This window comes from Kitasatospora sp. NPDC058218, assembly GCF_042882445.1.
Taxonomy (GTDB): Bacteria; Actinomycetota; Actinomycetes; order Streptomycetales; family Streptomycetaceae; genus Kitasatospora.
This window is the reverse complement of record NZ_JBHVWC010000054.1, coordinates 1-57671: the sequence shown is the minus strand read 5'-3', so window position 1 is coordinate 57671 and position 57671 is coordinate 1. Positions and strand designations below refer to the sequence as shown.

The 57671-nt window shown below is 73.2% G+C and carries 40 protein-coding genes and 3 pseudogenes; 35 read left to right on the top strand and 8 right to left on the bottom strand.

Going from position 1 to position 57671, the window contains the following annotated elements; genetic code table 11:
• The first annotated feature begins 183 nt into the window (after positions 1-183).
• The 3 genes from ACFVYI_RS29985 to ACFVYI_RS29975 all read left to right on the top strand — a co-directional run bounded on the left by ACFVYI_RS29985 (position 184) and on the right by ACFVYI_RS29975 (position 5572).
• The gene (locus tag ACFVYI_RS29985) at positions 184-2256 is read left to right on the top strand and encodes an ATP-binding protein (protein ID WP_387891408.1); all 2073 of its coding nucleotides are present in this window, start codon (positions 184-186) and stop codon (positions 2254-2256) included.
• A gap of 136 nt (positions 2257-2392) precedes the next feature.
• The gene (locus tag ACFVYI_RS29980; protein WP_387891407.1) at positions 2393-3961 is read left to right on the top strand and encodes a PucR family transcriptional regulator; all 1569 of its coding nucleotides are present in this window, start codon (positions 2393-2395) and stop codon (positions 3959-3961) included.
• Between the two features lie 168 nt (positions 3962-4129).
• Entirely contained in the window at positions 4130-5572 is a 1443-nt protein-coding gene (locus tag ACFVYI_RS29975; protein WP_387891405.1) for an aldehyde dehydrogenase family protein, read from the top strand.
• 78 nt (positions 5573-5650) lie between these two features.
• Here the strand turns inward: ACFVYI_RS29975 and ACFVYI_RS29970 are convergent, their stop codons facing one another.
• Entirely contained in the window at positions 5651-6316 is a 666-nt protein-coding gene (locus tag ACFVYI_RS29970) for an NAD(P)H-binding protein (RefSeq protein WP_387891403.1), read from the bottom strand.
• Positions 6317-6402: 86 nt separating this feature from the next.
• Here ACFVYI_RS29970 and dxr point away from each other — a divergent pair, with 86 nt between their 5' ends.
• From dxr to ACFVYI_RS29945, 5 genes are all read left to right on the top strand, one after another.
• A complete protein-coding gene (dxr, locus tag ACFVYI_RS29965) occupies positions 6403-7647 on the top strand; it encodes a 1-deoxy-D-xylulose-5-phosphate reductoisomerase (RefSeq protein ID WP_387891401.1) in 1245 nt (414 codons plus the stop codon).
• Between the two features lie 58 nt (positions 7648-7705).
• A complete protein-coding gene (locus ACFVYI_RS29960; RefSeq protein WP_387891399.1) occupies positions 7706-9010 on the top strand; it encodes a M50 family metallopeptidase in 1305 nt (434 codons plus the stop codon).
• A 140-nt stretch (positions 9011-9150) separates the two neighbouring features.
• Positions 9151-10311, top strand: a complete 1161-nt coding sequence (ispG, locus tag ACFVYI_RS29955) for a flavodoxin-dependent (E)-4-hydroxy-3-methylbut-2-enyl-diphosphate synthase (RefSeq protein ID WP_387891398.1) — start codon at positions 9151-9153, stop codon at positions 10309-10311.
• A gap of 139 nt (positions 10312-10450) precedes the next feature.
• Positions 10451-11326, top strand: coding sequence for a GNAT family N-acetyltransferase (locus ACFVYI_RS29950; RefSeq protein WP_387891435.1), 876 nt, complete (start codon positions 10451-10453; stop codon positions 11324-11326).
• 54 nt (positions 11327-11380) lie between these two features.
• Positions 11381-11956 carry a GNAT family N-acetyltransferase gene (locus ACFVYI_RS29945; protein WP_387891396.1) on the top strand — a complete coding sequence of 192 codons (576 nt, stop codon included), beginning with the start codon at positions 11381-11383 and terminating at the stop codon, positions 11954-11956.
• Here the strand turns inward: ACFVYI_RS29945 and ACFVYI_RS29940 are convergent.
• Together ACFVYI_RS29940 and ACFVYI_RS29935 are read right to left on the bottom strand one after the other, a co-directional pair.
• Positions 11929-12846 carry an aminoglycoside phosphotransferase family protein gene (locus ACFVYI_RS29940; protein WP_387891395.1) on the bottom strand — a complete coding sequence of 306 codons (918 nt, stop codon included), beginning with the start codon at positions 12844-12846 and terminating at the stop codon, positions 11929-11931. The genes ACFVYI_RS29945 and ACFVYI_RS29940 overlap by 28 nt on opposite strands.
• A 132-nt stretch (positions 12847-12978) precedes the next feature.
• Complete coding sequence (locus ACFVYI_RS29935; RefSeq protein WP_387891433.1) at positions 12979-13482, bottom strand: ferritin-like domain-containing protein; 504 nt, start codon at positions 13480-13482, stop codon at positions 12979-12981.
• A gap of 939 nt (positions 13483-14421) precedes the next feature.
• Here ACFVYI_RS29935 and rimP point away from each other — a divergent pair.
• The 10 genes from rimP to ACFVYI_RS29885 all read left to right on the top strand — a co-directional run bounded on the left by rimP (position 14422) and on the right by ACFVYI_RS29885 (position 28159).
• Complete coding sequence (gene rimP / locus ACFVYI_RS29930; RefSeq protein ID WP_387891393.1) at positions 14422-14988, top strand: ribosome maturation factor RimP; 567 nt, start codon at positions 14422-14424, stop codon at positions 14986-14988.
• Positions 14989-15045: 57 nt separating this feature from the next.
• Positions 15046-16059 carry a transcription termination factor NusA gene (gene nusA / locus ACFVYI_RS29925; protein WP_387891391.1) on the top strand — a complete coding sequence of 338 codons (1014 nt, stop codon included), beginning with the start codon at positions 15046-15048 and terminating at the stop codon, positions 16057-16059.
• Positions 16060-16199: 140 nt separating this feature from the next.
• The gene (locus ACFVYI_RS29920) at positions 16200-16448 is read left to right on the top strand and encodes a YlxR family protein (protein WP_360639241.1); all 249 of its coding nucleotides are present in this window, start codon (positions 16200-16202) and stop codon (positions 16446-16448) included.
• A gap of 249 nt (positions 16449-16697) precedes the next feature.
• Complete coding sequence (gene infB, locus ACFVYI_RS29915) at positions 16698-19880, top strand: translation initiation factor IF-2 (protein ID WP_387891390.1); 3183 nt, start codon at positions 16698-16700, stop codon at positions 19878-19880.
• A gap of 149 nt (positions 19881-20029) precedes the next feature.
• On the top strand, positions 20030-20326 hold the full coding sequence (locus ACFVYI_RS29910; RefSeq protein WP_266274452.1) for a DUF503 domain-containing protein: 297 nt from the start codon (positions 20030-20032) through the stop codon (positions 20324-20326).
• Between the two features lie 154 nt (positions 20327-20480).
• A complete protein-coding gene (gene rbfA / locus ACFVYI_RS29905) occupies positions 20481-20921 on the top strand; it encodes a 30S ribosome-binding factor RbfA (RefSeq protein ID WP_360639235.1) in 441 nt (146 codons plus the stop codon).
• 2 nt (positions 20922-20923) lie between these two features.
• Entirely contained in the window at positions 20924-22027 is a 1104-nt protein-coding gene (locus ACFVYI_RS29900) for a bifunctional oligoribonuclease/PAP phosphatase NrnA (RefSeq protein WP_387891387.1), read from the top strand.
• 34 nt (positions 22028-22061) lie between these two features.
• Positions 22062-22991: a tRNA pseudouridine(55) synthase TruB gene (truB, locus tag ACFVYI_RS29895; protein ID WP_387891386.1), complete on the top strand. Its 930-nt coding sequence runs from the start codon at positions 22062-22064 to the stop codon at positions 22989-22991.
• 338 nt (positions 22992-23329) lie between these two features.
• Complete coding sequence (locus ACFVYI_RS29890; protein ID WP_387891385.1) at positions 23330-27148, top strand: trypsin-like peptidase domain-containing protein; 3819 nt, start codon at positions 23330-23332, stop codon at positions 27146-27148.
• Between the two features lie 66 nt (positions 27149-27214).
• Positions 27215-28159, top strand: a complete 945-nt coding sequence (locus tag ACFVYI_RS29885) for a bifunctional riboflavin kinase/FAD synthetase (RefSeq protein ID WP_387891384.1) — start codon at positions 27215-27217, stop codon at positions 28157-28159.
• 85 nt (positions 28160-28244) lie between these two features.
• Here ACFVYI_RS29885 and ACFVYI_RS29880 read toward each other — a convergent pair whose 3' ends face one another.
• The 3 genes from ACFVYI_RS29880 to eccE all read right to left on the bottom strand — a co-directional run bounded on the left by ACFVYI_RS29880 (position 28245) and on the right by eccE (position 32930).
• Entirely contained in the window at positions 28245-30638 is a 2394-nt protein-coding gene (locus ACFVYI_RS29880; protein ID WP_387891382.1) for a MinD/ParA family protein, read from the bottom strand.
• Between the two features lie 127 nt (positions 30639-30765).
• Positions 30766-31533 (bottom strand): hypothetical protein, encoded by a 768-nt coding sequence (locus ACFVYI_RS29875; RefSeq protein ID WP_360639217.1) that lies wholly within the window; start codon positions 31531-31533, stop codon positions 30766-30768.
• Complete coding sequence (gene eccE, locus ACFVYI_RS29870) at positions 31533-32930, bottom strand: type VII secretion protein EccE (protein WP_387891380.1); 1398 nt, start codon at positions 32928-32930, stop codon at positions 31533-31535. Before eccE ends, ACFVYI_RS29875 begins: the two co-directional genes overlap by 1 nt.
• A 170-nt stretch (positions 32931-33100) precedes the next feature.
• On the opposite strand from eccE, the gene ACFVYI_RS29865 reads away from it, so the two are divergent.
• The 6 genes from ACFVYI_RS29865 (at position 33101) to ACFVYI_RS29840 (ending at position 38989) form a co-directional block, all read left to right on the top strand.
• Positions 33101-34801 carry a type VII secretion protein EccB gene (locus ACFVYI_RS29865; protein WP_387891378.1) on the top strand — a complete coding sequence of 567 codons (1701 nt, stop codon included), beginning with the start codon at positions 33101-33103 and terminating at the stop codon, positions 34799-34801.
• Between the two features lie 181 nt (positions 34802-34982).
• On the top strand, positions 34983-35282 hold the full coding sequence (locus ACFVYI_RS29860; protein WP_387891376.1) for a WXG100 family type VII secretion target: 300 nt from the start codon (positions 34983-34985) through the stop codon (positions 35280-35282).
• A gap of 73 nt (positions 35283-35355) precedes the next feature.
• Positions 35356-35646 carry a WXG100 family type VII secretion target gene (locus ACFVYI_RS29855; RefSeq protein ID WP_387891374.1) on the top strand — a complete coding sequence of 97 codons (291 nt, stop codon included), beginning with the start codon at positions 35356-35358 and terminating at the stop codon, positions 35644-35646.
• 113 nt (positions 35647-35759) lie between these two features.
• Complete coding sequence (gene mycP / locus ACFVYI_RS29850) at positions 35760-36986, top strand: type VII secretion-associated serine protease mycosin (RefSeq protein WP_387891373.1); 1227 nt, start codon at positions 35760-35762, stop codon at positions 36984-36986.
• A 90-nt stretch (positions 36987-37076) separates the two neighbouring features.
• Complete coding sequence (locus tag ACFVYI_RS29845) at positions 37077-37619, top strand: SigE family RNA polymerase sigma factor (RefSeq protein ID WP_387891371.1); 543 nt, start codon at positions 37077-37079, stop codon at positions 37617-37619.
• 86 nt (positions 37620-37705) lie between these two features.
• Positions 37706-38989, top strand: coding sequence for a hypothetical protein (locus ACFVYI_RS29840; RefSeq protein WP_387891369.1), 1284 nt, complete (start codon positions 37706-37708; stop codon positions 38987-38989).
• Between the two features lie 88 nt (positions 38990-39077).
• Here ACFVYI_RS29840 and ACFVYI_RS29835 read toward each other — a convergent pair whose 3' ends face one another.
• Together ACFVYI_RS29835 and eccCa are read right to left on the bottom strand one after the other, a co-directional pair.
• Positions 39078-40487 (bottom strand): APC family permease, encoded by a 1410-nt coding sequence (locus tag ACFVYI_RS29835; RefSeq protein ID WP_387891367.1) that lies wholly within the window; start codon positions 40485-40487, stop codon positions 39078-39080.
• A gap of 482 nt (positions 40488-40969) precedes the next feature.
• Positions 40970-44917, bottom strand: coding sequence for a type VII secretion protein EccCa (gene eccCa, locus ACFVYI_RS29830; protein ID WP_387891365.1), 3948 nt, complete (start codon positions 44915-44917; stop codon positions 40970-40972).
• Between the two features lie 520 nt (positions 44918-45437).
• On the opposite strand from eccCa, the gene eccD reads away from it, so the two are divergent.
• The 11 genes and pseudogenes from eccD (at position 45438) to ACFVYI_RS29775 (ending at position 57344) form a co-directional block, all read left to right on the top strand.
• Complete coding sequence (gene eccD / locus ACFVYI_RS29825; RefSeq protein WP_387891363.1) at positions 45438-46895, top strand: type VII secretion integral membrane protein EccD; 1458 nt, start codon at positions 45438-45440, stop codon at positions 46893-46895.
• Positions 46896-47058: 163 nt separating this feature from the next.
• The gene (rpsO, locus tag ACFVYI_RS29820) at positions 47059-47349 is read left to right on the top strand and encodes a 30S ribosomal protein S15 (RefSeq protein WP_031072625.1); all 291 of its coding nucleotides are present in this window, start codon (positions 47059-47061) and stop codon (positions 47347-47349) included.
• 467 nt (positions 47350-47816) lie between these two features.
• Complete coding sequence (locus tag ACFVYI_RS29815) at positions 47817-50024, top strand: polyribonucleotide nucleotidyltransferase (RefSeq protein ID WP_387891362.1); 2208 nt, start codon at positions 47817-47819, stop codon at positions 50022-50024.
• A gap of 83 nt (positions 50025-50107) precedes the next feature.
• Positions 50108-51484, top strand: a complete 1377-nt coding sequence (locus ACFVYI_RS29810) for a M16 family metallopeptidase (RefSeq protein ID WP_387891360.1) — start codon at positions 50108-50110, stop codon at positions 51482-51484.
• A 14-nt stretch (positions 51485-51498) separates the two neighbouring features.
• Positions 51499-52266, top strand: a complete 768-nt coding sequence (gene dapB, locus ACFVYI_RS29805; protein ID WP_387891359.1) for a 4-hydroxy-tetrahydrodipicolinate reductase — start codon at positions 51499-51501, stop codon at positions 52264-52266.
• Positions 52267-52273: 7 nt separating this feature from the next.
• Positions 52274-52735 (top strand): hypothetical protein, encoded by a 462-nt coding sequence (locus ACFVYI_RS29800; protein ID WP_387891358.1) that lies wholly within the window; start codon positions 52274-52276, stop codon positions 52733-52735.
• Positions 52732-53013, top strand: a pseudogene (locus ACFVYI_RS29795) (FAD-dependent thymidylate synthase); the annotation flags it as partial. The gene ACFVYI_RS29800 and the pseudogene ACFVYI_RS29795, both read left to right, overlap by 4 nt.
• Before the next feature lie 108 nt (positions 53014-53121).
• A pseudogene (locus tag ACFVYI_RS29790) lies at positions 53122-53919 on the top strand (HNH endonuclease); the annotation flags it as partial.
• Between the two features lie 3 nt (positions 53920-53922).
• A pseudogene (gene thyX / locus ACFVYI_RS29785) lies at positions 53923-54372 on the top strand (FAD-dependent thymidylate synthase); the annotation flags it as partial.
• Between the two features lie 215 nt (positions 54373-54587).
• A complete protein-coding gene (gene dapA / locus ACFVYI_RS29780) occupies positions 54588-55487 on the top strand; it encodes a 4-hydroxy-tetrahydrodipicolinate synthase (RefSeq protein ID WP_387891356.1) in 900 nt (299 codons plus the stop codon).
• Positions 55488-55658: 171 nt separating this feature from the next.
• Complete coding sequence (locus ACFVYI_RS29775; RefSeq protein ID WP_387891354.1) at positions 55659-57344, top strand: ribonuclease J; 1686 nt, start codon at positions 55659-55661, stop codon at positions 57342-57344.
• Positions 57345-57671: the final 327 nt, after the last annotated feature.

Below are 57671 nucleotides of genomic sequence, written 5' to 3'. Positions count from 1 at the left end.
CGGGCATGCGCCACTCGGTAGCACTGGGCCGTCCGACTTGTCCGAGGCGGCCAGCGCAGGTAGTGCGACTACCGGCAGCCCTCGCTCCACTACATTGAGCGCGGGCGTGTCGCCGGTGCGGCGGCATGGGTATGGCGGGACCGACGACGGTCGGGCCGGGCGGGCGAGGGAGCGGGGCCGTACATGGGACTGGACGGGGCACGGGGCCACGGCGAGCGGACCACCGCCGCACCTGCGACACCCATGCCGCACCAACGCCCCCGACGCCCCGCGGCACCCCCGCCCTTCGACCTCCCCGCGTGGGTCGCCGCCCCCCGCCCCGAGGCCGCCCCGGGCATCTACCGGCAGGGCTACGCCCAGGTCGACCCCGACCGCGCGGAGGACGCCAAGGTCCCGACCTGGCCCCTCCTCCTGCGGGCGGGCCTGAACGCGGTGGTGGGGTGGCTGGCTTATGTGTACGGGGTCGAACTGGCCAAGTACGCGACGACGCTGATCGGTGTGCTGCCGACCCGGTCCGCGTTCGTGGCCGTGTCGGTCATCCTGACTCTCAACATCCTCGTGCTCGCCGTTGTGATCAAGGTCTTCGGCCGGATGGGCCGCTGGCCCGAGGTGTGGCGGCGGTACGTGGCACCGCTGATGGCGCGCACGGTGACCAGGGAGGAGCCCGCCGAGGAGGGCGCGGCGGCGCAGGCCGAGCGGACGCGCGACCCGTGGGCGGCGCTGCGGCTCGGCGGGGCGGCCGCGGCGGCGGGCCGGCTGGACGGTGAGCCCACCGGAGACGTCGACTACGTGCGGATCCAGCGGGCGTGGGAGTCGGCCCAGGCCGACCCGGTGTTCGTGCCGGCCTTCGTCGAACAGGTGGCCGCCCGGGGCGCGGCGGCGTTCGCGCACCCGTCCGAGGCGCGGGAGCTGGCGGGGCGGGACGAGCAGCACGATCTGCTGCTGAGCCAGGTGCGGCTGGGCACCGCGCAGGACGTGCCGAAGAATCCGCTGACGCACCGGGCGGCCGGTTTCGCGCTGGACCCGTCGCTGCTGGGCACCTCGTTGCTGGCGGTCGGTCCGGCGGGCACCGGGAAGACGGCGCGGCTGGCCCGGCCGGTGGCCGAGGGGCTCTGCCTCCAGGCGCTGGCCGGCACCGCGTGCGCGGTGGTGATCGGTGCGGCGGACGCGGAGCTCGGGCCGGACGCCTGGTACGACGTGGTGATCGCGCCCGGGGACCAGGGTTCGGCGTACGGGCTTGACCTCTACGGGGCGGTGCAGGATCCGGACGAGGCGGCCGCCCGGCTGGCCGAGGCGCTGTTGCCGGACGAGCTGACGGCCCGCGCGGAGACCGCCCGGACGGCGCTGCAGCAGGTGGTCGGCCCGTTCCGTGCCGGGTTCGGCCGCTATCCGGCGGTGCGTGAGCTGCGGGCGCTGCTGGGCGGTGAGCCGGAGGCGCTGGAGGCGCTGGTGAAGGCGCTCCGGGCGGCGGGCCGGCTGGGGGCGTACGAGCGGGACCTGGAGCAGCGGGAGCGCCAGCGCGGTCGGGCGGACGATCCGGGGGCGCTGCTGGCGGACCGGCTGGCCCTGTTGGACCGGCCGGCCTTCGAGGGGGCTTTCGCGACCGACGGCACCGGACGCCCGCCGTTCGCGATGCGGGTGCTGGACCACCCGTTGCGGGTCCGGGTGAAGTTGCCCGAGCGTAGCCACCCGGAGGCGGCGCGGATGCTGTCGCGGCTGGTGGTGGGCCAGTTCGTGCAGGCCGCGGCGGCCCGGGAGGACCGCTCGCTCTTCGCCGGGCTGGTGGTCGACGACGCCTCGGCGGCGCTGGACGCGCACATCGTCCGCGGGTTGCAGCGGCTGCGTGCGGCCAACGCCGGCGCCGTCCTGCTGCTGCGGACCCTGGTCGATCTGCCCGAGGCGCTACGGGCGCCGCTGTTCGGGGCGGTCGGCTGCCGGATGGTGTTCCCGGGGATCGCGCCGTGGGACGGGCGGTTGTTCTCCGAGGCCTGGGGCACGCACCTGGTCCGGGAGACGGCGGTGACGCATGCGCCGGACACGTCGGGCGGTCTGGTCCGCCGGGCCGGGCGGTTGGGGCGCAAGGCGTTGTCGGGGACGACGGCGCAGACCGAGTCGGTCACGACCCGGGACGTGGAGCGGCTGCGCTGGTCGCCGTCGGATCTGGCGCACGCGCTGCCGGCGGGGCACGCGGTGGTCTCGCTGACGGCGGTCTCGGGCGAGCAGGTGCCGCCGTTGCTGGTGGACCTGCGGGGCTGAAGCTCGCCTCCGAGGTGGATTCGGCGGTGCCGGTTGTCCGGAGCGTCCATAATGAGAGGAGAGACCCTCACCAGATTCCCCAGCCCTCTCCTCGCCCGGCCGCAACGGCGCGGTCAGGTCGTCCCCCGAAGGTGCCATGCCTCCCACACTCGCCTCCGTCGTCCGCAACACCTCGCTCCATCTGACGGTCCTCGCCGGTGCGGACCACCTGGAGCGGCCGGTCCGCTGGGTGCACACCAGTGAGCTGGACGACCCGACGCCGTTCCTCGAAGGCGGTGAGCTGCTGCTCACCACCGGAATCAAGCTGGGCCGCACCGCCGCCCGGTTGCAGGCGTACGTGCACCGACTGGCCGATGCGGGAGTGGTGGGGCTGGGCCTCGGCGTCGGCCTGTCGCACACCGAGGTGCCGCAGCCGTTGGTGGAGGCGGCCGCCCAGCGCGGGCTCCCGCTGCTGCGGGTTCCGGAGCCGACGCCGTTCATCGCGATCAGCAAGGTCGTTTCGGCGGCGCTGGCCGCCGAGCAGTACGAGGCGGTCACCACCAGCTTCGAGGCGCAGGAGGAGCTGACCCGGGCGGCGCTCGGCAAGGACGGCACCACGGCCGTGGTGCGTCGGCTGGCGGCCCGGCTGGGCGGCTGGGCGGCGCTGTACGACGGTTCGGGCGCGCTCTCGGTGGTGGCCCCGGACTGGGCGGCGCGCCGGGCCGGCCGGCTGGCGGCCGAGGTGGACCGGCTGCGCCGGCGCCCGGCGCCGTCGAGCGCCGCGCTGCAGGGACGCTCGCCGGGGATAGACACCGCGGACGAGGACTACGTGGTGGTCCAGTCGCTGGGGGCGGACCGTCGGGCCCGTGGCTTCCTCGCGGTCGGGACCGAGGACCGGATCACCCCGACCGAGCGGTACGTGCTGAACGCGGCGGTGGCGCTGCTGACCCTCACCCTGGAGCGTTCGCGCGAGCTGCGCCAGGCCGAGGAGCGGATGGGCGCGGCGCTGCTGCGGATGGTGCTGGCGGGCGAGGTGGCGACCGCGCGGCAGGTGGCGGCCGGGCTCTTCGGCGGTCTGCCGGAGGGGACGGTCCGGGTCATGGTGGCCGGTGCCGGTCAGGGGGTCGATGCCGCGGAGGCGCTGGGCGAGCTGGGCGACCGGGCCGAGCAGGCGGGCGCCCGGGTGGGGGAGAAGCTGCTGGTGGCGCGCGAGGAGGGCGGTGCGCACGGGCCTCGGCTGATGGTGCTGGCGCTGGACAACGGCGCGGTGCACCGGGCCTGTCTGGGGGCGGTGGAGGAGCACGAGGGCCTGTCGCTGGGGGTCTCGGCGCCGGCCGCGCTGGAGGAGGCGGGCACCGCGAACGCGCAGGCCGAGCGGGCGCTCGCGGTGGCGCTGCGCGGCGGCCGGCGCTCGGTGGACCACGAGGAGGTGGGCGCCGGTTCGCTGCTGCCGCTGCTGGGCGAGGACGCCGTGACGGCGTTCGCGGAGGGGCTGCTCCGCCCGCTGCGGGACCACGACCGCACCGCCCGCGGCGACCTGGTGGCGTCGCTGCGCGCGTGGCTCTCCAGACACGGTCAGTGGGACGCGGCCGCCGCCGATCTGGGTGTGCACCGGCACACGCTGCGCTACCGGATGCGGCGGGTCGAGGAGTTGCTCGGCCGTTCGCTGGACGACACCGACGTCCGCATGGAGCTCTGGCTGGCCCTGCGCTCCGGCGAGGAGTAGCCGGGCGCACCGGAGCGGCCGACAGCCTGCCGCTGGACGGGATGGAGTGGCCGCGAGGGCGAACGCTACTTCGTGGCCAACCCGGTCGGCGCGCCGCCGCCCCTACCCTCGGTTCTGGTTCCACGTCCGTGGGGCCGTGAGGACGACGAGGAGAGGGCCGGTACCACGGTGACCACCACGTACGATTTCTGGCTGGCCGGCCGCCGGGCGAGCGGCGACGCCGACTTCGAGGTGCACAACAGCTGGGACGGCCGCCTGGTCGGCAAGGTCAGCGTCCCCACTGAGGCCCAGGTCGAGGAGGCGCTGGACGCCGCCGTGGCCGCGCTGCCGGTGTTCGCCGCGACCCCCGCGCACGTGCGCGCCGCCGCGCTGGACCACGTGGCCAAGCGCCTGACCGAGCGCACCGAGGAGATCGCCCAGCTGATCACTGCCGAGAACGGCAAGCCGATCAAGTGGGCGCGCGGCGAGGTCGGCCGTGCCGTCTCCGTCTTCCGCTGGGCCGCCGAGGAGGCCCGCCGTACCAACGGCGAGACCATGCGGCTGGACACCGACCCGGGCGGCGTGGGCCGTTTCGCGGTGGTGCGCAAGTTCCCGCGCGGCGTGGTGCTGGGCATCGCCCCGTTCAACTTCCCGCTGAACCTGGTCGCCCACAAGGTCGCCCCGGCGATCGCGGTCGGCGCCCCGATCATCCTCAAGCCGGCTCCGGCCACCCCGCTCTCCGCGATGGTGCTGGGCGAGATCCTGGCCGAGACGGACCTGCCGGTCGGCTCCTGGAGCGTCCTGCCGGTCCCGAACGACCGGATGCCCGCCCTGGTGCAGGACCCGCGCCTGCCGGTGATCTCCTTCACCGGTTCGGACAAGGTCGGCTACCAGATCATGGACTCGGTACCGCGCAAGCACACCACCCTGGAGCTCGGCGGCAACGCCGCGGCCGTGGTGCTCGCCGACTGGTCCTCCGAGGCCGACCTCGACTGGGCCGCCACCCGGATCGCGATGTTCGCCAACTACCAGGGCGGCCAGTCCTGCATCTCGGTGCAGCGGGTGATCGCCGACGCGTCGGTCTACGACGCGCTGGTGGAGAAGGTCGTGGCCAAGGTCGAGGCGCAGGTCACCGGCGACCCCAACGACGACGCCACCGATGTCGGCCCGCTGGTCGACGAGAACGCCGCGAAGCGGGTGGAGTCCTGGGTGGACGACGCCGTCGCCAAGGGCGCCAAGGTGCTCACCGGCGGTACCCGCGAGGGTGCGACCTTCGCCCCGACCGTGCTCGCCGAGCTGCCCGCCGACGCGATCCTGGCCAAGGCCGAGGTGTTCGGCCCGGTGCTGTCGCTGCACCGGGTGGACGGCACCGACGAGGCCTTCGCCGCCGTCAACGACTCCGCCTTCGGCCTGCAGGTCGGTGTCTTCACCCGTGACCTGCAGACCGCCTTCCGCGCCCACCGGGAGCTGGAGGTCGGCGGTGTGATCATCGGCGACGCGCCGTCCTACCGCGCCGACCAGATGCCGTACGGCGGCGTCAAGGACTCCGGCGTCGGCCGCGAGGGCGTCAAGTACGCGATGGACGACTACACCGTGGAGAAGGTCCTGGTCCTCACCGGCCTCGACCTCTGATCCCGGCGGTCCGAGGGCCCGGCACCACCGCACTGCGGGGGTGCCGGGCCCTCGGCGTGTCCGGGGGGGAGTCCGGGTTCAGGCGTGGCCGGCCGCGGCCGCGACGGCCTCCACGACCGTGGCGTTGCCGGCGACCAGCTCCAGAGTCTGCCCGGCGGTGCCCGGTTCGTGCAGCAGCTCGGCCAGGACGGCCGCCACGTCGGCGCGGTCCACCGCGCCGCGTTCGACCGAGGGGGCGAGCCGGACCAGCCCGGTGCCGGGGCCGTCGGTGAGCCGGCCGGGGCGCAGCACCGTCCAGTCGAGCGTGGTGCGGGCGCGGACGGCGTCGTCGGCGGCGCCCTTGGCCCGCAGGTAGGTCTCGAAGACCGGGTCGGCGGGGTGGGCGGCGTGGGCGTCGGCGCCCATCGAGGAGATGATCAGGTAGCGCCGTACGCCGGCGATCTCGGCGGCGTCGGCGAGCAGCACGGCCGCGTCGCGGTCGACGGTGTTCTTGCGGGCGGCGCCGCTGCCGGCGCCGGCGCCGGCGGCGAAGACCACCGCGTCGGCACTGGTGAGCAGCCGGGCGAGTTCGGGGGCGGTGGCGCTCTCCAGGTCGAGCAGCAGCGGCTCGGCTCCGGCGTCCACCAGGTCCCCGGCCTGTTCGGGGCGGCGGATGAGGCCGGCGGGTCGGTCGCCGCGTTCGGCGAGCAGCCGTTCCAGCTTGAGCGCGATCTGTCCGTGGCCTCCGGCGATGACGGTACGCATGGCTCCGACGGTAGCCGGGTCGCACAGCGGCGTCCTGCGGAGGAGGGGCGTCCTGCGGAGCCCGGCGGGCAGGACACAATGGGCACATGACTTCGCTCGCCCACCCGCAGCTGCGCTTCACCCCCGTGGTGAAGGACCCTTCCGCCCCCCGGGAGTTGGTGATCCTCGGCTCGACCGGTTCGATCGGCACCCAGGCCATCGACGTGGTGCGCCGCAATCCGGACCGGTTCCGCGTGGTCGCCCTGTCGGCGGCCGGCGGCCGGGTGGACCTGCTGGCCGAGCAGGCCCTGGAGCTGGGCGTGCACACCGTGGCGGTGGCCGACCCGGCGGCCGAACCCGCGCTGCGCGAGGCGCTGGCCGCGAAGGCCGCGGGCCGTCCGCTGCCCGCCGTGCTGGCGGGCCCCGACGCGGCCACCGAGCTGGCCGCCGTGGAGTGCCACTCGGTGCTGAACGGCATCACCGGCTCGATCGGTCTGCGCCCGACGCTGGCGGCGCTGCGGGCGGGCCGGGTGCTGGTGCTGGCGAACAAGGAGTCGCTGATCGTCGGCGGCCCGCTGGTGAAGGCGGTGGCGAAGCCCGGCCAGATCGTGCCGGTGGACTCCGAGCACGCCGCGCTGTTCCAGGCACTGGCCGGCGGCACCCGCGCGGAGGTCCGCAAGCTGGTGGTCACCGCGAGCGGCGGCCCGTTCCGCAGCCGTACGCGCGAGCAGCTCGCCGGGGTGACGCCGCAGGACGCGCTGGCGCACCCGACCTGGGCGATGGGTCCGGTGGTGACGATCAACTCGGCCACCCTGGTCAACAAGGGCCTGGAGGTGATCGAGGCGCACCTGCTGTACGACGTGCCCTTCGACCGGATCGAGGTCGTGGTCCATCCGCAGTCGGTGGTGCACTCGATGGTGGAGTTCACGGACGGTTCCACGCTGGCGCAGGCCAGCCCGCCGGACATGCGGATGCCGATCGCGCTGGGCCTGGGCTGGCCGGACCGGGTCCCGGACGCGGCGCCCGCCTGTGACTGGACGAAGGCCGCCACCTGGGAGTTCTTCCCGCTGGACAACGAGGCCTTCCCGGCGGTGGAGCTGGCCCGCGAGGTGGGATCGCTGGGCGGGACGGTCCCGGCGGTGTTCAACGCGGCGAACGAGGAGTGCGTGGAGGCCTTCCTGAAGGGCCGCCTCGCCTTCACGGGAATCGTGGACACTGTTGCCAAGGTCGTGGCCGAGCACGGACAGTACGACAGCGGGCGGGCCGCGGCGGGAACTTCTCTGACCGTCGAGGACGTCCTGCACGCGGAGGACTGGGCCCGGGCCCGGGCCCGCGAGCTGGCGGCGGGCTGACGGCTCAGGCCGCGGTGCGACAAGACGACGAGCGGAGCGCAATGACGGAGGGCCAGCGGTGGCAACGGTTTTGACGGTGGTCGGCATCCTGGTCTTCGCGGTCGGGCTGCTGATCTCGATCGCCTGGCACGAGCTCGGCCACCTCTCCACGGCCAAGCTGTTCGGCATCAGGGTGCCGCAGTACATGGTCGGCTTCGGCCCGACCGTCTGGTCCCGCAAGAAGGGCGAGACCGAGTACGGCATCAAGGCGATCCCGCTGGGCGGGTACATCCGCATGATCGGGATGTTCCCGCCCGGTGCGGACGGGCGGATCACCAAGCGCAGCAGCTCGCCCTGGCGGACCATGATCGAGGACGCCCGGGAGGCCTCCTACGAGGAGCTCCAGGAGGGTGACGACAGTCGGCTCTTCTACACCCGCAAGCCGTGGAAGCGCGTCATCGTCATGTTCGCCGGCCCGTTCATGAACCTGATCCTGGCGTTCGGGCTCTTCCTGACCGTGATGATGGGCTTCGGCGTCTCGATGACGGTGCCGACCATCGGCACGGTCGCCCAGTGCATCGTCAAGGCCGGCCAGCCGACCGACAGCTGCCCGGCCGACGCGCCGAAGACCCCCGCCGCCCAGGCCGGACTGCGGCCGGGCGACCGGGTGGTCTCCTTCGACGGTGACCGGATCGGCGGCTACGACCAGCTCCAGGCGGACATCCGCCGGTCGGCCGGGAAGACCGTGCCGATCGTGGTCGAGCGCGACGGGCAGCAGGTCACCCTCAACCCGACCATCGCCGTCAACGACGTCCAGAAGTACGACGGCAACGGCATGCCGATCAAGGGCGAGACGGTGCAGGCCGGATTCCTCGGCTTCACCCCGACCAGCGGCGTCGTCCGCCTCGGCGTCGGCCAATCCCTCGACCGGATGTACGACATGGCCGAGAGCGGTGTGAAGTCGCTGGTGGCCCTGCCGGGCAAGGTCCCGGGCCTGTGGAACTCGGTGGTGGACGGCGCTCCGCGCGACGTCGACTCGCCGATCGGCATGGTCGGCGCGGCCCGGGTCAGCGGCGAGGTCTTCTCGCTCGACATCCCGGGCACCCAGCGGATCGCGTACTTCGTGAACCTGCTGGCCGGCATCAACCTGTCGCTCTTCCTGTTCAACATGCTGCCGCTGCTCCCGCTGGACGGCGGCCACATCGCCGGCGCCCTCTGGGAGTCGGTCCGCCGCCGGCTCGCACAGCTGTTCAAGCGGCCCGATCCGGGGCCGTTCGACGTGGCCCGGCTCATGCCGTTGGCCTACGTCGTGGCCAGCGTCTTCATCGGATTCACCCTGCTGGTTCTGGTCGCCGACCTGGTCAACCCGGTCAAGATCAGCTAGCCGCCGGGTACGGCTGGTGTGCCCGGGCCCACCACCGTGCCGTACCGTTGGTGGCCGGGTGCGCGTTTCATCGGCGCGCCCGGCCCAGGCCGTCGAACGGCCGGACCGACCACACCTCAACCCCGGGGAACCCTGCGCACATGACCGCGATCTCGCTCGGTATTCCGTCCCTGCCGCTCAAGCCGCTCGCCAAGCGCCGAGTCTCCCGGCAGATCATGGTCGGCAACGTGCCGGTCGGCGGCGACGCCCCCGTCTCCGTGCAGTCGATGACGACCACGCTGACTTCGGACATCAACGCCACGCTGCAGCAGATCGCCGAGCTCACGGCTTCGGGCTGCCAGATCGTGCGGGTCGCCGTTCCGTCCCAGGACGACGCCGACGCCCTGCCGATCATCGCCAAGAAGTCGCAGATCCCGGTCATCGCGGACATCCACTTCCAGCCGAAGTACGTGTTCGCCGCGATCGACGCCGGCTGCGCCGCGGTCCGCGTCAACCCGGGCAACATCAAGGCCTTCGACGACAAGGTCGGCGAGATCGCCAAGGCGGCCAAGGGCGCCGGCGTCCCGATCCGGATCGGCGTCAACGCCGGCTCGCTCGACAAGCGCCTGCTGGAGAAGTACGGCCGGGCCACCCCCGAGGCGCTGGTCGAGTCCGCGCTCTGGGAGTGCTCGCTCTTCGAGGAGCACGACTTCCGCGACATCAAGATCTCGGTCAAGCACAACGACCCGGTCGTGATGATCAACGCCTACCGCCAGCTCGCCGCCGCCTGCGACTACCCGCTGCACCTGGGCGTCACCGAGGCCGGACCGGCCTTCCAGGGCACCATCAAGTCCGCGGTCGCCTTCGGTGCGCTGCTCGCCGAGGGCATCGGCGACACCATCCGGGTCTCGCTGTCGGCCCCGCCGGCCGAGGAGATCAAGGTCGGCAACCAGATCCTGGAGTCGCTCGGCCTGCGCCAGCGCGGCCTGGAGATCGTCTCCTGCCCGTCCTGCGGCCGCGCCCAGGTCGACGTCTACAAGCTCGCCGAGGAGGTCACCGCCGGCCTGGAGGGCATGGAGGTGCCGCTGCGCGTCGCGGTCATGGGCTGCGTCGTCAACGGTCCCGGCGAGGCCCGCGAGGCCGACCTCGGGGTCGCCTCCGGCAACGGCAAGGGCCAGATCTTCGTCAAGGGCGAGGTCATCAAGACCGTCCCCGAGTCGAAGATCGTCGAGACCCTGATCGAGGAGGCCCTCAAGCTGGCCGAGCAGATGCAGGCCGAGGGCGTCGAGTCCGGTGCCCCGACCGTGACCGCCGCGGAGTGACCGGCGGGCGGTAGTTCTTCCGGAAGCGGGGCCGTCCGTGCGCGGACGGCCCCGCGGCCGTAGCCGGGTGGGGCCACGGAGTAGGGTGCGGCCAGAGTCGTCTCAGTGAGGTGCTGTCTCGATGCTCGATCGAGGTGTGATGCTCCCCAGCTCGTTCCAGGCCGCCCGCGCCCTGGCGACCACGCGCGTCCTGGAGGCCACCGACCTCGCGGACACCCTGGCGGTGCTCCACCGCGATCCGGTCGCCAACGCCTTCGTCGCGACCCGGGTGGAGGCCGTCGGGCTGGACCCCTGGCGCCTCGGCGGCGAGATGTGGGGCTGGTACGACGAGCGCGGCGAGCTGGACGCGCTCTGCTACGCGGGCGCGAACCTGGTCCTGGTCAACGCCGGTCCGCAGGCCGTGCAGGCCTTCGCCGAACGGGCCCGCCGCCAGGGCCGCCGGTGCTCCTCGATCGTCGGCCCGGCCGGGGCCACCGCGGCCCTCTGGGCGCTGCTGGAGCGCAGCTGGGGCCCGGCCCGGGAGGTCCGCGCCCACCAGCCGCTGCTCGCCACCACCACGCCGTCCGCCGAGATCGCGCCCGACCCGCTGGTGCGGCGGGTGCGGCGGAGCGAGGTCGAGACGCTGATGCCGGCCTGCGTGGCGATGTTCACCGAGGAGGTCGGGGTCTCCCCGCTGGCCGGTGACGGCGGGCTGCTCTACCAGGCCCGGGTCGCCGAACTGATCTCCACCGGGCGCTCGTTCGCGCGCTTCGCGGAGGACGGCCAGGTGGTGTTCAAGGCCGAGATCGGCGCCGTCACCGAGGGCGCCTGCCAGATCCAGGGCGTCTGGGTCGACCCGGCCCACCGCGGCCGCGGCCTCTCCGAGACGGGCATGGCCGCCGTCCTGGACATCGCCCTGCGGGAGGTCGCCCCGGTGGTCTCGCTCTACGTGAACGACTACAACCTGCGGGCCCGCGCCGCCTACCGCCGGGTCGGCTTCCGCGAGGTGGGGGCGTTCATGAGCGTCCTGTTCTGATCTCCTTGCCACCTACTCCCGCGCGGGGACCGGACGGGTAGTAACGTCCGGGGCATGGATCAGCTGACCGGGGTGACGATCGAGGCCATCGACCTTGCGGCATGGGCTCCGCAGGCGCTCGATGTCCAGGCGGTGGCGTTCGGGCTGACCCCCGAGGAGGTCCTGGTCCGGCTGCACATCGTCGGGCGGCACGCGCAGCAGCCGGGGGTGATCGCGCTGGGCGCGCTCAGCGGAGGGCAGCTGGTCGGCTTCGGGTACGGCATGCCCAACCGCCGGGAGCACTGGTGGAGCACCGTGATCCAGCCCTACCTGGAGACCCGCGGCCACGGCGGCTGGCTGGACGACGTGTTCGCGATCACCGAGCTGCACGTGCTGCCCGACTTCCAGGGGCAGGGCATCGGCTCCACGCTGATCAGGAACCTCTGCGCGCGGTCCGGGCTGCCGCGCACCATCCTCTCCGCGATCGACGCCGAGACGCCCGCCCGCCGGCTCTACCGCTCGCTCGGCTACCGGGACCTCGCGCGCGCGGTGCACTTCCCCAACACCGAGCGCCTGTACGCGGTGATGGGCGCCGAGCTGCCGCTGCGGGGGCCGGAGCGGGCTCAGAGCGCGCCGGCGAACTCCAGGTAGAGCTCGGCGTCCGCCCGGCGGCCCGCGGCCAGGGCGCGCAGGCCGAGGTCGGCGGCGCGGAACAGCGTCCAGCCGCGCAGCCGCTCCCGGTCCACCTCCAGGGCGTCCGCGAGCTGGTGCAGGCGGCGGCGGACGGCGGCGGGGACCCCGGGGGAGCCGACCAGGGTGTCCGCCCGGTCCAGGGCCAGCCGGGCCACGTCGTAGGCCCGCTCGCCGACCAGCGGCCGGGGGTCGATCGCCAGCCAGGGCGCGCGGTCGGCGGCGAGCACATTGCCGTGGTGGAAGTCGCCGTGCAGCAGGAGCGCCTCGTCGGTGGAGGCGAGCAGCCCCTCGGCGCTCTCCCGCGCCTCGGTCACCAGCGCGGCGGCCTCGCCGGCGCCGGGCAGCCCGCCGCGGCGGCGCAGGCCGGCGGCGGTCGCGGCGGCCCGGTCGGCGAGGGTGGCGAAGCGGTGGTCGGCGGGCGGGTCCACCCAGAGCCGGTGGAGCAGGCTGGTGGCCTCCAGCATCGCCTTCGGCTCGGCCAGCGAGCGCAGCGGTATCTCGCCGTGCAGCCGCTCCAGCAGCAGCGATCCCTCGGCGGGGTCGGAGTCCAGCAGCAGGACGGCGCCGCGGCCGGCCCACTGGGCGAGGGCGGCGTGCTCCCGGTCGGTCTCCGGGGTGACCAGCCCGGTCTTGAGGACGGCGGGACTGAGGTCGTCGCGGTGCACGTAGGCGACCAGGCTCAGGCTGCCGCCGGGGTCGGCCACCCGTTCCAGGGTGAGGTCCCAGCGCGCCAGCCCCGCGTCGACCCGGGCGGGCAACTCCGCCAGCCAGCGCCGCCCCTCCTCGTCCGTGCCGACGCTTCGCGCCAGCCACTCGGGGACGGTGATCTGCCCTGGTGCTGCCGACATGCTGGCCTTCCGGTTGCTGCTTCCCCCGTGGTGCTACCCGTCCATTGTCGGCCATGGCGGTGAAATCGCAGGTCAGCGATCCGGAGGAGCGGCGGTGGTGGCATGACCGCAGGTCGCGGCGGTGCCGGGAGGTCAGCCGGTGGGCGTGGCGGGGGCGGCGCCGGTGGTGGCGGGGTCGGGCAGGCCGGGGAACGCGGTGGGCGGGGCGCCCCAGCGGCGGGCGCGCAGTGCGCACTCGCGCAGCGCGTCGGCGGCGGTGGCGCGCGGGGGCCCGGCGGTCGCGGCGACCAGGTCTGCGTAGACCGCGGTGAGCCTGCTCTCGAGGTGGGCGGCCAACCGGACGGCGCCGGCCGCGTCACCGACGGCGAACGGCAGCTGGTAGCCGGCGGCCGCCGCGCTCGGGGTGGCGCCGGCCCCGCCGAGGAGGCGCTGCCAGGAGTCCCGCCGGGCCTGGTGGGCGGCGAGGGCGGTCCGTGCGTCGGTGCGCTGCTGGTCCTCGGGGAGCCGGGCGCCGACCACGCCGTAGCCGTAGATCGCGGCGTGCTCGGCGCCCAGCGCGCCCTGGAGCGCCGTCAGCGCCTCGGGGCCCGGGCCCGCCGTGCTCGCGGACGGGGCCGGCGAGGCGGGCGGGGACACCGACGCGGACCCGGATCCGGGCGCGGAGGCGGCGGGGGACGGCGTGGCGGGCCCGGTCGGCCCGGGCGGCGGGGCGGCGGCCGGCGCGGTGTCGCCGAGGGCGACGGCGTGCAGTACCCCGGCCGCGGAGACCGAGGCGAGCAGCCGGGCCAGTTGCGGCGAGGCGGCGCCGAGGTCGGCGAGCCGGGTCTGCGCGGTCTGTCGCTCCAGGGCGGCGAGCGCGGCGACGGTGGTCACCGTCGAGGTCGGCGCGGTGGAGGTAGGCGCGGTGGAGGTCGGCGATTGCGCCGGGGAGCCGGAGGCGGACCCCGAGCCGGACGCGGACGGCGTGGCCGGGGCGCCCGGGAGCCCGGCGGCCAGCGCCGCCCGGTGCTGGACCACCTCGGCCCGCAGCGGCTGGAGCTGCCCGGCCTGGCCGGCCCCGGGCCCGGCCAGCAGGGCGTCGTAGCCGGCCAGCAGCGCGTCGGTGGCGCTGACGGCGCGCTGACGCACCGGCTCGTCCGGGTCGGGCCGGCGGCGCTCGCCCTGGCCGCCGCCGTCGTCGCCGGCCGGGGAGCCGGTGCAGGCGGTGAGGGCGCCGCCCGTGGTGAGGAGCAACCCGAGGGCCAGGAAGGTCCGTCGGCTGGGCGGCTGCATCGGCGTCACTCCGGGGCGTGTACGGGAGGACGGCCTGCCCGCCTGCCCTCGTTGGCGTGAATGATTACAGAATCCTCACGTGTCCGGGTCCGGATTCCCAGGCCCGGGGCGGTGCCGGGTCGGTGTGACCTTGCTCGCAGTGGGTGGCGTCCGGGCCCGCGCGCGTGGTCCGGAATCGGTGGTTGGCGGCTTCACCGGATAGGCTTCGGGTCGAGCTGCCGCGACCCGGCCTGCGCCCGATCGGCGCCGGGCGGCGCGGTGCGCCCTCTGACAACAGCAGACGCGGCCGAGGAGTCCACCCGGATGAGCACCACCCACATCGACCGGCTGCGTGCGTTGCTGGAGCCGTTGGCCGCCCAGGCGGGCCTGGACCTGGAGGACGTCAAGGTCACCCAGGCGGGCAACCGCCGTCAGGTGCAGATCGACGTGGACGCCGACGGCGGCGTGGATCTGGACGCCATCGCGGACTTCAGCCGGATCGTCGGCGAGGCGCTGGACGAGTCCGAGGTGATGGGCGCCGGCGCGTACGTGCTGGAGGTCGGTTCGCCGGGCGCGGAGCGTCCGCTGGTCGAGCCCCGCCACTGGCGCCGGGCCGAGGGCCGGCTGGCCGCCGTCCACCTGGTCGACGGCGGGGAGATCGTCGCCCGGGTGCTGGAGGCGGACGAGGACGGCGCGCTGGTCGAGGTGCAGCCGGTGAAGGGCCGCGGCCGGCCCAAGGAGCGCCGTCTGGAGTACACCGAGGTGGCCCGGGCGCGCGTCCAGGTGGAGTTCAACCGCCAGGACGACAAGCTCCTGGACGAGGCCCCGGACTTCGTGGACGACGACTCGGCGGACGACGGCGCCGAGGAGGGGGACGACGGTGGGCAGTGACGACCTGCACACCGACCGCACCATGACGAACGTGACGAAAGACGAGGAGGCGTAGCCGTGGACATCGACATGAGTGCCCTGCGCACGCTGGTCAACGAGAAGAACATCCCCTTCGACCTGCTGGTCGAGTCCATCGAGTCGGCCCTCCTCACCGCGTACCACCGCACCGAGGGCTCGCGCCGCCGCGCCCGGGTCGAGCTGGACCGCAAGTCCGGCCACGTCACGGTCTGGGCGACCGAGGACCCGGCGGAGCTGGACGAGGGCGTCGAGCCGAAGGAGTTCGACGACACCCCGAGCGGCTTCGGCCGGATCGCGTCCAGCATCGGCATCCAGGTGATGATGCAGCGCCTGCGCGACGCCGCCGACGACCAGACCTTCGGCGAGTACGCGGGCAAGGAGGGCGACATCGTCACCGGTGTCGTCCAGCAGGGCAACGACCCGAAGAACGTGCTGGTCGACATCGGCAAGCTGGAGGCCATCCTGCCGCCGCAGGAGCAGGTCCCGGGCGAGGACTACCGGCACGGCACCCGTCTCAAGTGCTACGTGGTGGCCGTGCGCCGGGGTGTTCGCGGCGCGTCGGTGACGCTCTCGCGCACCCACCCCAGCCTGGTGAAGAAGCTCTTCGCGCTGGAGGTGCCGGAGATCGCCGACGGCAGCGTGGAGATCGCCGCGATCGCCCGCGAGGCCGGTCACCGCACCAAGATCGCCGTCTGGTCGCGCCGCTCCGGGCTGAACGCCAAGGGCGCCTGCATCGGCCCGATGGGCAGCCGGGTGCGCGCGGTGATGGGCGAGCTGCACGGCGAGAAGATCGACATCGTCGACTGGTCGGAGGACCCGCGCGAGATGGTCGCCGCGGCGCTGTCCCCCGCACGGGTGACCAGTGTGGAGATCGTGGACCTGCAGCAGCGCTCCGCACGGGTGATCGTGCCGGACTACCAGTTGTCGCTGGCGATCGGCAAGGAGGGCCAGAACGCCCGCCTGGCCGCCCGCCTGACCGGCTGGCGGATCGACATCCGTCCGGACACCGAGGGGCAGCCCGACGACGGCGGCCGGGAGTCCTCGGGCGAGTAGTCGCGCTCAAGGGCACCATCGTTCTACAGCCCCCCGCCGTTCCACCCCGGATCGGCGGGGCGGCGCCATGTCCCTTCGGAGGGGTAGACTTGCCTTCGTCTGGCCGGACGCACGTCCGAGCACGCCCGGAACGCACCTGCGTGGGCTGCCGCAAGCGCGCGGCCAAGCACCAGCTGTTGCGTGTCACGGCGATCGAGGGCGTCTGCGTCCCCGACCCCCGTGGCGCACTGCCGGGCCGGGGCGCACACCTGCACCCCGATCCGGCCTGCCTCGACCTCGCGGTCCGCCGTCGGGCGTTCCCCCGGGCCTTCCGGCTCCAGGGCACGCTCGACACGGAGCGGCTCCGCGAGTACATCGAGGAGCGGGCAGGCGACACCCCGGCGCCCTGAGCTTCCTCAGGCCGGTCCGGCGGGCACCTCCCTGTTACGGCCGCCGCTCCACGCGGCGGAGAACCACCGCACCAAGCACAGTGCGCGGGCAGCTGCGCGCCGTGCCACCAGTCAGGTACCTCGCGAAGTGGAAGTAGGTCGAGATTGCGATGAGCACTCGATGAGTACGCGATGAGTACGCGATGGGTACGCCCATGAAGTAGCGACAGTCCGGCGGACGAGACCCCCGGACTCATAGACAGGAGTGAAGTGGCTAAGGTCCGGGTTTATGAACTCGCCAAGGAGCTTGGCTTGGAGAGCAAGGCCGTCATGGCCAAGCTGACCGAGCTCGGTGAGTTCGTCCGTTCGGCGTCCTCGACGATCGAGGCGCCGGTCGTGCGCAAGTTGACTGACGCTCTGGGAGTCGCCCCCACTGGTGGCGCTGCCAAGCCTGGCCCGCGGAAGCCCGCGGCGCCCCAGCCCGCCGGTGGTTCCGCCGCCGGTGCGGCCGCACCCAAGCCGGGTGCCCCCACCCCGGGTCCGCGCCCTGCCGCGACCCCGGGACCCCGTCCCACCCCCGCCGCCGCGGCGCCCGCCGCCCCGGCCGCGCCCGTCGAGGCGGCTCCGGCCGCCCCGGCCGCGCCGCGTCCGGCCGGTGCGCCGACCCCGGGTCCGCGCCCGGCGGCCCGCCCCGCCACGCCCGCGGCTCCGGCTGCTCCGGCGGCGGAGTTCTCCTCCCCGGCCCCGGCCGAGGAGACCCAGGCCCAGCGCCCGGCCGCCCAGGCCCAGCGTCCGGCCGGTCCGGCCGCCGGCAGCGGTGCCCGTCCGGGCCCGCGTCCGGCCGGCCCGCGTCCGGGTAACAACCCGTTCACCTCGGGCAGCGCGACCGGGATGGCCCGCCCCGGCGACCGCCGTCCGGCCGCGCCCGGTGCGCGTCCGGCCGCCGGTGCTCCCGGTGCCGGCGACCGCCCCCGTCCGGGTGGTGACCGTCCGCGTCCGGCCGGTGCTCCCGGTGCCGGCGACCGTCCGCGTCCCGGTGGCGACCGTGGTGACCGTCCGCGTCCGGCCGGTGCCCCCGGTGCCGGCGACCGTCCGCGTCCCGGTGGCGACCGTCCGCGTCCGGCCGGTGCCCCCGGTGCCGGTGGCGCGCCGCGCCCCGGTGGTGCCCCGCGTCCCGACGGCATGCCCCGTCCGGCCGGTCCGCGCCCCGGTGGCCCGACCCCGTCCGGCATGCCGCGTCCGAACCCCGGCATGATGCCGCAGCGTCCGGCTCCGGGCCCGCGTCCGGGCCCCGGCGGCCGTGGCCCCGGTGGCCCCGGCGGCCGTCCGGGTGGTCCGGGTGGCGCCGGTGGCGCCCGTCCGGGCTTCCAGGGTCGTCCGGCCGGTCCGGGCTCGCGTCCGGCCGGTGGCGGCGGCTTCGGCGGTCCCCGTCCCGGTGGCGGTGCCCCCGGTGGTGGCGGCGGCTTCGGTCCGCGTCCGGGTGGCTTCGGCGGCCGTCCCGGCGGCCCGGGTGCCCGTGGTGGCACGCAGGGTGCCTTCGGCCGTGGCCCCGGTGGCCGTCCGGCCCGTGGTCGCAAGTCGAAGCGGGCGAAGCGCCAGGAGTACGAGGCCATGCAGGCCCCGTCCGTCGGCGGTGTGATGCTGCCCCGCGGCAACGGCCAGACCGTTCGCCTGTCGAGCGGCGCCTCGCTGATGGACTTCGCGGAGAAGATCAACGCCAACCCGGCCGCGCTCGTCTCGGTGATGTTCAACCTCGGTGAGATGGTCACCGCGACGCAGTCGGTCTCCGACGCGACCCTCGAGCTGCTGGCCGGCGAGATGGGCTTCATCCTGGAGATCGTCAGCCGCGACGACGAGGACCGCGAGCTGCTGGAGTCGTTCGACATCGACTTCGGTGCCAACGAGGGCGACGAGGACCAGCTGGCCCCGCGCCCGCCGGTCGTCACCGTCATGGGTCACGTCGACCACGGTAAGACCCGCCTGCTGGACGCCATTCGCAAGTCGAACGTGGTGGCCGGCGAGGCCGGTGGCATCACCCAGCACATCGGTGCCTACCAGGTGGCCACGATCGTGAACGGCGAAGAGCGCCCGATCACCTTCCTGGACACCCCGGGTCACGAGGCGTTCTCCGCCATGCGTGCCCGTGGTGCCAAGTCCACCGACATCGCGATCCTGGTGGTCGCGGCCAACGACGGTGTCATGCCGCAGACGGTCGAGGCGTTGAACCACGCCAAGGCCGCGGGTGTGCCGATCGTGGTCGCCGTCAACAAGATCGACGTCGACGGCGCCGACCCGACCAAGGTCCGCGGTCAGCTGACCGAGTTCGGGCTGGTGGCCGAGGAGTACGGCGGCGACACCATGTTCGTCGACATCTCCGCGCGCCAGGGTCTCAACATCGACCAGCTGCTGGAGGCCGTGGTCCTGACCGCGGACGCCTCGCTGGACCTGCGGGCCAACCCCGAGCAGGACGCACAGGGCATCGCCATCGAGGCCCACCTCGACAAGGGCCGCGGCGCCATGGCGACCGTGCTCGTGCAGCGCGGTACCCTCCGCGTCGGTGACTCGATCGTGGTCGGCGACGCCTACGGCCGCGTCCGCGCGATGCTGGACGAGAACGGCAACAGCCTCGCCGAGGCCGGCCCGTCCCGCCCGGTGCTGCTGCTCGGTCTGACCTCGGTGCCCCGCGCCGGCGACAGCTTCATCGTCGTCGACGAGGACCGCACCGCGCGCCAGATCGCCGAGAAGCGCTCGGCCCGTGACCGCAACGCCGCCTTCGCGCAGCGTCGGGTCCGGGTGTCCCTGGAGGACCTCGACAAGGCCATCGCCGCAGGCGAGATCGAGCAGCTCAACCTCATCATCAAGGGTGACGTCTCCGGTTCGGTCGAGGCCCTCGAGGACGCCCTCGTCAAGCTGGACGTGGGCGAGGAGGTCGAGCTCCGCATCCTGCACCGCGGTGTGGGTGCGATCACCGAGTCCGACGTCAACCTGGCGATGGGTTCGGACGCCATCATCATCGGCTTCAACGTGCGCGCCGAAGGCCGTGCGCGTACCGCGGCCGACAAGGAAGGCGTGGACGTCCGGTACTACTCGGTCATCTACCAGGCGATCGAGGAGATCGAGAACGCCCTCAAGGGCATGCTCAAGCCCGAGTACGAGGAGGTGCGCCTCGGCTCCGCGGAGATCCGCGAGGTGTTCCGTTCCTCCAAGTTCGGCAACATCGCGGGTGTCATCGTCCGCGAGGGCCTGCTGCGCCGCAACGCCAAGGCCCGTCTCATCCGCGACGGCAAGGTCGTGGCGGAGAGCCTCAACATCGAGGGTCTGCGTCGCTTCAAGGACGACGCGACCGAGGTCCGCGAGGGCTTCGAGGCCGGTGTGACCCTGGGGTCGTTCAACGACATCAAGGTCGAGGACATCATCGAGACCTACGAGATGCGCGAGAAGCCGCGCGCGTAAGCGGGTGGTGTCCGGGGCCGGTCGACGGGTGGTATTTCCGTCGACCGGCCCCGGTCTCGCTGTGTAGGGTCCGGGGTAGTCAGACGTAGCGGTACCAGCCCGGTTCAGGGCTGTCCCCGAGGCCTCCAGGTCGGCGAGACCTGTCATACATGTTCGTGGGAACACTCACCTTCGACCTGCTGCTGGGCGACGTCCACTCGCTCAAGGAGAAGCGTTCGATCGTGCGGCCCATCGTGGCCGAACTGCAGCGCAAGTACAGCGTGTGCGCTGCCGAGACCGGGAACCAGGATCTGCACCGCAGGGCCGAGATCGGCCTGGCGGTGGTGTCCGGCGAAGCCGGGTACATCACCGAGATCCTGGACAGCTGTGAGCGGTTGGTCGCCGGCCGCCCCGAGGTTCAGCTGCTCTCCGCCAGGAGGCGCTACCACAACGACGACGACGAATGAGGTCTGCGGAACGGACCGGCGCGAGTCGCCGTTCTCACACAGATCAGGACCGAGAGCGCCCACAAGGCTGGGCGCGGGCCGGTACTTTGGGGCGTGGGCCCCGACGGGCAGGCAGTACGCCCGAGTTACCCGGCCCATTGCACGAGGAGGCAACGTGACCGACACCGCTAGGGCGCGCAAGCTCGCAGACCGCATCCAGGTGGTTGTGGCCGAGACCCTGCAACGCCGGATCAAGGACCCGCGGCTGGGCTATGTGACCATCACGGACACCCGGGTCACCGGCGATCTCCGCGAGGCCACCGTCTTCTACACCGTCTTCGGTGACGAAGCCGAGCGCGAGGCCTCGGCCGCGGCGCTGGAGAGCGCCAAGGGAGTGATCCGCTCCGAGGTCGGCAAGATCGGGGTGCGCTTCACCCCGACGCTGACCTTCGTCGCGGACGCCCTGCCGGAGAACGCCCGGAACATCGACGATCTGCTCGACCGGGCCCGGGCCATCGACGCCGCGGTGCGCACCACCGCGGCGGGCGCGACGTACGCCGGCGACGCGGACCCGTACAAGGTCCCGGCGTCCGAGCGTGACGACGAGGACGAGTAGTCATGGCGGGTGAGCCGGCGCCGGCCGGTTCGACGGCCGGAGCAGTCGCGGGGGCGTCCTCCACCAGTACGGTGGAGGGCGCCCTCGCGGTGCTTCCGGGGCCGCGCGCCGAGGCGCCCGGCTTCGAGCTGGTCTGGCAGCAGGTGGTCGCGGAGATCAGGCGCGCCCGGTCCATCGACCTGATCTGCCACATCTGCCCGGACGGCGACGCGCTCGGCTCGGCCCTGGCGGCCGCGCTGGCCCTGCGCGGGCTCGGCCACGAGGTCCGGGTCTCCTTCGGCGACGACCCGCAGATCGTGCCCGAGTCGCTGGCCTTCCTGCCCGGCCAGGAGCTGATCGTGCCGGCCTCCGAGGTGCCCGTCACCCCGGAGCTGGTGCTCTGCTTCGACGTGGCCGCGGAGAGCCGGCTGGGCCTGCTGCACGAGAAGGCCTTCGCCGCGCCGGTGCTGGTGGTCATCGACCACCACGCCTCCAACCCCGGCTTCGGCACCCACCAGCTGATCGACCCGAGCGCGCCGGCCACCGCCGTCCTGGTGGACGAGCTGCTGCGCCGGCTCGGCGTCGAGCTGGACCAGGACCTGGCCACCTGCCTGTACACCGGTGTCGCCACCGACACCGGCTCGTTCAGGTACCGGGCCACCACGCCCGCGACCCACGAACTCGCCGGGCGGCTGCTGGCCACCGGCATCCGGCACGACCTGATCTCCCGGCAGCTGTGGGACACCTCCTCCTTCGGCTACCTCAAGGTGCTCGCGGCCGCCCTCGACCGGGCCGTCTACGAGCCGGACGCGGCCGGCGGCCTGGGCCTGGTGTGGACCTGGGTGCCCTACCAGGACCTGGCGCTGTTCAGCGTCACCGTCGAGGAGATCGAGGGCCTGATCGACGTCCTGCGCCGCCCGGCCGAGGCCGAGGTCGCGCTGGTCCTCAAGCAGGACCCGGACGGCACGCTGCGCGGTTCCTCGCGCTCCAAGGGCGCGGTGGACGTCGCGGCCGCCTGCACCGAGCTCGGCGGCGGCGGGCACACCTTCGCGGCCGGGTTCTCCACCCGCGAGGCCGTGGCCGACGTGGTGGAGCGGTTCCGCGGCGCGCTGCGGCCCGTCAGCTGACCACTTCCAGAGAAGCCTCCAGAGAAAAGAACAGATGAAGCGCAAGGGAACCGGCCCGGACGGCCTGGTCATCGTCGACAAGCCGGAGGGCATCACCTCGCACGGGGTGGTCGCCAAACTGCGGTGGCTGGCCGGGACGCGGAAGGTCGGCCACGCCGGCACGCTGGACCCGATGGCCACCGGCGTGCTGGTCATCGGCATCGAGCGGGCCACCCGGCTGCTCGGCCACCTGATGCTGACCGCAAAGACCTACGAGGCGACCATCCGGCTCGGCCAGACCACCGTCACCGACGACCGCGAGGGCGACGTCACCGCGTCCGTGCCGGCCGACGGTGTGCGCCGGGAGGCCATCGACGCCGGGATCGCGGCCCTCACCGGCGAGATCATGCAGGTGCCGTCCAAGGTCAGCGCGATCAAGATCGACGGCAAGCGGTCGTACGCGCGGGTGCGCGAGGGCGAGGACTTCGAGCTCGCGGCCCGGCCGACCACCATCCACTCCTTCACCGTCCACGAGCAGCGGTCCGCCGTCGCCGAGGACGGCACGCCGGTGATCGACCTGGACGTGACGGTGGAGTGCTCCTCCGGCACCTACATCCGGGCGCTGGCCCGTGACCTCGGCGCCGGGCTCGGCGTCGGCGGCCACCTCACCGCGCTGCGGCGCACCAAGGTGGGCCCGTACGGGGTCGAGTCGGCCCGGACCCTGGAGCAGCTGGAGGAGGCGGTGACCGGCGGCGCCGGCGCGCCGCTGGAGGTGCTGCCGATCGGCGAGGCCGCGGCGGTCGCCTTCCCGCGCTGGGACCTCGACGCCGAGCAGGCCAAGCAGCTCTCGCACGGCGCCCGGCTGAAGGCGCCCGGGCTGGGCGTGGCCGGGCCGATCGCGGTGTACGGGCCGGACGGGCGGTTCCTCGCCCTGGTGGAGGAGACGGGTGGCCAGGCGAAGCCGGTCGCCGTCTTCGTCGGCTGAGACCGGCCGAGAGCACCTGGGACCGGCTGAGGCAGGCCGGGACCTGCCGGGACCTCGTGTCGAGAGCCCCCTGCCGCCCCGATGGGGTGGCAGGGGGCTCTCGACGTTCGCCCCGTGGGGCAGTGGTGCGCTGCCCCGAGCTCGGCGGCGACCGCCCCCGGTCGGGCAGCGGCCGTGCGAGATTCACCCGCACGGGGGAGCGCGCGAGGTGAACTCCGGTGGTGAGCGGCGCGGGTGCGGTCGGGCCGGTCCGGCGGCGGGCAGGCTCCCCGGCGGCGAGCAGGTCGCCGCGACGCGTCCGCCTCCGGGCCGTCCGGCCCTGCGGGGAGGCTGCACGCATGCCGGGAGCACTGGACGGCGACGGGGTGGCGGGCAATCCGGAGCGCTACCTGCTACGGATCCGCGACCTGGACGGACGACTGCGCGGACTGGGGTTCGTCGCCGACCCGCAGGGCACCGTCCTCACCGCGCACGAGAGCGTGGCGGGTCTCGACCGGATCGTCCTGCACACCCCGGGCGGCCAGACCAGGGTGCTCGGCCCGGACAGCGTCCTGCCCCTGCCCGGGCACGGCCTGGCCCTGCTGCGCACCGACGCCGTCGGCGGCCTGCCCGTGCCCCCGCTGCCGATCGCCGCGCCGGGCGGGGCGATCGCCGGGCGCGAGGTGCTGCTGGCCGCGCTGACCGGGGAGGAGGGACGGGCGGTGACCCTGCGCTGCGGCGTGCTCGGCGCCACCGGCGCGGTCCACGCCCGCCCGGACCGCTTCCACCTGCTGGGCGGGGTGCTGCTGCTCGACGTCCCGGTGGTCGGCGGTGCGGTGCTGGTGCCCGCCGGGGCGCCCGTGCTGGACGCCCGCAGCGGCGCCGTGGTCGGTGTCGCCGCACCGGCGCTGCGGGCCCCGGAGCAGGGGAGCGCGCTGACCGCCGCCCCGGCGAACGGCAGCGGGTCGGGCGAGGGCGCGCCCGAGCTGGCCGAGGCGCTGGCGCGCAACGCGGCCGGCGTCCCCGCGTACGGTTCGGCGCTCAACCTGGCGGGCGTGCTGCGGCTGGCCAACGCCCAGGTGGCGGCGGCCGGGGCCGGCCCCGGCCGGGTGGCCGCGCTGGCCGCCGACCGGGTCGACCGCCCGGACGGCCCGGCCGGGGACGAGCCGTCGGCGACGGTCACCGCGCTGGTCGGCGCGCCCGGCTCCGGCCGGACCACCGAACTCGCGGCCCTCGCCGTCCGGCGCGGCAGTGGTGACCGGCCGCTGCCCACGCTCTGGCTGCGCGGCGCCGACCTGCGGGCCGAGGACGCCTCGCTCCCGGCGGCGGTGGAGCGCGCGCTGGCGGCGGCCGCGGCCGACCTCGGCACCCGGCCGCCGCCCGGGCCGGAGGCCGTGGCCGCCCTCTGCGCGGCGGCGCGGCGGCCGCTGCTGGTCGTGCTGGACGGGCCCGAGGAGGCGCCCGTCCCACTCGACGAGGCCTGGCTGCGGGCGGTCGCGGAGTGGCTGACGGCGGTCGGGGCGCGGCTGCTCATCGCCTGCGGGGACGAGGCCCGGGAGCTGCTGGCGCCGGCCGGGCGCGATGGCGCGGGCGCGCGCGAGGCCGGGGGCACGGCCGTCCCGGGCTGTCCGCTCCACGGTTCGGTCGCGGCGGCCGGCGAGCTGCCGGACGGGGAGCCGTGGGCCGGAGCGCCGCGGGCCTGCGGCGAGTTACCGGCAGCGGCCGTGACCGAGGCCGGCCCGGCCGAGCGCAGGCCGGGCCCTTCCACGGCCGGACCGGCCCGCCCGGACGGTGGGTCGACGGCCGGAGCGCCGTCCGGCGACCGCCGGTGCGCGGACTCGGCCGAGGCCTTCGCCGTCCTGAGGCTCGGACCACTGCCGGCCGAGGCCGCCGACCGGGTGCGCCGCCGCTACGGCCTGCCGCCCGGCTGGCCGGCGCCGGCGGACACCCGGCACCCGCTGGCCGTCCGGCTGGCCGGGGAGCTGTGGGCGGAGGGCCTGCGCGGGGATCCGGTGGGCCGGAGCGAGCTCTTCGCGGCCCACCTGGACCTGCGCTGCCTGCGGGTGGCCCAGCGGATCGCCGCCGACGGGCGGCCCCGGCGGCCGGGCGCCCACCGCCGGGGTGCCGGGCGGCCCCCCGGCCGTTCGCACGGCCGGGTGCGCAGGCTGGCCGCGGCGGTGGCCGGCCGGGTGCACGAGGCCGCCCGGCGGATGCTCGGCGCGGAACAGGGCGGGCTCGGCCGGGCCGCCTTCGAGGAGCTCTTCCCGGTGGGCAACTGGGCGACGGCGGTGCTGGCGGAAGGCCTGTTCGTCCCCGCGGGGCCCGGCTACCGGCTTGCGCACGGCGAGTTCTCCGACTGGCTCCAGGGCCTGCACCTGGACCTGGACGCGGCGCTGCGGCTGCTGCTCGGCGAGGCCGAGGACACCCCGCCGCCGGGGGAGGCCCGTACCGTGCCCCGGCACCGCGTCGCCCCGGTGGCGGCCGCGCTGCGGCGGCTGGCCGAGACCTGGGGCGCCACCGCCCTGGACCCGTGGCTGCACCGGCTCTGGCGGGCGCTGGACCTGCGCCCGCCCGGCAGCGAACCCGGCTGGTGGGCGGGCCGGTTGCTCGCGGACGGGCTGGCCGCCAGCCCCGACCTCGCCGAACACCGGGCGCTGCTCGCCCAGTTGGCGGGCCGGATCGCCGAGGTGGCCCCCGCGGCCGGCGGGTTCGAACGGCTCCCGACGGAGGGCCTGGGCCGGTTCGGCCCGCAGTTCTGGACCGGCCTGGGGCTGCCCGCGGAGGACGAACTGGTGCTGCTGCGCCGCCTGGTCACCGCCGACGGGCCGGAGCAGCCGTTCCTCGCCGCCACGGCCGAGCGGCTGTGCGCCGACCCGGCCGGGGTGATCCCGCTGCTCTGCGCCTGGTTCGACGACCCGCGCGGCCTGCCCGGCCGCCCCGGCACCACCGTCGCCGACCTCGCCCACGACCTGCTGTACCACCACCGCGCACTCGGCCTGGACGATCTGACGGAGGCGCTGGCCGACGCGGCGCACCCCCGGGCGGACGCGCTGCTCACCGTCCTCGCCGGCGAGGAGCCCTCCGCGCTCTGCCGGGCGGTGGACCGCTGGAGCCACGACCGGCGGCCCGAGCGGCACGTCGCCGCCGCCGTGCACGCGTTGCGTGCCGCGCCGTACGCGCGCGGTGCCGGACCGGAGCTGCTGCGGTTCGCCGCGCTGGCCCTGCTCGCCCGCGAGGAGGAGCCGTGCCTGCACGGCGCCGCGCTGGCCCTGCTGGTCCGCGACCCGCAGGCCCGGGCCGTCCACCTGCCGGCGGCGCTCGCCGCGTACGGGCACGGCGAGGACCGTTTCCTGACGGCACGGGCGCTGGCCCCGGCCCTGGAGAGCGACCCGGAGCCCGTCCTGGCCGCGTTCGCGCAGCGGCTGGACGGACCCGGCGCGGCGGTCGCCGAGACGCTGCGGGTGCTGGCCGACGCCCGGGCGCCCCGGGCCACCCGGCGCGGCGCCGAGCTGGCGGCCCGGCTGCTGCGGGAGCACCCGGCGCTGGCGGGCCCGATCGCCGTCGACTACCTGGGCCGCCGGCTGGAACGCGGCGCCGCCGGCGGGCCGGCCGCCCGGCTGGAGCTGCGGGTGCTGCTCGGCAGCGCCCTGGCGGCCCCGGAGGCGGCCGTGCGCCGGCCGTTCGCACAGGTGCTGGCCGCCCCGGTCGCCGACACCGCGGCCGACGCCCTGCGGTGCGAGCTCCTGGACACCCTGCTGGCCACCGAGGGCGACCGGGAGGTGCTCGCCGCCGCCGTGGAGCGGCTGGCCGAGCACTGCGCGGTCGAACGCCCGGCCCGGGCCCGGACGGTGCTGGCCCGCGCGGCGGCCGGACTGCCGGGCGCGGACGAGCTGCTGGTGCGCTGCGCCGGCCGCTCGGCGGCGTTCGCGCTGCTGCTGGTCCGGTGGCCCGAGGGCGGGGCGCCGGCGCGTCCCGCCGGCCCGCGGCTGGCCCGGCTGCGGGAGCTGGCGGCGGCCGGGCGCGACCCGCAGGAGGCGGCCGCCGAGGCCGGGCGGGAGGCGGACCGGGCGGCCGGGCGGGAGGCCGTGCGCACCCCGGTGTCCGGTCCCGGACACCCGGTGGTGCGCCCAACCCGCCTTCCGGTGCCGAAGCAGGGGCAGGCGCATGGCACGCTATAGGGGTTCGGGTTTTGAGCGTTTGAGCGTACAGAAGGTACGCGCCGTACGGAACAAGGAGCGGTCAGGGTGCAGCGCTGGCGTGGCCTGGAGGATATCCCCGGTGACTGGGGACGCAGCGTCGTCACCATCGGTTCGTTCGACGGTGTGCACCGCGGACACCAGCTGATCATCAACCGGGCGGTGGAGCGTGCCCGCGAGCTCGGCGTCCGTTCGGTCGTGGTCACCTTCGACCCGCACCCGAGCGAGGTCGTTCGCCCGGGCAGCCACCCGCCGCTGCTCGCCCCGCAGCCGCGCCGCGCGGAGCTGATCGAGGCGCTCGGTGTGGACGCCGTCCTGGTGCTGCCGTTCACCGCGGAGTTCTCCCAGGAGTCCCCGGAGACCTTCGTCCGGCAGGTGCTGGTCGACGCGCTGCGCGCGCGGCTGGTCATCGAGGGGCCGAACTTCCGTTTCGGGCACCGTGCGGCGGGCGACGTCGCCCTGCTGGCCGAGCTGGGCCGGGCGGCCGACTTCGGCGTCGAGGTGGTCGACCTCCAGGTGCGCGGGGCGGCCGGGGACGGCGAGCCGTTCTCGTCCACCCTCACCCGCCGGCTGGTCGCGGCCGGTGACGTGGCCGGCGCGGGCGAGGTGCTGGGCCGCCCGCACCGGGTCGAGGGCGTGGTGGTGCGCGGCGCCCAGCGCGGCCGCGAGCTGGGCTACCCGACGGCCAACGTGGAGACCGTGCCGCACAGCGCGATCCCGGCCGACGGCGTCTACGCGGGCTGGCTGACGGCGGACGGCGAGCTGATGCCGGCCGCGATCTCGGTCGGCACCAACCCGACCTTCGACGGCACCGCCCGCACCGTCGAGGCGTACGCCATCGACCGGGTCGGCCTGGACCTCTACGGGCTGCACGTCGCCGTCGACTTCCTCGCCTACCTGCGCGGGATGGAGAAGTTCGACTCGATCGACGCGTTGCTGGACCGGATGGCCGACGACGTCAAGCAGGCCCGCGAGCTGACCGACGTGCTCTGACCGGACCGGGCGGACACCGAAAGGGCCCGCCGGCCGTCTCCGGACCTCTGGGATCCGGGAACGGCCGGCGGGCCCTTTCGGGTCGCTACGGCTGGGGCTGCTGCGGGTAGCCGTACCCGGCGGGCGGCGCGGGCGGCTGCGTGCCCGGCTGCGGCTGGGGGTAGCCGTACCCGCCGGCCGGCGGCTGGGACTGCCAGTCCTGCGGAGGCTGCTGGGCACCCGGCTGGGCCTGCGGGTAGCCGTAGCCGGGCGGGGGCGGCGGCGCCTGCCCCTGCTGCGGGGCCCACGGCGCGCCGGGCGCGGGCCCGCCGGCCGGGTAGCCGCCCTGGCCCTGCTGCGGGTACGGCTGCTGCGCCTGCTGCGGGTAGGACTGCTGCGGGTCCGCGTAAGGCTGCGGCTGGCCCGGGTAGGGAGCGGCGGTCTGCGGGGGCTGCTGGGCCTGCTGCTGCCAGCCGGACTGCTGCGCGGCGGCCTGCTGGGCGCGGACGATGTCCTCGCCGACCAGGGTGGCGAGTTCGAAGTACGCCTCGCGGACCTTGGGCCGCATCATGTCGAGGTTGACCTCGGCGCCGGCCGCCAGGCTCTCGTCGAACGGCACCACCACCACGCCGCGGCAGCGGGTCTGGAAGTGCGCGACGATGTCCTCGACCTTGATCATCTTGCTGGTCTCGCGGACCCCGGAGACCACCGTGATGCTGCGCTGCACCAGGTCGGCGTAGCCGTGCGCGGAGAGCCAGTCCAGCGTGGTCGAGGCGGAGGAGGCACCGTCCACGCTCGGGGTGGAGACGATGATCAGCTGGTCGGCGAGGTCCAGCACCCCGCGCATCGCGCTGTACAGCAGGCCGGTGCCGGAGTCGGTCAGGATGATCGGGTACTGGCGGCCCAGGACGTCGATGACCTGACGGTAGTCCGAGTCGTTGAAGGTGGTCGAGACGGCCGGGTCGACGTCGTTCGCCAGGATCTCCAGGCCCGAGTGCAGGTCCTGCGAGGTGAACTGACGGATGTCCATGTAGCTGCGCAGGTGCGGGATGGCCGTCACCAGGTCGCGGATGGTCGCGCCGGTCTGGCGCTTGACCCGGCGGCCGAGGGTGCCGGCGTCCGGGTTGGCGTCGATCGCGATCACCTTGTCCTGGCGCTCGCTGGCCAGGGTCGCGCCGAGCGCGGTGGTGGTCGTGGTCTTGCCGACCCCGCCCTTGAGGCTGATCACCGCGATCCGGTAGCAGCTCATCACCGGGGTCCGGATGATCTCCAGCTTGCGGCCGCGCTCGGCCGCGGCGGCCTTGCCGCCGAACTGGAAGCGCGGCTGCTGGCGCTGCTGCTTCGGCTGGCTGCGCAGCAGGCGGTCCGAGGAGAGCTCGACGGCGGCCGTGTAGCCGAGCGGAGCGCCGTGCGAGACCTGCTGCGGGGGGCCGGCCTGCTGGAACGCCGCGGGTGCCTGCGGGACGCTGGACTGCTGCTGCCACGACGGGGCCGGCTGCTGGGGCTGCGGCTGCTGGGACGGCTGCTGGTAGGTGGTCGGCTGCGGCCAGCCGCCCTGGCGCGGGTCGACCGGCGGGGCCTGCGGGCCGGGCGCGGGTGCCTGCGGGCCGGGGGCCTGCTGGGCGGCGGCCCACGCGGCGGCCTGCTGATCCTGCTGGTCCGTCGGCGGCACGGGCTGCACCGGCTGCGGGTACGGCTGGGGCTGGGCGTGCGGGGCCTGCTGCTGCGGGTCCGGGTACGGCTGCGGCTGGGCGTACGACTGCGGGTCCGCATAGGGCTGCGGCTGGACCTGCTGCGGGGCCTGCTGCTGCGGGGGCTCGGCGTAGGGCTGCGGCTGCGCCTGCTGCTGCTGCGGGTCCGGGTACGGCTGCGGCTGGGCGTACGGGTGCGGGTCCGGATAGGGCTGGGGGTGTGCCGGCTGCTGCGGCGGCACCGGCTGGGCCGGGCCGGGCTGCTGGTGCGCGGCGACGTCCGCCGGCGGCCACGGCTGGGCCACCGCGGCCTGCGGCTGCTCGGGGGCCGGACCGGGGGCCGGGGCGGGTGCGGGCACGTCGGCCGTGGGCGCGGCGAACGGGACGTGCTGCGCCTCGACGTGGGTGGCGGGCGCGGGAGCCGGCGCCGCCTCCGGGGCGGGGGCGGTCACCACGGCCGGGGCCGGGGCCGGTACCGGCTCGGGAGCCGGCACCGGAGCCGGAGCGGCGACCGGCGGCACCGCCGGGCCGTCCACCGCCGGGGCGGGCACCGGAGCAGGCGCGGGTACGGGCACGGGGGCAGGCGCCGGTACCGGCGCGACCTGTCCACCGCCCGCCGCCGGAGCGCCCGCCCCACCCGGTGGCCCGGCCGCCGGGCCGGGCGCCGGGCCCGGAGGAGCCGCCGGAGCCCCCGGGGACTCCGTCTGCACGTACCAGGAGGGGGGAGTGTAGTCGGGTGCGTCGGACCAGTCGTCGTCGTCCTCCGCCGCGTTGTCGCCGACGTAGACGCCGTCCCGATCGCTGCTCACCTAGGGCTCCCTCGTGTTCGCCGCCGCTCTTCGCGGTGCCGTTGCCGCATCAAAGACTAGGCCGTGCACCACCCCCCTTTGAAGGCGGAGTCTCATCTCGCCCAGGGCGCGATCGGGGCGCACCGGGTCAGTCCATCCGGCGTGCCCCGCCCAGGACCTGCTGCTCGGCCTGCCCGGCGACGGTCCGTACGTACTGGCGGCGCATCCGGGTCGTCCAGAGCGTCATGTCGTCCCCGAGGGTGGGCAGCGCGGCGATGTCCTGCGGGCCGAGCGAGAGCACCCGGCCGATCAGCTCGGCCTCCTGCGGCGAGACCCGCTGCACTCCGACCAGGTCGGCGGCGTTCAGCACCCGGGTCGCGTTCGGCCCCAGGTACGGCAGCAGGGTCAGGGTGGTCTGCCAGGGTGCGGCGGAGAGCCGGCTGCGCGGCGGGCGGGCGCCGAGGTCGCGCACCACGAGCACCGGCGAGGTCACCGAGGCGCCCTGCGGGCCGAGCCGGCCGACCTGGTGGACGGTCACACACGGCTGGCCGCCGCCCGCGGCCTGCGCCATCGGGCCCCACAGCTGTCCGCGCGCGGTCTCGACGGCGATCCGGGCGCCGGTGGCCGCCGCCCGCAGCGCGATGACCTGCGCCGTCCAGACGCCGCCGACCAGGACCAGGTCGTAGGCGCTGGGCCGGAACAGGCCGAGCACGGCGGGCTGCTTCTGCACGTCCTCGCCGATCAGCACGCCGTCGTCGCCGACGGGGAAGGAGAGCGCGCCGAGGTCCTCGGTGGTCAGCACGTGCTTCTCGCGGCGCGGGCCGCGCAGTCCGAAACCGGGCAGGATGCGCGGCCGGACCCGGGGCTGCTCGGTACCGGGCTGCGGGCCGGGGGTCGGATAGGTCTGGTACGCCATCAGGAAGCACCTCCCAGGGGCAGGGTGGCGAGCATGCCGGGGGCCTGCTCCAGGTCGAGCCGGGCGAGGCCGAGGCCGGCGCTCTGCGCCCGGGCCTCCACCAGCCGCCCGACCTGGGTGACCTCGCTCTCGCTGCGCCCGGTCACCCGGACGTGGCCGCTGATCGTCACCGAGCCGCCGGTGCCGTGGCCGGCGGTCAGGCTGAAGGTGCTGGCCAGCGCGGGCGAGCCGGTGACCAGGTTGACGAGGTCCGGGGCGGCGATCCGGCCGGGGGAGCCGCCGGGGCGGCTGAGCTGGGGCCACCGGGAGATCCAGTAGGTGCTGTGCCAGCGGTCGTCGATCCGCCAGAACCGGTTGCTCTCCTGGGTGCGGCGGCCGCTGCCGCCGCCGCTGCCGGTGCCCTGGCGGCCGGCCACGGCGAGCGGGTTGGCGCAGGTGGAGATGGCCAGCGCGGCGATGAGTTCGCGCTCGTCCAGCACGGTGGCGTTGAAGCCGGCGCTGCCCAGCCGTCCGGCGAGCTGGTCGGTGACCCGCTGCAGGGCCTTGCGGGCGCCCTCCTCGCCGCCGCCGCGGGCGCGGACGGCGGTGGCCGCCCGCTCCGGGTCGAGCTTGAGCGCCACCCAGGTCAGCCGCAGGCCGGGGGTGGCGGTGCCGTCGGGCAGCTCCTGGTAGGCGCGGGCGGCGAGCGACTGCTCGGGCAGGTGCGGGGCCGGCGCCGGCTGGGTGTGCTGGACGATCTGGACCGACTCCAGGGAGATGTCGTCCACCCGCAGCGCCGAGCAGATCACGTCCAGCGGCAGCGGCAGCGCGGTGCGCACCGGCCGCAGCGGCTGGTCCTTGGCCTGGACGAGCAGCACCGAGCTGAGGAAGGTGCCGTCGCCGACCATGCCGGTCTCCCGGCGCATCGGGCGGCCGCCGAAGTCGGTCTCGGTGGCGTGGGTGCAGGTGCGCAGGGCCGGTTCCAGCTCCAGCGCGGGGGCGATGGCGGGGTCGGTGCCGACCGGCGGGACGTTCGTCCGGGCCTGTTTGCGACGGGCCTTCAGCGCGGCGCGCACCCGCAGGGCCTCGGGGATGGTGCGGCCGCGCAGCGGGATCACCGCGAGGACGACCAGCGCCAGGGCGACCGCGCCGAAGGCGCCGGCCACCGGCTTGCTGATGGTCCAGCCGACCGCCACCAGCGCCACCGCGACCTCGACCAGCACGAGCTGCTGGAGCCTCAGCCGGCCGCCGAGCAGCCCGGGCCGGGGGTGGACGCGGACCGGGACGGGGGCCGCGGGGCCGCCGGCGGCCGCGGGTTCGGCGGACTGGCTCCGGTCGGGCCGTGCCCGTCGGCCGGATCGGCGCGAGCCCCTGCCCTCGTCGGTGCTTCGGCGCCCTGGAGCGGTCTGGCTTGGCATCCCCCGAGTGGCCCTCTCTGAATCAGTTGTCGCGGCCCGGTTGGCCGGTTCGCGAACCGTACCCGTACCGTACTCACCGTCTGCTGCCGCATCGTAGAGGGTTCGAAGCCGCTCTCGCCCGGCGGGTGCGGACCACGGGGTATGTCGGTCAGACAGGGGAGACGACGAGCATGGCATCACGCCGGGACGAGCTGAACGCCTACACCTTCGCGCGCAAGCGGACGGTCGGGGCCTTTCTGCTGCCCAACGGGGCCGGTAGTGACGAGGACGCACCGCGGCCGGTGAAGGCGATCCTGCCGAGCGTCGTGGTGGGCGCTCTGGTGGTCGGCGGGTTCGGACTCTGGGGGGTGTTCAAGCCGAGCGCGCCGGTGGGTTGGGACAGCGGCAAGAACGTCGTCCAGGGCAAGAAGAGCACCACCCGGTACGTGGTGCTGACCGATCCGGACGGCAAGACCAAGCGCCTGCACCAGGTGCTCAACATGTCCTCGGCGCGGCTGGTGCTGCCGGTGGACGCCAAGGTGGTGGTGGTCGCCGACGAGGTGCTCGACAAGTACCCGAACCACGGCCCGACCATCGGCATCCCGTACGCGCCGGACAAGTTGCCGACCAAGGAGAACGCCTCCAAGTCGATGAAGTGGTCGGTCTGCGAGAGCCCCGGCCCGGACGACAAGCAGGAGACGGCGAACCAGGCGCTGTTCGTGGCCGGTGGCGCCGACGCCAAGACCCTGGCGGCCAAGGACCGGGTGCTGGACGTCGACCAGGCGTTGCTGGTGAAGGAGATCGACGAGCAGAAGGTCGCCGCGCAGCCGGGCCCGGGGCAGCCGCCGATCGACCAGAGCAAGCTGAACCTCTTCCTGGTCGACGCGAAGGGCCGCAAGCACGCCATCGGGGGGACGCAGACCTCGGAGAGCGACAAGAAGCAGCTGATGGCGGCGATCTTCGGGGCGAGCGCGAAGCCGCAGCCGGTGAAGAAGGACTGGCTGGAGACCCTGGTGACCGGGAGCGTGATCCAGTTCCCCAAGATCGACGGACTGGTCGCGGACGTCAAGGGGCCCAACTCCTCGGTGGCGCTGCAGAAGGCGGAGGACCGCAAGATCGGCCGGCTGGTCCGGTACGGCGACCGCTACTTCGTCGTGGGCAAGGACCAGTTGTCCGTCGTCACGCAGCTCCAGGCCGAGCTGATCCGGCAGAACCCCGCGTGGCAGGCCCTGTACAACCAGGACGCCGACAAGACGCCGCGGATCGACGAGTTGATGCCGGCGGACTACGCCGCGTTCAACACCAGCACCCCGCTGAAGGACGTCGGTGACGACTGGCCGACCAGGACGGGCGCGCCGGCCAACAACTGGCAGGCGCAGAAGGACGCGAAGTCGGTGGTCTGCAGCACCTTCGACGGGATCGCCGAGGACGGCAAGACGCCGCTGCGCAGCGTCTGGGCCGGTCCGGCCTACCCCGCGAAGCACAGCAGCGGGGTCGGCTCGGCCTATGTGACGCCCGGTTACGGCCTGTTCTACCGCGCGCTGGACGCGGGCGCGGGCGGCTCCGGCAGCGACTACCTGATCACCGAGACCGGGCTGCGCTACGCGGTGCCCGCCACCAGCACCGGCGGCAAGGGCTCGCAGGCCACGCCGACCGCCCAGCCGGGCAAGCCGGGTTCGAGCCCCACGCCGACCCCGACCCCGACCGCCCAGCCCGGCGACCCGGCCGCCGGGCAGCCGCAGCAGCCGCAGCAGGAGGAGGCCGGCGGAAACCAGGCCCGGCTCGGCTACCAGGGGCTCCAGCCGGTGCCGGTGCCGCAGCAGTGGTCGAACCTGGTGCCGTTCGGCCCGGCGCTGAACGCGAAGACCGCGGCGCAGCAGCAGAACGCCTGACCGCCCCGGTACGGCAACGGAATTGGCCCCAGTGTCATGGTCTGGTAACTACCGGTTCCCCGGTGTTGGGTGAGTTGCGTGTGCCGACTACAGTTCTGCTGGACATCACACCGGTGATGCGGCGGGCCGGCCGGGAACGGCGGTCCGGACACAATGTCTGTCTCATGGGGGACGGTAGAGCATGGGTCAGTTCAAGACGACCGCTCAGGAGATGCTGGCTTTCGCCAAGCACATGGAAGAGGTCATCGGGCAGGTCGAGGGCGAGATTCGCAAGCTCGACAGCCTGGTGGGTTCGATTGCGGGCGGTTGGCAGGGTCAGGCCGCGCAGGCCTACAGGACCCTGCAGGGTCAGTTCAACGAGGACGCGGTCGAGCTCAACAAGTCGCTGAAGGCGATCAAGGACGCGATCGAGATCACGACCAAGCAGTACTCGGCGACCGACGCGGACCAGCGGGCGGCGTTCGGCGCCGGCCAGGCCTGATCCCCTCTCTGCCAGGTCATCCATCGGCGGCCCCTGGTGAGGGAGCGCGTCGGTTCCTCGACAAGGAGACATCGTGTCCGACCACATTCTCGTCAACTTCGAAACCGTGCGTAACGCCGGTACCGAGGTTCGCAACACCGCCAACCGCATTCACTCCCAGCTCGAGGAGCTGAAGGCCGGCGTCACCAAGATCGCCTCCAGCTGGGAGGGCGCTGCCCAGCAGGGCTACCAGGCCCACCAGGCGAAGTGGGACTCCCGCGCCGCCCACCTGCAGCAGGTGCTGTCCAAGATCGCCGGCTCGCTGGACAAGGCGGCCGAGAGCTACAACAGCACCGAGAACAACAACGCCAAGCTCTGGAGCTGACGGAGCCTGCTCCCCGTCAGGGGATGATCGACTCCGCCGAAGGGGCGGGTGCCCGGTTCACGGGCACCCGCCCCTGGCGCGCAACACGGGTGGACGACAAGAGGGGTGGCAGGGTGTCCGTAGTCAGGTACCGGAAGGCGGCCGCGACGGTGGCCGCGCTCGCGGTGCTCGGTGGTCCGCTGGCCGCCCCGGCCCACGCGGACGGCCCCGGCATCGCCGCCGCCGGTGACTGCGCCAAGGACGCCCAGAACGTGCAGGCCGTGCCGTGGTCGTTGCAGCGCATGGTGCTCGACGAGCTCTGGCAGGGCGGCAAGGTCACCGGTGCCGGGGTGACCGTCGCGGTCATCGACACCGGCGTGAACGACCAGAACCCCCAACTGGCCAACCGGGTGCTCGACGGCGGCTCCCTGTTGAAGGACAAGGAGAAGAAGAAGGTCGAGGGCGGCGGCAAGGACGACCTGGTCGGCCACGGCACCAAGGTGGCGGGCATCATCGCGGCCGGCCGCAGCGACCAGACCGGCTTCGTCGGAATCGCCCCGGACGCGAGCATCCTGTCGATCCGTCAGAACGACGCCGAGGGCAACGGTGACGTCTACACCCTCGTCGAGGCGATCTACACCGCGATCCAGGGCGGTGCCAAGGTCATCAACATCTCGCAGGACGTGCGCGGCGCCGGCAACGCCGACTTCGGCGGCTACCCGGAGCTGAAGGCCGCCGTCGAGGCCGCCGAGGCCAAGGGCGTCGTGGTGGTCGCCTCCACCGGCAACGACGGCAAGGAGGGTGACACCTTCCCCGCCGCGTTCCCGTCCGTGCTCGCCGTCGGCGCCTCCGACCGCAACAACGAGCGCGCCCTCTTCTCCCAGTACGGCAGCTTCGTGGACGTCGTCGCGCCCGGGGTCGACATGCTCTCCACCGTCCCCCGGGGCGGCCAGTGCGTGGACAACGGCACCAGCTTCGCCGCGCCCTACGTCGCCGGCCTGGCGGCGCTGCTGGTCGGCGCCCACCCCAAGTGGAAGCCGGCGCAGGTGCGCGCCTGGATCGAGCAGACCGCGCAGCGCACCGACCTGGAGGCGAACGACTACATCGGCTGGGGCGTGGTGGACCCGGTGAAGGCCGTCACCAAGGCACCCGAGGACCCGCCGATCAAGGCCGAGCCGGACAAGCCGGTCCAGCTGGCCGCCGCCCCGATCGTGCCGCAGCCGCTCGGCCTCGGCGAGACCCAGGCCGACCGCGACGGCCGCACCGCGACGTACGTCCTGGGCGTCGGCGCCCTGCTCGTCGCGCTGCTCATCGGCGGCGGCGTGGTGCTCCGCGACAACCGCCGGCGCCCCACGGACTGATCCGGAACTCTTTTCGGCCCGGCTGTAACATCCTGCTCCCCCCACCGCATCCAAGAGGTGTCGACGGCAGCAAGCAGGGGGGCACGGGGGATGGGGCGGATCGGCGCCACACGCGAGGCCAAGGACGGGGAGTTCCTGGACCTCGTGTCCAGCCGGACCGGTCAGCTGTACCGCTCCGCCTGCCTGTTGACCGGCGGCGACACCCATCACGCCGAGGACCTCGTCCAGGAGGCCCTCAGCCGGATGTACGTGCTGTGGCGGCGCACCGCGTGGACCGGCGGCCGGCACCGGATCGACAACCCCGGCGCGTACGCCCACACCGTGATGGTGCGCACCTTCCTCGCCCAGCAGCGCCGCCGTTCCAGCGGCGAACGCCCCACCGGCGAACTGCCCGAACCGGAGGTCCGCGAGGCGGACAGCACGCTGCGGCTGGCCCTGCTCGACGCGCTCGCCCGGCTGCCGGCGAAGGACCGGGCGGTGTTGGTGCTGCGCTACTGGGAGGACCGCAGCGTCGAGGAGACCGCCGACGTGCTGCGGGCCTCCTCCGGCGCGGTCCGCACCCGCACCACCCGCGCCCTGGGCAGGCTGCGGGCGCTGCTCGGCGACTCGCTCGCCGAACTGGCCGCCCGCTGAGCCCGCCGCCCACCGGGCCCCGCCTCCGTCGAGCGGACGAACTCCGCCATCATCCGACCCGTGATCGAAAGAAGCGGTGATCACCCATGTCCGAGCAGGACAGGTTCGAAGACGATCTTCTCTACGCCATCACCCGGACCGGTGAGGGCTTCCACACCGAGCAGGCCCCGCTGGTGGCGGGCGGCCTGGACCGCGGCCGCCGCCGCTGGCGCCGCCGCTCGGCCGCCGCGGTGGTCGGGGGCGCGGCCGCGCTGGCCCTGGTGGGCACCGGCGCGGTGTACCTCTCCGGCTCCTCCCCGGCCGCCACCGCGCTCGCCGCGGCCGGCAGCGGTGGCGTCGCCGCGTCCGCCGCCGCGTCCGGCACCGCGTCCGGCTCCACCTCTCCGGTGGCCTCGGCCTCGGCCTCGGCGGCGGTGATCACCGGCGACGAGGTGCTCGCCACCCTCCAGGCGTTGCTGCCCGCGGGCCGCGGCACCGGTGGCGCGGGACACGGCACCGAGCCCACGGGCAAGCCCGGTGCGGCGCCGTTGGTCACCGCGAACCTGGTCTTCGACGACGGCAAGGGCCAGGCCGCCGTGGGCATCTCGGTCAGCCGGATCCCGGAGGGGGATCCCGCGCGGGCGGAGAACACCTGCCCCGACAAGAAGTACGTCCCCTACGACGCCTGCACCGCCACCACCCTGCCGGACGGCGGCTCGCTGACCGTGTTCCAGGGCTACGAGTACCCCGACCGCCGGGTCGACACCAAGTGGTGGAACGCCAGGCTGGTGGGCAAGGACGGCCGTCTGATCGAGCTGTCCGAGTGGAACGCGGCCGCGGAGAAGGACTCCCCGGTCACCCGGGCGACCCCGCCGCTGAGCGCCGAGCAGCTCAAGGCCGTCGTCACGGACAAGTCCTGGGACCGGATCGTCGCGGCGATCCCGGTGCCCGCGCCGGTCAAACCCCGGGACACCAGCAAGGAGTACACGCAGGAGGAGATCCTGACGATCACCGCCAAGCTGCTCCCGGCCGGGCTGACCGAGACGGAGACCGGTGGCCAGGTGGGCTTCGCCGACTTCGTCGTGAACGACGGCAAGGGCAAGTCGCTGGTGCAGATCAACGTGCAGGACTGGAGCAGGGACGCCGACCGCGGCTCGATCTTCGCCGGTGCCCAGCAGCTCCCCGACGGCACCAAGGTCGTGTCCCGGAAGACGCCCGGGAACCCGGTGATGTGGACGGTCGACACCCTGCGCCCGGACGGCCTGCGGGTGGTGATCAGCGCGTTCAACAGCGGAAGCCAGCGCACCCCGGCCACCCGGACCGCCCCGGCGCTGACCACGGACCAGCTGAAGGCGATCGCCACCAGCCCGGAGTGGAAGCTCAAGAAGTAGTCCGCGACGCGACACGGCAGTGCCCCGGGCCAGGTGGGCCCGGGGCACTGCCGTGTGGGGGAGGGGTGGGGGTCCCGGCGGGCCGTCGTCAGGCCTGCTGGTCCTCGGGGAGGGTGATCACCCAGCGGGTGTCCTGCCGGGGGCGAAGGTAGAACAGCCAGTAGAGGGTGGCGACGGCGGTGATGCCGCCGGTCCACAGCAGCGGCACGGTGTCCAGCTGCGTGATGATGTAGACCAGCACGGCGATCAGGACCACCGGGACGGCCGGCCAGAGCGGCATCCGCCAGGCGGCGGCGTGCTTGTGGTGGTTGCGGCGCGACAGCAGCGCGGCGATCGCGACCAGCAGGTACATCCCGGTGACGGCGACGCCGGTGATCTCGCTCAGCAGCTCGCCCTTGACGAAGCAGAGCGCGGCGCCCGGCAGGCCGACGGCCAGGGTGGCCACCCACGGCGAGCCGAACCGGCCCAGCGTGGAGAAGGCCTTGTTGACCGGCTCGGGCCAGGCCTTGTCGCGGGCCGAGGCGAACAGCACCCGGGAGTTCTGGATGACCATGACGATGCCGGCGTTGATGATCGCCAGCGCCACGCAGAGGCTGATGAAGGTGCCGACGGCGGAGTTGCTCCACGCGGTGACCAGGCCGGAGATGTCGCCGGAGGTCAGGGTCGCCAGGTCGGGGGCGCCCATGGTGATCGCGGTGACCGGGATCAGGATGACCGCGGCGGAGATGCCGAGGGTCCACAGCACGGTGCGCGAGACGTTGCGGCGCGGGTTCTCCAGCTCCTCGGAGAGGTAGACCGCGGTGGAGAAGCCCTGGGTGATGAAGAGCGCGATGCCGAGCGCGCCGACGATGGCGCCGATGCTCACCGTGGTGGTGGCGCCGCCTTCGCCGGCGACCACGCCGTGCAGCAGGCTGGGCGCGTCGCCGTTGGCGTGGGCGAAGCCGAGCACCGAGACGACCCCGGCGGCGATGACCTCCAGGACCAGGAAGACGCCGGTGATCCAGGCGTTGGCGCGCAGGTCCAGCAGACCGGCCAGGGTGGCGGCCAGCATCACCGCGGCGCCGGCGATCGGCTTGTCGACGTGCAGCACCGGGGCGAGGTAGTCGGCCGTGCCGAGGGCGATCACCGAGGGGACGATCAGCACCACGATCAGCGAGAGCACGAAGACCAGCCAGCCGGCGAGGCGCCCGGCCAGGGTGCCGACCATCGCGTACTCGCCGCCGGCGCTGGGGATCAGGGTGCCGAGCTCGGAGTAGCAGAAGGCGACCGCGATGCAGAGCACCGAGCCGATGGCGATGGCCAGCGCGGTGGCGCTGCCGATGCTGGAGAACAGCTCCGGGACGATCACGAAGAGCGTGGAGGCCGGGGTGACGCAGGACAGCGTGAGCAGGGTCCCGCCCACGACGCCGATCGAGCGCTTGAGCGTCTGGGGGGAGGCAGCGCCCTGGTCCGCCGCAGTGGGGGCTACGGCGAGTGGCGGGCGAAGCGTGTCGGTCATGTGGCTTCCGATCGGCTCTGTGCGGTCCTGGAGAGGGAGCGGTATCGCCTCCGCTGGCTTGCTGCTGTGGGGTTCTGGTCCTTCGCTCCCGGGCCGCCATGGAACCTTGGCCGTAATGATTGCGTCAATGGCCGAAATGCTTCGGAATCCGTTGCGGTGAAGGGCATAAACATGCGATCTGATGATCACGCACGGTCATTATCACGTATGTCCGACTTGTTACCTTCGCCACATGGCACTTGAATCCAAGGTGAACTGAGTGTTGCGTTCTCCCATTCCAAGGCTTTTGATCGACACGGAGGCGCGTCACCCAGGCGGGCTTCCCGCGTCCGCCGCCGCCCGCACGGGGTGCGGGAACCGCAGCCCGGGGCCGGAAAGATCTAGGTAACGTTTCAGCACCTGGACGCGAAAGGGGTCGGGCTCCTCGGGAACCCGACCCCTCGATCACTTTCCGTGACCACCGCCGACGGCGGTCGCGCCTGCTACGCCGACGGCAGCCAGCCCGTCTGCACCATCTGACCGCTGGTGATCCGGCGCGAGACGAACACGCCCCGGCCCGGCGGCAGCGGCTGCGGCTTGACCGTGCCCAGCAGCGCGCCCTCGTCCTTGTTGCCGGAGAGGATCACGCCCTGGCCGCCCAGCTCCCGCATCCGCTGCATCACCGGCTCGTAGAGCGAGCGACCGGCGCCGCCCGCGCTGCGCGCGATGATCACGCGCAGGCCGATGTCCCGGGCGAACGGCAGGAACTCGGCCAGCGGCGCCAGCGGATTGCCCGAACCGGTCGCCACCAGCTCGTAGTCGTCCACGATCACGAACATGTCCTTGCCGCTGTACCAGCTGCGGTTGCGCAGCTGCTCGGCGGTCACGTCCGGGCCCGGCAGACGGCGCGAGCACGCCCCGCGCAGCATCTCCACGATGCTCGTCATGGCCGGTTGCGCCGCCGCGTACTCGACCAGGTACTCCTGCGGCACCGCACCGAGCAGCGCGCGCCGGTAGTCGCCGACCACGATGCCGGCCTGGTCCGGGGTGTACCGCTCGGTGATCTGCTTGATCAGCATCCGCAGCGTCGCCGACTTGCCGGACTCGGTGTCGCCGAAGACGATGAACAGCGGGTCCGTCTCGAAGTTGACGAACGCCGGCGCCAGCTCGACCTCGTCCACGCCGAAGGCGACACCGCGCTCCGGGTACTCGAAGCCCTTCGGCAGCGAGTGGCCGTCCAGCACCGCCGGCAGCATCCGGACCTGCGGTGCGCGCGGGCCCGTCCAGGCCGCGTTGACGGCGGCGACCAGCGCGGTCACGCCGTCCTGCAGGTCCTCCACCGAGGACGAGCCGTCCAGCCGGGGCAGGCCGGAGAGGAAGTGCAGCTTGCCGGAGGTGACACCGCGCCCCGGCATGGCCGGGACGTTCTGCGCCACCCGGCGGTCCACCTCGGACTCCATCGCGTCACCGAGCTTGAGCTCGGTCCGGTTCTGCAGCAGGTCCTTCAGCGCCGGACGGACCTCCGCGTAGCGGGCCGCCGTGACGATCAGGTGGACGCCGTAACCGAGACCGCGCTGGGCGATGTCCCCGATCACCGGCTCCAGCATCTCGAACTCCTGCTTGAAGGTGTTCCAGCCGTCGATCATCAGGAAGACGTCGCCGAACTGCTCGTCCGGCAGCTGACCGTTGGCCCGCCGGGCCCGGTAGGTCACGATGGAGTCGATCCCGGTCGCCCGGAACAGCTCCTCGCGCCGGTTCAGCACCCCGTGCACCTCGCTGATCATCCGGCGCACCTTCTCGGCGTCCAGACGGCCGGCCACCCCGCCGACGTGCGGCAGGTCCTGCAGCGACTGGAAGCCGCCGCCACCGAAGTCCAGCAGGTAGAACTGCGCCTCCAGCGGCGTGTGGGTGAGCGCGAACCCGGCCACCGTGGTGCGCACCATCGTCGACTTGCCGGACCGCGGACCACCCACGATGAGACCGTGACCGGCCGCACCCGAGTAGTCCTGGTGCAGCACGTCGCGGCGCTGCTCGCGCGGCCGGTCCACGATGCCGACCGGCACGTTCAGCCGGCCCAGCGCACCGAACCCGGGCGAGGTCAGACCGCGCTCCGCGGTCGCCTGCAGCGGCGGCAGCAACTGGTCCACGCTCGGCGCCTCGTCCAGCGGCGGCAGCCACACCTGGTGCGCGGCCGGGCCCTGCCCCGCCATCCGCTGCACGAAGACGTCCAGCACGGTGTCGACCAGGGCGTCGTCCTGCTCCTCGATCTCCGGCTCCACCTCCTGCACCAGCGGCTCCAGCACCGGCACCTCGGCCGCGGTGAACAGCACCGGCTGCGCCGTCACCAGCCGTCCGCCGGTCGACCGCTGCTGCCCCGGCGCCCGGTACGGCCCCGAGACGTACGCGGCCTTGAACCGGTCCATCACGTCGGTGCCGAACTTCAGGTAGCCGACACCCGGCACCGGCGGCAGGTGGTACGCGTCCGGCACGCCGATCGCCGCCCGCGACTCGGCCGCCGAGAAGGTGCGCAGACCGATCCGGTAGGACAGGTAGGTGTCCAGACCGCGCAGCTTGCCCTCCTCCAGGCGCTGCGAGGCCAGCAGCAGGTGCACACCCAGCGAACGGCCGATCCGGCCGATCTGGATGAACATGTCGATGAAGTCCGGCTTCGCCGTCAGCAGCTCGGAGAACTCGTCGATGATCAGTACCAGCGACGGCAGCGGGTCCAGCGCCGCACCCGCCGCACGGGCCCGCTCGTACTCGTTCAGGTTGGCGTAGTTGCCGGCCGAGCGGAGCAGCTCCTGACGGCGGTTCATCTCGCCCTCGATCGCGTCGCGCATGCGGTCGACCAGGGTGAGCTCGCCCTCCAGGTTGGTGATCACCGCCGAGGTGTGCGGCATGTCCGCCATCCCGGCGAAGGTCGCACCACCCTTGAAGTCGGCGAGGACGAAGTTCAGCGTCTCCGAGGAGTGCGTCATCGCCAGACCGAGCACCAGGGTGCGCAGCAGCTCCGACTTGCCGGAGCCGGTCGCGCCGACGCAGAGGCCGTGCGGGCCCATGCCTTCGAGCGCGGCCTCCTTGATGTCCAGGTAGACGTGCTCGCCGCCGGCCCCGACGCCGATCGGCACCCGCAGCTTCTCGTGCTGCGCCCGCGTGCGCCAGCTGCGCGTCACGTCGAACGAGCCCGGGTCGCCCGAGTTCATCAGCTCGGTGAAGTCCAGGTTGGACAGCAGCGGTTCGTCGTCACCGCCGGCCGAGATCCGGTACGGCGCCAGCTGACGGGCCAGCGCCTCGGACTGCCAGGTGGAGAGCGTGTCCGGCGTGCCGGTGTACGTCGCGCCGGAGGCCGAGCGCAGCACCAGCTCGTCCGGCGTCACCGTGACGATCAGGTGGCCGGTCGGCTCGTCCAGGTCGCCCGGGACCACCTCGACGATGGTCACCCCCTGCACGCCCTCCGCGCCCGCCAGCAGCGAGTCGTGCGGGACGGACGCGCCGTCCATGACGACGATGATGTGCGGCTGGTCCGAGGACGGCGCCGCGTCGCGCACGAAGCGCTGGCGCCCCGCCAGTTCGTCCTGGAGCAGGTGCTCCAGCTCGCCGAGGCCGGTCGCGATCAGCCGGCGCGAACCCGCGCCGTCACTGTCCTTGCGGTGCTGGTTGTGCGGGAGCCACTTGGTCCACTCCCACTCCTCCACCGCGCCCGGCGCCGCGGCCACCGTGACCAGCAGGTCGTCCGGCGAGTGCAGCGTCGTCAACTGGGCGATCATCGCCCGGACGTTGCCGTACACGGTGTCCGGGTCGCCGCACACCGTGATGTGGTAGAAGGCGCGCAGCGAGACCGCCAACGGCAGGTCCTGCAGCGTGCCGTGGGCCTTCAGGAAGGTGTGCATGGCCGCCGCCGAGAGCGGCTCCAGCTCCTCCATCGGCGCCGTCTGCGGCGCCACCAGCGGAGTCGACAGCTGGACCGGCCCCCGGCCGACCCGGATCTGCGCGAAGTCCGCGTCCGCGGTGCGGCGTTCCCAGAGCCGGCGACCGTCCGCGACGATCGACCAGAGCTGGTCCGGCTCCGGGTTCAGGAACAGCTGCGCGCCGCGCTGGCGCTCCGCCGTCCGGCGCACCTGGCGGCGCATCTGCTGCAGGTACTTGAGATAGTCCCGCCGCTCGTCGGCGGTGGCGGTCGAACCGCCCTTGCGCGCCCGCATGATCTGCGCCAGCGCCATGCCGACCGTCGAGACGATCATCAGGCCACCCATGATCTTCATGGGGGCCTGCGCGCCGGGCGAGAAGAAGAACACCGCCGAGCCGCCCATGCCGAGCATCGGCAGGATGCTCATCACCCAGTCCTCGCCGCCCGAGCGGGGCAGTTCGGGCGGGGTGACCAACTCCACCGGTTCGTCCGGCACCGCCGGGGGATAGGCCCGTGCGGGGCGCTTGACCGTGATCACACTCATGCGCACCCCACCCCGCGGTTTCGAACGGTCTGATCGTTCACTTCGGCATCAGCCCTCACGCAACTGGATACGTACGGGTGAGGGCGCCCCGTGTGACGCCGCCCCCGCTCCGCCGACCGCAGGCACCCGGGGAGGAGCGCGGCCCCTGCCCCCGTCGCCTTGCGCAGGGGCCGATCCTACTGGGGCCCGTTCCGGCGGATCAGCCAGGGCGCCCCGCAGTGGCCGCCGACCCCGCCGGCCGCCGCCGGACACCGCTCCACCGGCCCCTGCGCGGTGGCGGGCGGGAACGGAACGGGTAGGGTAACGCCGCGCCAACTCATGGCCGGATCGAGTCAGTTCCAGCCCGGCCGGCACGCGCCAGCAGCCAGAACGACCGCCGCGGGTAGAGCGGCACCGTCAACAAGGGGGAGCGCCCAGTGCGTCGAGCGATCGAGGGGTGCGCAGTGAGCGAGCGAAGCGAGCCACTCGTCAAGGAAGCGCGTCGTGCTCGGCACGCGCGGAGCGTCGGCGAGGTGCGGGCATGAGCACCTCCACCAGCACCGGCTTCTGCCGGGTCACCGTCGTCGCCCCGGACAGCCGGATCGACGTCGCCCTGCCCGAGGACGTCCCGCTCGCCGACGTCTACCCCGAGGTGCTGCGGCTCTCCGGGCAGACCCAGCCCGACGGCGCCCCGACCGGCTTCCACCTGGTCCGCCGCGACGGCACCGTGCTCGACAGCGGCCTGCCGCTCGCCGCGCAGCAGGTCCGCGACGGCGACCTGCTCAGCCTGCGTCCCTTCGCCGAGTCGCTGCCGCCGGCCGTCTACGACGACGTCGCCGACGCCATCGCCACCGCCGTCGAGGCCGACCGCCGGTTCTGGAGCCCCGAGTTGATGCGGGCCTTCGGCCTGATCGGCGCCGGCGTGCTGCTCACCCTGCTCGGCTTCGCGCTCTGGTTCTCCGACCTGCGCCACGACATGCACGGCCTGCCCGGCGTCCTGTCCGGCGTCATCGCCGTCGTGCTCACCGCCCTGGCCGGCGTCCGCGCCCGGGTCTACCAGGACGCCTGGGCGGCGCTCGCGCTCGGCCTCGGCGCGCTGCCGCACGCCCTGATCGGCGGCAGCGGCGTCATCGCCGTCGCCCACAAGTGGGAGGGACCGGGCCGGCTCCAGTTCCTCACCGGCTGCGTCGCCGTCCTGGTGATCGCCGTCCTGCTGGTCGGCCTGCTCCCCGAGAAGGACTCGCTGTTCGTCGCCGCGGCCTTCCTCGCCGCCGCCGGCGCGCTCGCCACCTTCGCCGCCGTGCTGCTGCCCGCGACCCCGGCCAACCACATCGCCGCCGTCACCGGCGTCGCGGCCGTCGCCGTGATCGGCTTCCTGCCGAGCCTCTCCGCCCGCTTCGCCCGGCTGCCCGTCGGCTTCAGCGCCCCCGGCCAGACCCGGACCCGCAGCCGTGACTACGACGAGGAGGCCGGCCGCGCCGAGGCCGTCCAGTACGAGCGCATCGCCCACCAGGCCCGCCGCGGCCACGAGGTGCTGGTCGGCCTGGTCGGCGGCTGCGCCGCGGTGATCGTCGGCGCCTGCGCCGTGCTCGGCTTCACCGACGAGCTCTTCCCGGAGCTGCTCGCCCTCACCCTCGGCATCGCCACCATGCTGCGCGCCCGGCTGTTCCGCTACACCGCGCAGGTCTTCAGCCTCACCATCGCCGGCCTGCTCGGGCTGTCGCTGCTGATCGTCGGCCTCTCGCTGCACACGCCGCTGTTCATCCTGAAGGCCGCCAGCTCCACCGAGGTGGACCTGCGCACCATCTGGCTGGCGACCTCGATCGCCTTCGGCGCCGCGGTGCTCACCGCGATCGCCCTGGTGGTGCCCCGGCTCGGCGTATCGCCGTTCTGGGGGCGCATCCTGGACCTGGTCGACAGCCTCACCCTGATCGCCCTCGTGCCGCTGGCGCTGGGCGTGCTGGAGGTCTACGCCCTGGTGCGCGGCGCGACCGGCTGACCGGCCGCGCCGGGCACACTGGTACGCTTGCCCTTCGAGTGCAGCAGGGTGTCCGCCCCACGCGGGTCGCCGACCGCCGGCCGCACTCAGTCACGACACCGAGTTCTCACAGAGTCCTGTGCCGTAGACCAGGCCCGCTCGGTATCACCTCAAAGGAGTTGCAGTGGCTCTCGCCTCTGACGTCAAGAAGCAGATCTTCGCCGAGTTCGGCCAGAAGGAGGGCGACACCGGCTCCCCCGAGGTCCAGGTCGCCATGCTCTCGCGCCGTATCTCGGACCTGACCGAGCACCTCAAGACCCACAAGCACGACCACCACTCGCGTCGTGGCCTGCTGATCCTGGTCGGCCAGCGCCGCCGCCTTCTGCAGTACCTGGCCAAGAAGGACATCGAGCGCTTCCGTACGCTCGTCGACCGCCTGGGCATCCGCCGCGGCGCCGCCGGTGGCGCCCGCTAAGACCGCCGCTCGGGGCGGCTCCCCACACCGGGGAGCCGCCCCTCGCGCGTATGCCGCGCTCGGTGCCCGCAGCGGCCCGGACGACGACAACCGCACATAACAACTCGCGCGCACCTCCCCTGGTGGCCGAGGATTGCACCGTAGGGTTGTGGGCATGCCGGGTGATGGCGCGACACCGCGCCACCCAGGCGAAAGACCCCGACCCCCCGCGGGACGAAGGCTTCAAACGGAAGCCGCCCGCATCCGAGAGAGCGTCCAGACGCGGACCGCCCGCCCCGGCCCGGCAGCCGAGAGGCGCCGGTCCTCGGTAGTGGCCGCCGGAAGCCCCGCAGACCGAGCGGGGCCCACCGGAGGCTTCGATCGAAGACCGGCCCGACTGCCTTCCTCTGCGAAAGAGGGCCCAGGGCCACCGGCAGCGATGCGCGGGGGCGCTCTCCCGGAGACGTACGAAAGAGGAGATCTTCCAGGTGGAAGAGAACGTGTTCTACGCCGAAGCCGTGATCGACAACGGTTCCTTCGGCACCCGTACCATCCGCTTCGAGACCGGCCGTCTGGCCCGTCAGGCCGCCGGCTCCGCCGTGGCCTACCTGGACGACGACACCATGGTGCTGTCGGCCACCAGCGCGTCCAAGCAGCCGAAGGAGCACTTCGACTTCTTCCCGCTGACCGTGGACGTCGAGGAGCGGATGTACGCCGCCGGCCGCATCCCCGGTTCGTTCTTCCGTCGTGAGGGCCGGCCCTCCGAGGACGCGATCCTCACCTGCCGCCTGATCGACCGCCCGCTGCGCCCGTCCTTCGTCAAGGGCCTGCGCAACGAGATCCAGGTCGTCGTCACCGTGATGGCGCTCAACCCGGACCACCTGTACGACGTGGTGGCCATCAACGCCGCCTCCGCCTCCACCCAGCTGGCGGGCCTGCCGTTCTCCGGCCCGATCGGCGGCGTCCGCGTCGCGCTGATCAAGGGCCAGTGGGTGGCCTTCCCGACCCACTCCGAGCTGGAGTCGGCCGTCTTCGACATGGTCGTCGCCGGTCGCGTCCTGCCGGACGGCGACGTCGCGATCATGATGGTCGAGGCCGAGGCCACCGACAAGACCATCAAGCTGGTCGAGGGCGGCGCCGAGGCGCCGACCGAGGACGTCGTCGCCGCCGGTCTGGACGCCGCGAAGCCGTTCATCAAGGTGCTCTGCGCCGCGCAGTCCCAGCTGGCCGCCCAGGCCGCCAAGCCCACCGGCGAGTTCCCGGTCTTCCTGGACTACCAGGACGACGTGCTCGCCGCCCTGACCGCCGCGGTCAAGGACGAGCTGGCCCAGGCGCTCACCATCCCGGGCAAGCAGGAGCGCAACAACGAGCTGGACCGCGTCAAGGCGATCGCCGCCGAGAAGCTCCTCCCGGAGTTCGAGGGTCGCGAGAAGGAGATCAGCGCCGCGTACAACGCGCTGACCAAGAAGGTCGTGCGCGAGCGCGTCATCAAGGACAAGGTCCGCATCGACGGCCGCGGTGTCACCGACATCCGCACCCTGGCCGCCGAGGTCGAGGCCATCCCGCGCGTCCACGGCTCGGCCCTGTTCGAGCGCGGCGAGACCCAGATCCTGGGTGTCACCACGCTGAACATGCTGCGCATGGAGCAGCAGCTGGACACGCTCTCCCCGGAGACGCGTCGCCGCTACATGCACAACTACAACTTCCCGCCGTACTCGGTCGGCGAGACCGGCCGCGTGGGCTCGCCCAAGCGCCGCGAGATCGGCCACGGCGCGCTGGCGGAGCGGGCGATCCTGCCCGTGCTGCCGACCCGCGAGGAGTTCCCCTACGCGATCCGCCAGGTCTCCGAGGCGCTGAGCTCCAACGGCTCCACCTCGATGGGCTCGGTCTGCGCCTCCACCATGTCGCTGCTGAACGCCGGTGTGCCGCTGAAGGCCGCCGTCGCCGGTATCGCCATGGGCCTGATCTCGCAGGAGATCGACGGTGAGACGCACTACGTCGCGCTGACCGACATCCTGGGCGCCGAGGACGCGTACGGCGACATGGACTTCAAGGTCGCCGGTACCCGCAACTTCATCACCGCGCTGCAGCTGGACACCAAGCTGAACGGCATCCCGGCCTCCGTGCTGGCCGCCGCGCTGAAGCAGGCCAAGGACGCCCGCCTGCACATCCTCGACGTGATGAACGAGGCCATCGACGCGCCCGACGAGATGTCGCCGAACGCGCCGCGCATCATCACCATCAAGATCCCGGTGGACAAGATCGGTGAGGTCATCGGCCCCAAGGGCAAGATGATCAACCAGATCCAGGAGGACACCGGCGCGGACATCACCATCGAGGACGACGGCACCATCTACATCGGTGCGGTCGACGGTCCCTCGGCGGAGGCTGCCCGTACGACGATCAACCAGATCGCCAACCCGACCATGCCGGAGGTCGGCGAGCGCTACCTGGGCACCGTGGTGAAGACCACGACGTTCGGCGCGTTCGTTTCGCTCATGCCGGGCAAGGACGGCCTGCTGCACATCTCGCAGATCCGCAAGCTGGCCGGTGGCAAGCGCGTGGAGAACGTCGAGGACGTGCTCGCCGTCGGCGCCAAGGTCCAGGTCGAGATCGCCGAGATCGACCCGCGCGGCAAGCTCTCGCTGATCCCGGTCGTCGAGGGCGAAGAGGGCGACGAGGCCGCTTCCGAGTGAAGCGCCGCTAGCCCCCCGGTTCGATAGAAGCGGCCGCGGCCCGCACGCCCCGTCGGCGTGCGGGCCGCACCCTGTTGTTGCACATGCTTTCTACGGAGGTACACCCCGTGGCCCAGGCCTCGGCGGCGAAGCAGCGCCCCGGCACCACCCGGACCCTGCTCAAGGGCGTGGACGGCGCCGGCACGGTGCGCCGCACCGTCCTCCCCGGCGGCCTGCGGGTCGTCACCGAGACCCTGCCGACGGTGCGCTCCGCGACCTTCGGCATCTGGGTCGGCGTCGGCTCGCGGGACGAGACCCCGCAGCTCAACGGAGCCACCCACTACCTGGAGCACCTGCTCTTCAAGGGCACCGAGCGGCGCAGCGCGCTGGACATCTCGGCGGCCCTGGACGCGGTCGGCGGCGAGATGAACGCCTTCACCGCGAAGGAGAACACCTGCTACTACGCCAGGGTGCTCGACACCGACCTGCCCCTCGCCATCGACGTGGTCTGCGACATGCTCACCGGCTCGCTGATCCGCCCGGAGGACGTCGAGGCTGAGCGCGGCGTCATCCTGGAGGAGATGGCGATGGCCGAGGACGACCCGGGCGACGTGGTGCACGACCTCTTCGCCAAGGTGATCTTCGGCAGCGGTCCGCTCGGCCGCCCGATCCTCGGCACCCAGGAGACCGTGAAGGGCCTCACCCGCGACCAGATCGCCGGGTTCTTCCACCGCCGCTACAAGCCCGAGCACCTGGTCGTCGCCGCGGCCGGCAACCTCGACCACCGCAAGGTGGTCCGGCAGGTCGAGCGGGCCTTCGCACCGCTGCTGGCGCGCTCCACCGCCGAGCCCGCCGACGCCAGGCGCGGCATCAAGGCGCTGCGCACGGCCGGCAAGGTCGAGGTGCTCAACCGCTCCACCGAGCAGGCCCACCTGGTGCTCGGCGTGCCCGGCGTGCCGCGCCACGACGAGCGCCGCTGGGCGATGGGCGTGCTGAACGCGGCGCTCGGCGGCGGGATGAGCTCGCGGCTGTTCCAGGAGGTCCGGGAGAAGCGCGGCCTGGCGTACTCGGTGTACTCGTACTCCTCCTCCTACGCGGACAGCGGCCTGTTCGGCATCTACGCCGGCTGCCAGCCCAAGCGCGTCGAGGAGGTGCTGCGGATCTGCCGCGAGGAGCTCGCCAAGGTGGTCGCCGACGGCATCACCGAGGAGGAGCTGCACCGGGCGATCGGCCAGATCTCCGGCTCCACCGTGCTCGGCATGGAGGACACCGGCTCCCTGATGAACCGGATCGGCAAGGCCGAGCTGAGCTACGGCCACCACCTCTCGGTGGACGACATGCTGGCGAGGATCGCGGCCGTGACCCTGGACGACGTCCACGCCGTGGCCCGTGATGTGCTGGGCGCGTACCGGCCCTCGCTGGCGCTGATCGGCCCGATCAACGACAAGCGGGCCGCCCGGCTCGCCGACCTGCTGGTCTGAAGGGACTTCTCACCATGACGCTGCGTGTCGCCGTGATCGGCGCCAAGGGCCGGATCGGCTCCGAGGCGGTCAAGGCCGTCGAGGCCGCCCCGGACATGGAGCTGGTCGCCGCGCTGGGCCGGGGCTCCGACCTGGAGGAGCTGACCGAGGCCGGCGTCCAGGTCGCCGTCGAGCTCACGCATCCGGACTCCGTGATGCGCAACCTCGACTTCTGCGTCCACAGCGGCATCCACGTGGTCACCGGGACCACCGGCTGGGACGACATCCGGCTGGGCGAGCTGGAGCACTGGCTGTACCCGGCCGAGGCCACCGGCCGGCCGCCGCTGCCCGTTGGCGTGCTGATCGCGCCGAACTTCTCGCTCGGCGCCGTGCTGGGCATGAAGTTCGCCCAGACCGCCGCCAGGTACTTCGAGTCGGTCGAGGTCGTCGAGCTGCACCACGACCGCAAGGCCGACGCGCCGAGCGGCACGGCCACCCGCACCGCCCAGCTGATCGCCGCCGCCCGCGCCGAGGCCGGCCGGCCGCCGCAGCAGGACCCGACCACGCACAGCCTCCCCGGCGCCCGCGGCGCGGACGTGGACGGGGTGCCGGTGCACGCCGTCCGGCTGCGCGGGCTGCTCGCCCACCAGCAGGTGATGTTCGGCGACACCGGTGAGACCCTCACCATCCGGCACGACTCGCTGCACCACAGCAGCTTCATGCCGGGCATCCTGCTGGGCGTGCGCAAGGTCGTGGAGAACCACGGGCTCACCGTGGGCCTCGAGAACTTCCTGGACCTGTGAGCCCCGGATGACCTCCCGTACCGGCTTCTTCGTCCTCTCCGGCGTGCTGCTGCTGGTGGCCCTGGTCTGTGTCGGCGAGGGCGTCCAGCTCATCGCCACCGGCAAGCCGCTCGGCATCGGCCTGGGCCTGTGCGCCTTCGTCGTCCCGCCGATCGGGGTCTGGTTCCTGCGCCAGACCGTCCGCTTCGGCCGGGCCAGCGAGCGGCTCGCCCGTGAGCTGGAGGCCGAGGGCGGCCTGCCGGTGGACGAGTTGAAGCGCACCGCCGGTGGGCGGATCGACCGGGACTCGGCCGACGCGGTGTTCGCGCGCCGCAAGGCCGAGGCGGAGGCGTCGCCCGGCGACTGGCGGGTCTTCTTCCGCCTCGCGGTGGCGTACGCCGACGCCGGCGACACCCCGCGCGCCCGCAAGACCATGCAGCACGCGATCCGGCTGCACAGCACAACAGAACCCGCAAGGAGTACCGCGTGACCGACGAACCTACGGCCCCCCAGTTCCGCAGCGATGTCACCGTGGAGCTGGTCCGCAGCGCCGCCGCCGACTCGGACGTCATCTGGGCGGCCCGGGTCTCGACGGCCGGGGAGCAGTCCCTGGAGGCGTTGCAGCAGGACCCGGAGAAGTCCAAGGGCCTGATCAACTACCTGATGCGGGACCGGCACGGCACGCCGTTCGAGCACAACTCGATGACCTTCTTCATCAGTGCGCCGATCTTCGTCTTCCGCGAGTTCCACCGCCACCGCAGCGGCTGGTGCCTCGCGGGCGACACGCAGATCACGCTGCAGGGCAAGGACGGCTCGCTCAAGCGACGGACCATCGCGGAGCTCCACCAGCAGTGGCACGTCGGCGTCGAGGACCGGATGCCGGCCACGAAGGGCGGGGTGACCTGGCACAAGAAGTCCGAGAAGTGGCGCGCCCAGGTCAAGTTCAAGGGCGAGACCCACCACCTGGGTCTGCACGAGACCCGCGAGGCCGCGGAGGCGGCCGTCGTGGAGTTCCGCGAGCAGCACCCCGGCAAGCGCACCCGGAAGCTGGAGTCGGTCCGGCGCAACCACGTGCGGTGCTTCGACGAGCGCACCCTCCTCGCCGGACGGGCGCGGATCGTCGACGTCATGGAATCCGGTGTCAAGCAGCTCATCAGGCTGACCACGGCGAGTGGAAAGCAGCTGCGCTGCAGCAAGGACCACGCGATCCTCACCCCGGACGGCTGGCGCAAGGCGGGTGAGCTGGCTGTCGGGGATTCGGTGATGGCCGGTGGCACCGCGGCACGCCCCTCCGAGGCCCTGGTACCGCCGAGCCTGCGCCGGGGCATCGGGGTCTGGACCTCGATGCAGCGCAACCGGCTCATCGACGAGCTGGACGTCTGCTACCTGTGCTCCCGCAGCTTCCCCCGCGAGGCGCTGGAACTCGACCACGTCGTCCCGGTCGCGCTCGACCTCGGCAAGGCGCTGGACGAGGGCAACCTCGCGCCCGCCTGCGCGGACTGCCACGCGGCGAAGAGCGCCGACGAACAGGCCCTGGCCAAGCGCGGCGGCAAGGTGGCCCTGGCCAAGGCCGATCTGGTGGTCGGGATCGCCGAGGACGGCGAGGAGATGACCTACGACCTGGCGGTCGAGGGCCCTTGGCACAACTTCCTCGCCGACGGCATCGTCGTCCACAACTCCTACAACGAGGAGTCCGGGCGCTACCGCGAGCTGCAGCCGGTCTTCTACGTGCCCGGCGAGGAGCGCAAGCTCGTCCAGCAGGGCCGTCCGGGCCGGTACGAGTTCGTCGACGGCACCCCGGAGCAGCACGAGACCGTCACCGGGGCGATGGAGACGGCGTACCGCGAGGCGTACGACCGCTACCAGGAGATGCTGGCGGCCGGCGTCGCCCGCGAGGTGGCCCGGGCCGTGCTGCCGGTCGGTCTGTTCTCCTCGATGTACGCGACCTGCAACGCGCGCTCGCTGATGCACTTCCTGTCGCTGCGGACCAAGAAGGAGAACGCGGCCGTGCCGTCGTTCCCGCAGCGCGAGATCGAGATGGTCGCCGAGCAGATGGAGGAGCAGTGGGCCCGGCTCATGCCGCTCACCCATGCGGCCTTCGAGAAGCACGGCCGGGTCGCCCCCTGACCTGGGGCGACAGGCATATGGGCGGCTTGCCGGGCATGTCTGGATTGCGGCTTTTCTAGCCGCTCCCTACGCTCGTGACACGGATTCCGGTGCTGCATGAACCCCCGAGCATGCAGCACCGGAATCCCATCTTTGTGCCGCTCCGCGCGCCACACCTGTCCGAACCCTGGACCGGCTGGGGTACCGCCCCACCGCCTACGAGTAGTTTTGGACGCATGGCTCCGACCTCCACCCCCCAGACGCCGTTCGGCCGGGTCCTGACCGCGATGGTGACCCCGTTCACCGCTGACGGCGGGCTCGACCTCGACGGCGCGCAGCGCCTCGCCGCACACCTCGTCGACGCAGGCAACGACGGCCTCGTCGTCAACGGCACCACCGGTGAGTCCCCGACCACCAGCGACGCCGAGAAGTCCCGGCTCGTCCGCGCCGTCGTGGAGGCGGTGGGGGACCGCGCGCACGTGGTGGCCGGCGTCGGCACCAACGACACCCACCACAGCGCCGACCTGGCCCGCCAGGCCGAGGCGGCCGGAGCACACGGCCTGCTGGTCGTCACGCCGTACTACAGCAAGCCCCCGCAGGAGGGCCTGTACCGGCACACCACGCACATCGCGGACGCCACCGGCCTGCCGGTCATGCTCTACGACATCCCCGGCCGCAGCGGTGTCGCGCTGAGCCACGAGACGCTGGTCCGGCTCGGCGAGCACCCGCGGATCGTCGCCAACAAGGACGCCAAGGGCGACCTCGGCGCCGCCGCCTGGACCATCGCCCGCTCCGACCTGGCCTGGTACTCCGGCGACGACATCCTCAACCTGCCGCTGCTCTCCGTCGGCGCCGCCGGCGTGGTCAGCGTGGTCGGGCACGTGGTCGCCGGTGAGCTGCGCAGCATGATCGACGCCTACCTGGGCGGAGATGTGGCCAAGGCCACGGCGATCCACCAGAGCCTGCTGCCGGTCTTCAGCGGTATGTTCCGCACGCAGGGTGTCATCCTCACCAAGGCGGCCCTGGAGCTCCAGGGCCTGCCGGCCGGACCGCTCCGGCTGCCGCTGGTGGGCGCGACTTCCGAGGAGATCGCGCAATTGAAGAAGGATCTCGCCGCCGGCGGGGTACACCTGTAACAGACAAGACGTGCGCGCCCCGGCTCGCCGGACCTCCCAGGGGGTCTGCCGCTGGACCGGAACGAAGGCGCGAGAGCACCGACCCAGTAGGAAACCGACACTGAGTACGCACGCCATATGTCTCTTGGGGGAGGACCCCGGGCATATGGCGTGCGTCGTGAGGAGAGTCTTTTGAGCCACCCGCATCCCGAACTCGGCGCGCCCCCGGCCCTCAAGGAGGGTGCCCTGCGGATCACCCCGCTCGGCGGCCTCGGCGAGATCGGCCGCAACATGACGATCCTCGAATTCGGGGACCGCATTCTCATCGTCGACTGCGGCGTCCTCTTCCCCGAGGACGAGCAGCCCGGCGTCGACCTGATCCTCCCGGACTTCAGCTACATCCGGGACCGGCTCGACAAGGTCGACGGCATCGTGCTGACCCACGGGCACGAGGACCACATCGGTGCCGTCCCGTACCTGCTCCGGGAGAACCCGGACATCCCGCTGATCGGTTCCAAGCTCACCCTCGCCCTGATCGAGGCCAAGCTGGCCGAGCACCGGATCCGGCCCTACGTGCTGGAGGTCAAGGAGGGCGACCGCGAGCGGATCGGCCCCTTCGACTGCCAGTTCATCGCGGTCAACCACTCCATCCCGGACGCGCTGGCCGTCGCCGTGCGCACGCCCGCCGGCATGGTGGTCGCCACCGGCGACTTCAAGATGGACCAGCTGCCGCTCGACGGCCGCCTCACCGACCTCCCGGCCTTCGCCAAGCTGGCCGAGGAGGGCATGGACCTGCTGCTGGTGGACTCCACCAACGCCGAGGTCCCCGGCTTCATCCCGTCCGAGCGGGACATCTCGGCCGCGCTGCGAAACGTTTTCGCGAACGCCGACAAGCGCATCATCGTCGCCTCCTTCGCCAGCCACGTGCACCGCATCCAGCAGGTCCTGGACGCCGCGCACGAGTACAAGCGCAAGGTGGCCTTCGTCGGCCGCTCGATGGTCCGCAACATGGGCATCGCGCGCGACCTCGGGTACCTGAAGGTCCCCGGCAACATGGTCGTCGACGTCAAGCAGCTGGACGACCTGCCGGACAAGGACGTGGTGCTGATCTGCACCGGTTCGCAGGGCGAGCCGATGGCCGCGCTGTCCCGGATGGCCAACCGCGACCACCAGATCCGCATCGTCGAGGGCGACACCGTCGTCCTGGCTTCCTCGCTGATCCCCGGCAACGAGAACGCCGTGTACCGGGTGATCAACGGCCTGACCCGCTGGGGCGCCAAGGTCGTGCACAAGGGCAACGCCAAGGTGCACGTCTCGGGCCACGCATCGGCCGGCGAGCTGCTGTACTTCTTCAACATCTGCAAGCCGCGCAACCTGATGCCCGTCCACGGCGAGTGGCGCCACCTGCGGGCGGCCGCCGACCTGGGCATCGCCACCGGCATCCCGAAGCACCGCACGGTGATCGCCGAGGACGGCGTCTGCGTCGACCTCGAGAACGGCGTCGCCCGGATCGTGGGCAAGGTGCAGGCCGGCTACGTCTACGTCGACGGCTCGTCCGTGGGCGACATCACCGAGGCCTCCCTGAAGGACCGCCGGATCCTCGGCGAGGAGGGCTTCATCTCGGTCTTCGTGGTGGTCGACTCCACCAACGGGAAGATCGTGGGCGGTCCGACCATCCAGGCCCGCGGCTCCGGCATCGACGACAACTCGTTCGTCCCGGTGGCGGCGAAGCTCCAGGAGGCACTGGACCGCTCGGCGAGCGACGGCGTCCTGGAGATCCGCCAGGTCCAGCAGCTCGTGCGCCGGACCATCGGCAAGTGGGTGGCGGACAACTACCGTCGCCGTCCGATGATCCTGCCGGTCGTCGTCGAGGTCTGAGCGCCCGCTCGACAGCCCTCTCGTCCGGTTTGACGTGGGGCGACCCGGTGCGTAGTGTTCTCCGGGTTGCCCCACGGGACGGCCTGCAGGAAGTACTCGAAACGAATTTCGAGTTACGGAGTGCGGAAAACGGCCCGAGAAACTCTGCTAGAGTTCGGGAGCGCCGAAAGGCAAAAGCCGATCAGGTAAATGAAACTCCGGAAAACGGAGCGGAAAACATCTGATAAGCTTGAAACACGAAAGAACGAAGCGCCCGGAGGGCCCGCTGGAAGGCGGTCCGAAGGAAGTGTCCGTTCCTTGAGAACTCAACAGCGTGCCAAAAGTCAA

Excerpts from the sequence above, each read along its gene's own strand:
- ACFVYI_RS29900 (WP_387891387.1), top strand. The coding sequence starts at position 20,924 with ATGGCGGGTGAGCCGGCGCCGGCCGGTTCGACGGCCGGAGCAGTCGCG.
- ACFVYI_RS29835 (WP_387891367.1), bottom strand. The coding sequence starts at position 40,487 with ATGACCGACACGCTTCGCCCGCCACTCGCCGTAGCCCCCACTGCGGCG.
- ACFVYI_RS29865 (WP_387891378.1), top strand. The coding sequence starts at position 33,101 with ATGGCATCACGCCGGGACGAGCTGAACGCCTACACCTTCGCGCGCAAG.
- eccE (WP_387891380.1), bottom strand. The coding sequence starts at position 32,930 with ATGCCAAGCCAGACCGCTCCAGGGCGCCGAAGCACCGACGAGGGCAGG.
- dxr (WP_387891401.1), top strand. The coding sequence starts at position 6,403 with ATGACTTCGCTCGCCCACCCGCAGCTGCGCTTCACCCCCGTGGTGAAG.
- truB (WP_387891386.1), top strand. The coding sequence starts at position 22,062 with ATGAAGCGCAAGGGAACCGGCCCGGACGGCCTGGTCATCGTCGACAAG.
- ACFVYI_RS29950 (WP_387891435.1), top strand. The coding sequence starts at position 10,451 with ATGCTCCCCAGCTCGTTCCAGGCCGCCCGCGCCCTGGCGACCACGCGC.
- eccD (WP_387891363.1), top strand. The coding sequence starts at position 45,438 with ATGAGCACCTCCACCAGCACCGGCTTCTGCCGGGTCACCGTCGTCGCC.
- ACFVYI_RS29810 (WP_387891360.1), top strand. The coding sequence starts at position 50,108 with ATGCTTTCTACGGAGGTACACCCCGTGGCCCAGGCCTCGGCGGCGAAG.
- ACFVYI_RS29875 (WP_360639217.1), bottom strand. The coding sequence starts at position 31,533 with ATGGCGTACCAGACCTATCCGACCCCCGGCCCGCAGCCCGGTACCGAG.
- dapB (WP_387891359.1), top strand. The coding sequence starts at position 51,499 with ATGACGCTGCGTGTCGCCGTGATCGGCGCCAAGGGCCGGATCGGCTCC.
- ACFVYI_RS29940 (WP_387891395.1), bottom strand. The coding sequence starts at position 12,846 with ATGTCGGCAGCACCAGGGCAGATCACCGTCCCCGAGTGGCTGGCGCGA.
- ACFVYI_RS29985 (WP_387891408.1), top strand. The coding sequence starts at position 184 with ATGGGACTGGACGGGGCACGGGGCCACGGCGAGCGGACCACCGCCGCA.
- ACFVYI_RS29890 (WP_387891385.1), top strand. The coding sequence starts at position 23,330 with ATGCCGGGAGCACTGGACGGCGACGGGGTGGCGGGCAATCCGGAGCGC.
- rimP (WP_387891393.1), top strand. The coding sequence starts at position 14,422 with ATGAGCACCACCCACATCGACCGGCTGCGTGCGTTGCTGGAGCCGTTG.
- ACFVYI_RS29800 (WP_387891358.1), top strand. The coding sequence starts at position 52,274 with ATGACCTCCCGTACCGGCTTCTTCGTCCTCTCCGGCGTGCTGCTGCTG.
- ACFVYI_RS29845 (WP_387891371.1), top strand. The coding sequence starts at position 37,077 with ATGGGGCGGATCGGCGCCACACGCGAGGCCAAGGACGGGGAGTTCCTG.
- eccCa (WP_387891365.1), bottom strand. The coding sequence starts at position 44,917 with ATGAGTGTGATCACGGTCAAGCGCCCCGCACGGGCCTATCCCCCGGCG.
- ACFVYI_RS29860 (WP_387891376.1), top strand. The coding sequence starts at position 34,983 with ATGGGTCAGTTCAAGACGACCGCTCAGGAGATGCTGGCTTTCGCCAAG.
- ACFVYI_RS29980 (WP_387891407.1), top strand. The coding sequence starts at position 2,393 with ATGCCTCCCACACTCGCCTCCGTCGTCCGCAACACCTCGCTCCATCTG.
- ACFVYI_RS29970 (WP_387891403.1), bottom strand. The coding sequence starts at position 6,316 with ATGCGTACCGTCATCGCCGGAGGCCACGGACAGATCGCGCTCAAGCTG.
- ispG (WP_387891398.1), top strand. The coding sequence starts at position 9,151 with ATGACCGCGATCTCGCTCGGTATTCCGTCCCTGCCGCTCAAGCCGCTC.
- ACFVYI_RS29840 (WP_387891369.1), top strand. The coding sequence starts at position 37,706 with ATGTCCGAGCAGGACAGGTTCGAAGACGATCTTCTCTACGCCATCACC.
- ACFVYI_RS29945 (WP_387891396.1), top strand. The coding sequence starts at position 11,381 with ATGGATCAGCTGACCGGGGTGACGATCGAGGCCATCGACCTTGCGGCA.
- dapA (WP_387891356.1), top strand. The coding sequence starts at position 54,588 with ATGGCTCCGACCTCCACCCCCCAGACGCCGTTCGGCCGGGTCCTGACC.
- ACFVYI_RS29910 (WP_266274452.1), top strand. The coding sequence starts at position 20,030 with ATGTTCGTGGGAACACTCACCTTCGACCTGCTGCTGGGCGACGTCCAC.